This is a genomic window from Bariatricus sp. TF06-38A (genome assembly GCF_027690675.1).
Taxonomy (GTDB): Bacteria; Bacillota; Clostridia; order Lachnospirales; family Lachnospiraceae; genus Allocoprococcus; species Allocoprococcus comes.
In genome coordinates, this window is the sequence record NZ_JAQFCE010000019.1 from 28,365 (window position 1) to 76,438 (window position 48,074).

The 48,074-nt window shown below is 44.4% G+C and carries 59 protein-coding genes and 1 pseudogene; 8 read left to right on the forward strand and 52 right to left on the reverse strand.

Features of this window, described 5'->3' with window-relative positions:
• The 16 genes and pseudogenes from PG418_RS13410 to PG418_RS13485 all read right to left on the reverse strand — a co-directional run.
• Positions 1 to 426, reverse strand: a pseudogene (locus PG418_RS13410) (NlpC/P60 family protein); the annotation flags it as partial.
• Between the two features lie 375 nt (positions 427 to 801).
• Positions 802 to 1,101 carry a hypothetical protein gene (locus PG418_RS13415; protein WP_008370556.1) on the reverse strand — a complete coding sequence of 100 codons (300 nt, stop codon included), beginning with the start codon at positions 1,099 to 1,101 and terminating at the stop codon, positions 802 to 804.
• Between the two features lie 223 nt (positions 1,102 to 1,324).
• On the reverse strand, positions 1,325 to 2,608 hold the full coding sequence (hisIE, locus tag PG418_RS13420) for a bifunctional phosphoribosyl-AMP cyclohydrolase/phosphoribosyl-ATP diphosphatase HisIE (RefSeq protein WP_498837508.1): 1,284 nt from the start codon (positions 2,606 to 2,608) through the stop codon (positions 1,325 to 1,327).
• Positions 2,609 to 2,630: 22 nt separating this feature from the next.
• The gene (hisB, locus tag PG418_RS13425) at positions 2,631 to 3,221 is read right to left on the reverse strand and encodes an imidazoleglycerol-phosphate dehydratase HisB (RefSeq protein ID WP_008370558.1); all 591 of its coding nucleotides are present in this window, start codon (positions 3,219 to 3,221) and stop codon (positions 2,631 to 2,633) included.
• 3 nt (positions 3,222 to 3,224) lie between these two features.
• Positions 3,225 to 4,523: a histidinol dehydrogenase gene (gene hisD / locus PG418_RS13430; RefSeq protein ID WP_055157227.1), complete on the reverse strand. Its 1,299-nt coding sequence runs from the start codon at positions 4,521 to 4,523 to the stop codon at positions 3,225 to 3,227.
• Positions 4,524 to 4,528: 5 nt separating this feature from the next.
• Complete coding sequence (gene hisG / locus PG418_RS13435; RefSeq protein WP_022220614.1) at positions 4,529 to 5,185, reverse strand: ATP phosphoribosyltransferase; 657 nt, start codon at positions 5,183 to 5,185, stop codon at positions 4,529 to 4,531.
• Between the two features lie 10 nt (positions 5,186 to 5,195).
• Positions 5,196 to 6,434 (reverse strand): ATP phosphoribosyltransferase regulatory subunit, encoded by a 1,239-nt coding sequence (hisZ, locus tag PG418_RS13440; RefSeq protein WP_177999326.1) that lies wholly within the window; start codon positions 6,432 to 6,434, stop codon positions 5,196 to 5,198.
• 148 nt (positions 6,435 to 6,582) lie between these two features.
• Positions 6,583 to 7,122, reverse strand: a complete 540-nt coding sequence (locus tag PG418_RS13445) for a Holliday junction resolvase RecU (protein WP_008370565.1) — start codon at positions 7,120 to 7,122, stop codon at positions 6,583 to 6,585.
• The gene (locus tag PG418_RS13450; RefSeq protein ID WP_498837509.1) at positions 7,095 to 8,120 is read right to left on the reverse strand and encodes an RluA family pseudouridine synthase; all 1,026 of its coding nucleotides are present in this window, start codon (positions 8,118 to 8,120) and stop codon (positions 7,095 to 7,097) included. Before PG418_RS13450 ends, PG418_RS13445 begins: the two co-directional genes overlap by 28 nt.
• A 21-nt stretch (positions 8,121 to 8,141) precedes the next feature.
• Positions 8,142 to 8,717: a hypothetical protein gene (locus PG418_RS13455; RefSeq protein WP_227120043.1), complete on the reverse strand. Its 576-nt coding sequence runs from the start codon at positions 8,715 to 8,717 to the stop codon at positions 8,142 to 8,144.
• Positions 8,718 to 8,729: 12 nt separating this feature from the next.
• On the reverse strand, positions 8,730 to 9,509 hold the full coding sequence (locus PG418_RS13460; RefSeq protein ID WP_498837510.1) for an SDR family NAD(P)-dependent oxidoreductase: 780 nt from the start codon (positions 9,507 to 9,509) through the stop codon (positions 8,730 to 8,732).
• A 24-nt stretch (positions 9,510 to 9,533) separates the two neighbouring features.
• Positions 9,534 to 11,585: a YgiQ family radical SAM protein gene (locus PG418_RS13465; RefSeq protein ID WP_498837511.1), complete on the reverse strand. Its 2,052-nt coding sequence runs from the start codon at positions 11,583 to 11,585 to the stop codon at positions 9,534 to 9,536.
• Positions 11,585 to 12,253, reverse strand: coding sequence for an HAD family hydrolase (locus tag PG418_RS13470; RefSeq protein WP_008370570.1), 669 nt, complete (start codon positions 12,251 to 12,253; stop codon positions 11,585 to 11,587). The genes PG418_RS13465 and PG418_RS13470 overlap by 1 nt, the downstream gene beginning before the upstream one ends.
• On the reverse strand, positions 12,247 to 12,951 hold the full coding sequence (locus PG418_RS13475; RefSeq protein WP_498837512.1) for a pseudouridine synthase: 705 nt from the start codon (positions 12,949 to 12,951) through the stop codon (positions 12,247 to 12,249). Before PG418_RS13475 ends, PG418_RS13470 begins: the two co-directional genes overlap by 7 nt.
• Complete coding sequence (locus PG418_RS13480; RefSeq protein WP_498837522.1) at positions 12,948 to 14,333, reverse strand: RsmF rRNA methyltransferase first C-terminal domain-containing protein; 1,386 nt, start codon at positions 14,331 to 14,333, stop codon at positions 12,948 to 12,950. Before PG418_RS13480 ends, PG418_RS13475 begins: the two co-directional genes overlap by 4 nt.
• A gap of 38 nt (positions 14,334 to 14,371) precedes the next feature.
• Positions 14,372 to 15,190, reverse strand: a complete 819-nt coding sequence (locus PG418_RS13485) for a M23 family metallopeptidase (protein WP_022220617.1) — start codon at positions 15,188 to 15,190, stop codon at positions 14,372 to 14,374.
• A gap of 119 nt (positions 15,191 to 15,309) precedes the next feature.
• Here PG418_RS13485 and PG418_RS13490 point away from each other — a divergent pair, with 119 nt between their 5' ends.
• Complete coding sequence (locus PG418_RS13490) at positions 15,310 to 16,248, forward strand: nucleoside recognition domain-containing protein (RefSeq protein ID WP_498837513.1); 939 nt, start codon at positions 15,310 to 15,312, stop codon at positions 16,246 to 16,248.
• Positions 16,249 to 16,253: 5 nt separating this feature from the next.
• Here the strand turns inward: PG418_RS13490 and PG418_RS13495 are convergent, their stop codons facing one another.
• From PG418_RS13495 to PG418_RS13580, 18 genes are all read right to left on the reverse strand, one after another.
• Positions 16,254 to 16,865, reverse strand: coding sequence for an ATP synthase subunit B family protein (locus tag PG418_RS13495; protein ID WP_008370579.1), 612 nt, complete (start codon positions 16,863 to 16,865; stop codon positions 16,254 to 16,256).
• Positions 16,866 to 16,894: 29 nt separating this feature from the next.
• The gene (gene coaD / locus PG418_RS13500) at positions 16,895 to 17,374 is read right to left on the reverse strand and encodes a pantetheine-phosphate adenylyltransferase (protein WP_008370580.1); all 480 of its coding nucleotides are present in this window, start codon (positions 17,372 to 17,374) and stop codon (positions 16,895 to 16,897) included.
• A 4-nt stretch (positions 17,375 to 17,378) separates the two neighbouring features.
• Positions 17,379 to 17,987 carry a 16S rRNA (guanine(966)-N(2))-methyltransferase RsmD gene (rsmD, locus tag PG418_RS13505; protein ID WP_498837514.1) on the reverse strand — a complete coding sequence of 203 codons (609 nt, stop codon included), beginning with the start codon at positions 17,985 to 17,987 and terminating at the stop codon, positions 17,379 to 17,381.
• Between the two features lie 122 nt (positions 17,988 to 18,109).
• Entirely contained in the window at positions 18,110 to 19,009 is a 900-nt protein-coding gene (locus PG418_RS13510; protein ID WP_055157171.1) for a mechanosensitive ion channel family protein, read from the reverse strand.
• A gap of 3 nt (positions 19,010 to 19,012) precedes the next feature.
• Complete coding sequence (gene pgeF, locus PG418_RS13515) at positions 19,013 to 19,870, reverse strand: peptidoglycan editing factor PgeF (protein WP_055157169.1); 858 nt, start codon at positions 19,868 to 19,870, stop codon at positions 19,013 to 19,015.
• Between the two features lie 61 nt (positions 19,871 to 19,931).
• Complete coding sequence (locus tag PG418_RS13520) at positions 19,932 to 20,309, reverse strand: YraN family protein (RefSeq protein ID WP_022220621.1); 378 nt, start codon at positions 20,307 to 20,309, stop codon at positions 19,932 to 19,934.
• A 41-nt stretch (positions 20,310 to 20,350) separates the two neighbouring features.
• A complete protein-coding gene (gene rnhB / locus PG418_RS13525) occupies positions 20,351 to 21,112 on the reverse strand; it encodes a ribonuclease HII (RefSeq protein ID WP_118219058.1) in 762 nt (253 codons plus the stop codon).
• Positions 21,105 to 21,680, reverse strand: coding sequence for a signal peptidase I (gene lepB / locus PG418_RS13530; RefSeq protein ID WP_008370589.1), 576 nt, complete (start codon positions 21,678 to 21,680; stop codon positions 21,105 to 21,107). The genes rnhB and lepB (PG418_RS13530) overlap by 8 nt, the downstream gene beginning before the upstream one ends.
• Positions 21,673 to 22,530, reverse strand: a complete 858-nt coding sequence (ylqF, locus tag PG418_RS13535) for a ribosome biogenesis GTPase YlqF (RefSeq protein ID WP_008370590.1) — start codon at positions 22,528 to 22,530, stop codon at positions 21,673 to 21,675. Before ylqF ends, lepB (PG418_RS13530) begins: the two co-directional genes overlap by 8 nt.
• 14 nt (positions 22,531 to 22,544) lie before the next feature.
• Entirely contained in the window at positions 22,545 to 23,138 is a 594-nt protein-coding gene (gene lepB, locus PG418_RS13540) for a signal peptidase I (protein ID WP_008370592.1), read from the reverse strand.
• A 68-nt stretch (positions 23,139 to 23,206) separates the two neighbouring features.
• The gene (rplS, locus tag PG418_RS13545; protein WP_008370594.1) at positions 23,207 to 23,554 is read right to left on the reverse strand and encodes a 50S ribosomal protein L19; all 348 of its coding nucleotides are present in this window, start codon (positions 23,552 to 23,554) and stop codon (positions 23,207 to 23,209) included.
• A gap of 98 nt (positions 23,555 to 23,652) precedes the next feature.
• A complete protein-coding gene (trmD, locus tag PG418_RS13550) occupies positions 23,653 to 24,423 on the reverse strand; it encodes a tRNA (guanosine(37)-N1)-methyltransferase TrmD (RefSeq protein ID WP_498837515.1) in 771 nt (256 codons plus the stop codon).
• A 24-nt stretch (positions 24,424 to 24,447) separates the two neighbouring features.
• Positions 24,448 to 24,960 (reverse strand): ribosome maturation factor RimM, encoded by a 513-nt coding sequence (gene rimM, locus PG418_RS13555; protein WP_008370599.1) that lies wholly within the window; start codon positions 24,958 to 24,960, stop codon positions 24,448 to 24,450.
• Between the two features lie 179 nt (positions 24,961 to 25,139).
• The gene (locus PG418_RS13560) at positions 25,140 to 25,370 is read right to left on the reverse strand and encodes a KH domain-containing protein (RefSeq protein WP_008370600.1); all 231 of its coding nucleotides are present in this window, start codon (positions 25,368 to 25,370) and stop codon (positions 25,140 to 25,142) included.
• Positions 25,371 to 25,393: 23 nt separating this feature from the next.
• Positions 25,394 to 25,639, reverse strand: a complete 246-nt coding sequence (gene rpsP / locus PG418_RS13565; protein ID WP_022220623.1) for a 30S ribosomal protein S16 — start codon at positions 25,637 to 25,639, stop codon at positions 25,394 to 25,396.
• A gap of 79 nt (positions 25,640 to 25,718) precedes the next feature.
• Positions 25,719 to 27,083, reverse strand: coding sequence for a signal recognition particle protein (gene ffh / locus PG418_RS13570; RefSeq protein ID WP_498837516.1), 1,365 nt, complete (start codon positions 27,081 to 27,083; stop codon positions 25,719 to 25,721).
• A gap of 1 nt (position 27,084) precedes the next feature.
• Positions 27,085 to 27,429 (reverse strand): YlxM family DNA-binding protein, encoded by a 345-nt coding sequence (gene ylxM, locus PG418_RS13575; protein ID WP_008370603.1) that lies wholly within the window; start codon positions 27,427 to 27,429, stop codon positions 27,085 to 27,087.
• Complete coding sequence (locus PG418_RS13580) at positions 27,429 to 28,373, reverse strand: S8 family peptidase (protein ID WP_055260526.1); 945 nt, start codon at positions 28,371 to 28,373, stop codon at positions 27,429 to 27,431. The genes ylxM and PG418_RS13580 overlap by 1 nt, the downstream gene beginning before the upstream one ends.
• 135 nt (positions 28,374 to 28,508) lie before the next feature.
• Here PG418_RS13580 and PG418_RS13585 point away from each other — a divergent pair, with 135 nt between their 5' ends.
• Positions 28,509 to 28,787 (forward strand): hypothetical protein, encoded by a 279-nt coding sequence (locus tag PG418_RS13585; protein ID WP_022220624.1) that lies wholly within the window; start codon positions 28,509 to 28,511, stop codon positions 28,785 to 28,787.
• A gap of 66 nt (positions 28,788 to 28,853) precedes the next feature.
• Here PG418_RS13585 and PG418_RS13590 read toward each other — a convergent pair whose 3' ends face one another.
• Complete coding sequence (locus tag PG418_RS13590) at positions 28,854 to 28,985, reverse strand: hypothetical protein (RefSeq protein WP_022220625.1); 132 nt, start codon at positions 28,983 to 28,985, stop codon at positions 28,854 to 28,856.
• Positions 28,986 to 29,022: 37 nt separating this feature from the next.
• Positions 29,023 to 29,259, reverse strand: a complete 237-nt coding sequence (locus PG418_RS13595) for a hypothetical protein (protein WP_044998655.1) — start codon at positions 29,257 to 29,259, stop codon at positions 29,023 to 29,025.
• Between the two features lie 128 nt (positions 29,260 to 29,387).
• On the opposite strand from PG418_RS13595, the gene PG418_RS13600 reads away from it, so the two are divergent.
• From PG418_RS13600 to PG418_RS13610, 3 genes are all read left to right on the forward strand, one after another.
• Positions 29,388 to 29,522: a hypothetical protein gene (locus PG418_RS13600; protein ID WP_264471514.1), complete on the forward strand. Its 135-nt coding sequence runs from the start codon at positions 29,388 to 29,390 to the stop codon at positions 29,520 to 29,522.
• Between the two features lie 2 nt (positions 29,523 to 29,524).
• On the forward strand, positions 29,525 to 29,827 hold the full coding sequence (locus PG418_RS13605) for a hypothetical protein (protein WP_022220626.1): 303 nt from the start codon (positions 29,525 to 29,527) through the stop codon (positions 29,825 to 29,827).
• Between the two features lie 63 nt (positions 29,828 to 29,890).
• On the forward strand, positions 29,891 to 30,625 hold the full coding sequence (locus PG418_RS13610) for a tRNA pseudouridine synthase A (protein ID WP_055248833.1): 735 nt from the start codon (positions 29,891 to 29,893) through the stop codon (positions 30,623 to 30,625).
• Position 30,626: 1 nt separating this feature from the next.
• On the opposite strand, the gene PG418_RS13615 is transcribed toward PG418_RS13610, so the two are convergent.
• A complete protein-coding gene (locus tag PG418_RS13615) occupies positions 30,627 to 31,031 on the reverse strand; it encodes a secondary thiamine-phosphate synthase enzyme YjbQ (RefSeq protein ID WP_342999398.1) in 405 nt (134 codons plus the stop codon).
• Positions 31,032 to 31,043: 12 nt separating this feature from the next.
• A complete protein-coding gene (locus PG418_RS13620; RefSeq protein ID WP_022220628.1) occupies positions 31,044 to 31,901 on the reverse strand; it encodes a patatin-like phospholipase family protein in 858 nt (285 codons plus the stop codon).
• A gap of 177 nt (positions 31,902 to 32,078) precedes the next feature.
• Here PG418_RS13620 and PG418_RS13625 point away from each other — a divergent pair, with 177 nt between their 5' ends.
• Positions 32,079 to 33,719, forward strand: coding sequence for an ABC-F family ATP-binding cassette domain-containing protein (locus tag PG418_RS13625; RefSeq protein ID WP_022220629.1), 1,641 nt, complete (start codon positions 32,079 to 32,081; stop codon positions 33,717 to 33,719).
• A gap of 143 nt (positions 33,720 to 33,862) precedes the next feature.
• Here PG418_RS13625 and galT read toward each other — a convergent pair whose 3' ends face one another.
• Together galT and PG418_RS13635 are read right to left on the reverse strand one after the other, a co-directional pair.
• Positions 33,863 to 35,353, reverse strand: a complete 1,491-nt coding sequence (gene galT / locus PG418_RS13630; RefSeq protein WP_498837517.1) for a UDP-glucose--hexose-1-phosphate uridylyltransferase — start codon at positions 35,351 to 35,353, stop codon at positions 33,863 to 33,865.
• Between the two features lie 144 nt (positions 35,354 to 35,497).
• Positions 35,498 to 36,781 (reverse strand): galactokinase, encoded by a 1,284-nt coding sequence (locus tag PG418_RS13635; RefSeq protein ID WP_498837518.1) that lies wholly within the window; start codon positions 36,779 to 36,781, stop codon positions 35,498 to 35,500.
• A 208-nt stretch (positions 36,782 to 36,989) separates the two neighbouring features.
• On the opposite strand from PG418_RS13635, the gene PG418_RS13640 reads away from it, so the two are divergent.
• Positions 36,990 to 37,991 (forward strand): LacI family DNA-binding transcriptional regulator, encoded by a 1,002-nt coding sequence (locus tag PG418_RS13640; protein WP_498837519.1) that lies wholly within the window; start codon positions 36,990 to 36,992, stop codon positions 37,989 to 37,991.
• A 155-nt stretch (positions 37,992 to 38,146) separates the two neighbouring features.
• Here PG418_RS13640 and PG418_RS13645 read toward each other — a convergent pair whose 3' ends face one another.
• The gene (locus tag PG418_RS13645) at positions 38,147 to 38,779 is read right to left on the reverse strand and encodes a histidine phosphatase family protein (RefSeq protein ID WP_342999278.1); all 633 of its coding nucleotides are present in this window, start codon (positions 38,777 to 38,779) and stop codon (positions 38,147 to 38,149) included.
• A gap of 185 nt (positions 38,780 to 38,964) precedes the next feature.
• Between PG418_RS13645 and PG418_RS13650 the strand changes: the two genes are divergently transcribed.
• On the forward strand, positions 38,965 to 39,444 hold the full coding sequence (locus PG418_RS13650; protein ID WP_055248839.1) for an S-ribosylhomocysteine lyase: 480 nt from the start codon (positions 38,965 to 38,967) through the stop codon (positions 39,442 to 39,444).
• Positions 39,445 to 39,571: 127 nt separating this feature from the next.
• Here PG418_RS13650 and PG418_RS13655 read toward each other — a convergent pair whose 3' ends face one another.
• The 11 genes from PG418_RS13655 to PG418_RS13705 all read right to left on the reverse strand — a co-directional run bounded on the left by PG418_RS13655 (position 39,572) and on the right by PG418_RS13705 (position 48,018).
• The gene (locus PG418_RS13655; protein WP_055248844.1) at positions 39,572 to 40,129 is read right to left on the reverse strand and encodes a 5-formyltetrahydrofolate cyclo-ligase; all 558 of its coding nucleotides are present in this window, start codon (positions 40,127 to 40,129) and stop codon (positions 39,572 to 39,574) included.
• Positions 40,107 to 40,328 (reverse strand): DUF896 domain-containing protein, encoded by a 222-nt coding sequence (locus tag PG418_RS13660; protein ID WP_055157151.1) that lies wholly within the window; start codon positions 40,326 to 40,328, stop codon positions 40,107 to 40,109. Before PG418_RS13660 ends, PG418_RS13655 begins: the two co-directional genes overlap by 23 nt.
• Before the next feature lie 51 nt (positions 40,329 to 40,379).
• The gene (locus PG418_RS13665; protein WP_008370795.1) at positions 40,380 to 40,742 is read right to left on the reverse strand and encodes a hypothetical protein; all 363 of its coding nucleotides are present in this window, start codon (positions 40,740 to 40,742) and stop codon (positions 40,380 to 40,382) included.
• A 95-nt stretch (positions 40,743 to 40,837) separates the two neighbouring features.
• The gene (locus PG418_RS13670) at positions 40,838 to 42,508 is read right to left on the reverse strand and encodes a putative polysaccharide biosynthesis protein (protein ID WP_498837520.1); all 1,671 of its coding nucleotides are present in this window, start codon (positions 42,506 to 42,508) and stop codon (positions 40,838 to 40,840) included.
• A gap of 23 nt (positions 42,509 to 42,531) precedes the next feature.
• Complete coding sequence (ybeY, locus tag PG418_RS13675) at positions 42,532 to 43,026, reverse strand: rRNA maturation RNase YbeY (protein WP_008370797.1); 495 nt, start codon at positions 43,024 to 43,026, stop codon at positions 42,532 to 42,534.
• Positions 43,023 to 44,030, reverse strand: a complete 1,008-nt coding sequence (locus PG418_RS13680) for a PhoH family protein (RefSeq protein ID WP_022219964.1) — start codon at positions 44,028 to 44,030, stop codon at positions 43,023 to 43,025. The genes ybeY and PG418_RS13680 overlap by 4 nt, the downstream gene beginning before the upstream one ends.
• Positions 44,031 to 44,033: 3 nt before the next feature.
• On the reverse strand, positions 44,034 to 45,284 hold the full coding sequence (locus PG418_RS13685) for a sporulation protein YqfD (RefSeq protein WP_498837521.1): 1,251 nt from the start codon (positions 45,282 to 45,284) through the stop codon (positions 44,034 to 44,036).
• A 15-nt stretch (positions 45,285 to 45,299) separates the two neighbouring features.
• A complete protein-coding gene (gene yqfC, locus PG418_RS13690; RefSeq protein ID WP_022219963.1) occupies positions 45,300 to 45,542 on the reverse strand; it encodes a sporulation protein YqfC in 243 nt (80 codons plus the stop codon).
• A 100-nt stretch (positions 45,543 to 45,642) separates the two neighbouring features.
• Complete coding sequence (locus tag PG418_RS13695; RefSeq protein WP_195510212.1) at positions 45,643 to 46,440, reverse strand: hypothetical protein; 798 nt, start codon at positions 46,438 to 46,440, stop codon at positions 45,643 to 45,645.
• Positions 46,441 to 46,629: 189 nt separating this feature from the next.
• The gene (locus tag PG418_RS13700; RefSeq protein WP_008370804.1) at positions 46,630 to 46,845 is read right to left on the reverse strand and encodes a FeoA family protein; all 216 of its coding nucleotides are present in this window, start codon (positions 46,843 to 46,845) and stop codon (positions 46,630 to 46,632) included.
• A 336-nt stretch (positions 46,846 to 47,181) separates the two neighbouring features.
• Positions 47,182 to 48,018, reverse strand: a complete 837-nt coding sequence (locus PG418_RS13705; RefSeq protein WP_022219962.1) for an MBL fold metallo-hydrolase — start codon at positions 48,016 to 48,018, stop codon at positions 47,182 to 47,184.
• Between the last annotated feature and the right edge of the window lie 56 nt (positions 48,019 to 48,074).

A 48,074-nucleotide genomic window follows, 5' to 3' on the forward strand; every position in this document is an offset into this window, starting at 1 on the left:
ATCCGGTTTTTCTGGAGCCTCTGGAATTTCTGGATTCTCCGGGGTTTCCGGAGTCTCTGGATTTTCTTGATTTCCAGGGGTGTCCGGTATGACTGGTGTCTCCGGAACATCCGGTGTCTCTGTCAGGCGTTCTCCTGTCTCCGGATCCACTTTCTGACCAGTCGAGGTATCTTCCAGATAGCCGGTTTCATCATTCAGCCTGACTGCTCCTCTTTCCATCATTCCCCGTACATAATCAGATACACTCACAAATACTTCCGATCCATCTGTCTTTTTTGCCTGCACTGTATTCTCTGCCACAACGGCCGTTTCTCCATCATCGGCAAATACCGCCATTGGCGAACCAAGAGCCATTCCAAATGCCAGAAGACTTGCCAGTGTCTTTGTCCCGATCCTTTTTGATATAAATTTGTTCCTAAACTTCAATAATTGATCCTCCTCTCGTAAATAGACTATAAGTTGTATGTTAATTTTTGAAGTTTTCAAAAAATTCTTCTTCGCATTAACAATTGCATTAATAAAATGTATGAAACATTAAATTTAGGAGTTCCATTCATCTTTTGTTTGATTATTTTTAATTATAGCACAAATTTAACCATATGTGGTGTTTTTTTGGTAAAAATACACAATTTCTACATTTATGGTTCCTGTTCATATTACTTTGTCAATATGTTACCTTGTTATGATCTGGATGATCGTCTTATCCGTTTCACGCATTCCCTTCTTTGCAAGCTCTCTGATATTGCGGATTGTATTTTCTACAAGTCCGTCTCCTCCATAGAACTGCTTTCCTATCTTCTCTTACCAGTTCCCAGTCATAATATCCGGTTGGTACTCAATCTGTGACACGATCTGTGAGGGCGTATATTTCCAGATTTTCTCTCCTGTATAATCTGCCGCCACAAACATCCCAAAGATAAGGAAACTGATAAACATCCGTGCAAAGAAACTGCTTCCGCCATTTTCTTCTGAAGAATGTTCTCCATATAATCCCCTGTATACATGCTGATACCTTGGATGCACCGCCGGGATACTGCCTTTTCTCCATTTTTGACGTGACATCCTAAGCAACTCCTCGCGGCGTTCCTGTGATTCGTTCATTCCAATCTCTCCCTTCTGCTAAAGCATCCAATTAAAATGAATGTGCCTCGGTGCATTCTACGCCGAACGCAGTTACTTGCAACATTCTTCTTTGCGCGAGTGCGCATCTTTGGCAGGTAGTTCTTTTCATTTACCAGAAAGTTCTTTCCCAATTTCAGACAAACAAAAAGGACATATACCTCTACCTCAGTATATGTCCCACATCTTTTCACATATGCAATTTTTACCGTTTTGCCATCTCTTCCATGATGTCATCCCAGGTGATCCCCCGTTCTGCCATCAGCACCATCATATGATACAGGAAATCACACATTTCATATTTGACTTCTTCCTGGTTCGGATTCTTCGCCGCAATGATGATCTCGGCAGCCTCTTCTCCAACCTTCTTCAGAATTTTATCAATACCTTTTTCAAACAGATAGTTCGTGTAAGATCCTTCCTTTGGATGCTCTTTGCGATCCATGATCGTATGATACACGCTCTCGAATACCTGCTGCGTATTGATTTCTTCATACTGATCCCCTACGATTGGCTGGAAGAAGCAGGTCGGATTGCCGGTATGACATGCCGCTCCTACCTGATCGACTTTTGCAAGCAGGGTATCTTTGTCACAGTCGATGGTCAGAGATTTGACATACTGAAAATGTCCGGATGTCTCGCCTTTTGTCCAGAGACTCTGTCTGCTCCGGCTGAAATAGGTCATCCGTCCGGTTTTCACTGTTTTTTCAAATGCCTCCTGATTCATGTATGCCACCATCAGCACTTCGGACGTCTTATAATGCTGTGTGACAACCGGAAGTAATCCATCGGAATTTAATTTAAATTCGGAAAAATCCATCAGACTCTCAAAGGATGTCATACGAATTCCTTTCTGGCTGCACTCTTCTTTGAAATCAGCACAATTGATTTCTCTCTGACTCACATACATTCCAGAAAGTCCTTTCACACCCGGGCATTCCAGGATCTTAAAAAGCTCTTCCTTTTCCAGTGTATCGGTCACAACCACACACGGAATATCTGTAATATTTACAACGGAATTCAGATCCAGACGGTGCATAAATACAATCTGGCTACTGTAAGTCTGGATCAGATGCTGCTGCTTAAATAATGTATCAAAGTCATTCAGTGACACCGCGATCTTCTCTTTTCCAAACCGCTTTGCCACCTCTTCGATCAGTTTCTGTGAATCCGGCTTTGAAAAATTCAGCATGGCACGCTTTGCACCGGTGTAGAGGATTTTCTTTACATCCTCCTGCCGCTTTACATTTCCTCCGGCAACCATCGGGATCCGAATCACGCGGTTGATCTTTTTCATCAGTTCAATGGACTCATCATGATCCTGGTCCGTACTTGACAGGTCAAATACCAGAAGTTCATCCGCCCCGTTATCGCTGTACTCTTTTGCCAGCGCGATCACATCTTCAGATACAACTGTCTGGTCATCAAACCATTTTACCGCCTTCCCTCCAAGGATAAAAATGCAGGGAATCAATCTTTTATAACTCATACGAGAAACTCCTTTTATCTTTTTACAGACTGCCTTTTGTAGACCACACTTCTTTCATCCGTGGTTCTTCGGATACAGCCATATCAAGCGCTTTTCCAAATGCTTTAAATAACGCCTCTGCCATATGATGGTTGTTGCCGCCATCCAGGACTTTCAGGTGCAGGTTCATTGCACCGCTGTAGGAAACAGCATAGAAAAATTCTTTTACCATCTCCGTGTCCAGTTCTCCTAATTTGTCACAGGTAAATGTGGCGCCAAAATTCAGATATGGTCTTCCGGAAAGGTCGATTGCCGAAAGCACCAGCACCTCATCCATCGGAAGCATAAAATGTCCATACCGCTTGATTCCTTTTTTATCTCCCAATGCTTTTGCAATGGTCTGCCCCAGCACGATTCCGGTATCCTCGATCGTGTGGTGGCTGTCTACCTCCAGATCTCCGGTAACTTTGACAGTCAGATCAAAAAGTCCATGTCTTGCAAAGCCGGAAAGCATATGGTCAAAGAAACCGATGCCAGTAGAAATGTCAGTCTTTCCTGTTCCGTCCAGATTCAGTGTCATCTCGATCTGTGTCTCTTTTGTCACACGACTGCAGGATGCAACTCTGCTCTCCATCTTTTAGTCCTCCTCTTCAAAACGTACATGGATCGAATTGGCATGCGCAGTCAGCTGTTCCGCTTTTGCAAAGCTTTCGATATCCTTATGTACCTTCTGCAGTGCTTCTCTTGAATAAGAGATGATACTGGATTTCTTAATGAAATCGTCTACAGAAAGCGGGGAAAAGAATTTAGCGGTTCCGTTGGTCGGAAGGATATGGTTTGGTCCGGCGAAATAATCGCCCAGTGGCTCGCTTGCATATTCTCCGATAAAGATAGCTCCTGCATTGCGGATCTTGGTCATCACTTCAAATGGATTTTTTGTCTGGATTTCCAAATGCTCGGATGCAATCTCATTTGCCACGTCGATCACATCTTCCATCGTATCGGCAAGCAGAATATATCCGTAATTATCCAGAGATTTGGAAATGATCTCTGCTCTTGAAAGTTCTTTTAAGAAACCATCTACCTGATCGGATACCTCATGTGCCAGCTTTTCACTTGTCGTAACAAGAATTGCGGAAGCGAGCTCATCATGCTCTGCCTGGGAAAGCAGGTCTGCCGCAACATATCTCGGATTAGCTGTCTCATCTGCCACAACCAGGATTTCACTTGGTCCTGCAATGGAATCAATGCTGACATGACCGTAAACTGCTTTCTTTGCAAGTGCTACATAGATATTTCCAGGTCCTACGATCTTGTCAACCTTCGGGATACTCTCTGTTCCGTATGCAAGGGCTGCAATTGCCTGTGCACCGCCGACCTTGTAGATCTTATTCACACCGGCTTCTTTGGCTGCAACCAGTGTATTCGGACTTACTTTTCCATTTTTTCCAGGAGGCGTTACCATGATGATCTCATCCACACCGGCAACCTTTGCCGGCATCACATTCATCAGTACCGAAGACGGATAAACTGCCTTTCCTCCCGGCACATACACGCCGACTCTGTGAAGCGGAGTGATCTTCTGCCCAAGAATGGTTCCGTCCGGTTTACTGTCAAACCAGCTGTTCTGACGCTGTTTTGCATGATAACTTTCGATATTGTCTTTTGCTTTGCGGATGACTGTAAGAAGTGTATCATCAACCTGCGCATATGCTTCTTCAATTTCTGCATCTGTGACTTCAATCGTATCTGCAGTAAGCTCTGCCCCATCAAATTTGGCAGTGTATGCAAAAACTGCCGCATCTTTTTCTTCTTTTACTTTATCTAAAATTTCTTTTACGCTTGCCTCATACTGTCCATAATTGTTCGGACTTCTTTTCAGCAGATCTTCCAGCAGATTTTTTTTTGTATCGCTGTTCAGCTTTTGTATTCTCATGTGCATTAAGCCTCCCTTTTTAATATACTTCTGAGTTTATAAAGAAGTTCCTTGATCCTGTCATTTTCCAGACGCATGCTGACCGGGTTTACGATCATACGCGCTGATAACGGGCAAACCTCATCGAGAACTACAAGTCCGTTCTCCTTCAGGGTGGATCCGGTTTCCACGATATCCACGATCACCTCTGAAAGGCCAACGATCGGTGCAAGTTCAATCGAACCGTTCAATTTGATAATCTCTACCGTCTGGTGTCTGGTATTATAAAAATAATCCTTTGCAATATTCGGATATTTTGTTGCCACACGGATCAGTTCGTGATTCTCCAGATATTTTTTCGCATCTGCCGGTCCGCATACGCACATCCTGCATTTACCAAAACCAAGATCCAGTACCTCATGTACCTTCTTTCCCGCTTCCAGAATCGTGTCTTTTCCGACCACGCCGATGTCCGCCGCACCATATTCTACATAGGTCGGTACATCCGGTCCCTTCGATAAGAAAAATTTGAGTTTTAATTCTTCATTCACAAAAATCAGCTTTCTGGAATCTTTATCTTTCATTTCCTCACAGGTGATCCCCAGTTCTTCCAGAAGCTCCAGTGTCTGTTTTGCGAGCCGCCCCTTACAGAGCGCAAATGTCAAATATCTTGTGTCTTTCATCGTCTCACCCCTACCCTACAATTTTCTCTTCGCCGGTCATCAGGTTCACCATCTGCACATCTCCTTTGCTGCGAAGATACAGCATGCTTCCTGCAAGACTGCGTTTTCCATAATCCACATAGAATTCCAGCGACTTATCCGATGCTTTCTGAAGGATCTGGGTATTCTTGTCCTTCCCTCTGAATTCCATGGCAAGCTGGATTGCATCCTTCAACCGTTCTTTATCATATAAGATCAGGGAACTCTTCTCGCCACTTGAGATCTGGATCTTCTGGCGGGAAAGTGCGCTCATCAGTTCATCTACTACGATCGCAAAACCGATCGCCGGCTCTGCTTTTCCAAACTTTTCAACCAGGTGGTCATAACGTCCGCCTTTTACAATGGCATCCCCGGTCCCAAAAGTGTATCCACGGAAGATAATACCGGTATAATATCCGTAAATTCCGCTCATGCTCAGATCAAACGTAATATACTGTTCCATTTTGTAGACAGATAAGATCGCGTAGATTTTTTCGAGACGCCGGATTGCTTTCATCGCTTTTTTGCTTGGCGCTACCTTTTTCGCCTCCTCCAGGATCTCCACACCACCGACCATCTCTGAAAGTGCAGAAAATGCTTTTCTTGACACCGGTTTTGCATCAGCCTCTTCTAAAAGTTCGTCTGCACCGAAAAAGTTCCGGTTGTTAATCAACTCACGCAGACGTTCTTCTGTCTCATCATCAATCTCGGATTCCTCGATCAGACTCTGGAAAAAGTCTACATTTCCTATACTGATCTGAAATTCTTCCAGTCCGGCATTCTTCAGACAGTCAATGACAAGTGCCAGCATCTCCGCATCAGCATCCGCCGCATCCAGTCCGATCATCTCCGCGCCCATCTGGGTACTTTCCTTTAATCGTCCCTGATAACTGGAATGATTGATAAATGTATTCCCCATATAGCAAAGCCTTGCCGGGAGCTCATCATCCTTAAATAAAGTTGCCGTCGCACGTGCGATCTGCGGAGTGATATCCGGTCTTAACACCAGTGTGTTGCCGTCTCTGTCAAAAAATTTATATAATTCCCTTGAAGGAATGGTTCCGATCTCTTTTCTGAATACATCAAAATATTCATACATAGGAGTCTGGATATCATGATATCCGTACAAATGCAGAGTCTTATGAAGTCGGTTCTGAAGTGCCAGCTTTTTGGCGCATTCTTCATGATAAATGTCTCGGACCCCTTCGGGTGTATGTAATAACTGCTCCATAGATTGTAACTCCTCTTTTTTGTTTATTTGTCACTTTAGTATGTTACCATATTAAAACGTGACCTTGTTGTATTATACGAACTTTGACGCAGCTTGTCAAGCCTGCACACTCAGAAGTTCTATCCTGCTAATCTCTTCTCCATGTTTCTTATCTTTCTTCCCGGTGATCCAGATCCTTCTGGAGCATCTCCAGATACGGAACGAATACGCCCTGCCTTAGCTGCATAAAATATTCCTCATCCAGTTCTTCAAAGCGTACACTTTTCCGTCCGCCCTGCTTCATCCGCTCCCAAAACACTTCTATTTCTTCAAAACGCATGTAATAAAGCAGGTTTTTTGTACTGTAATAGATAAGAAAAAAGGAAATTCCATCCTGTTTTTCAAAATCCCGCATAAAGTTCATCTGGTGTTCATGGATATTGTGTAGTGGAAAGGTATCCATACTGCACTCTTTTGCGTCAAAACATACGGGAATTCCCTGTACTGCTCCAATATAATCGACCGTACTGCGCTGGTCAAAATAGGCCAGCGTGATCTGGCGGTGATCTTTGTCCATTCGTACCGGAGTGATCGGTGTCGGGATTTTCTGAATGAGCGCCAGTCCCTGCTGCTGATAGCGTTCATTCGTCCGGTTAATAAAATCCTCCAGGGTTGAACCTCTTAGCCCTCTTGAATTCCAGGTTCCCATTCTAATCCTTCTCCTTTTATGATGGTTGTAAATCCTTCCGGAAGAGGCGCGGTAAGCTCCTTTTCCGATACCTTTGCAAGCGCATCCTCTCTTTTCGGGAACTGCATTTTCCATGCATGTAAAAGTTGATATTTTAACGCATATTTTTTCCTGAAAATAGAATTGACCTTTGGATTACCATACTTGCTATCCCCGATGATCGGATGACCGATCGAAGACAGATGTGCACGGATCTGATGGGTCCGTCCCGTGATCAGATGCACCTTCAGAATCGTCTGCTGACCATTATCCGCAAGCGGAATATACTCTGTGGCTATCGGCTTTGCCTCGCCTTTTGCTTCTTTCAGAATTTTCACCTGATTGGTCATCTCATTTTTCAGAAGATATCCTTCGATCTTCTGACGGTTTTTTATCACCCCATCCACGATCGTGAGATAATATTTTTTCACGGTCCTGTTTCTTAAAATCTCGCTGAGCTGCTGTAATCCCGCAAGGCTTTTCCCTGCGGTTACAAGACCACTTGTATTCCGGTCCAGGCGGTTACAGACAGATGGGCGGAAAGTAGCAAGCTCAGCTAGTTTCAGATCGCCTTTTTTCAGCAGATACGCGATCATATATTCATTCAGGGAAAGGTCAGACGGTGCTGCTTTCTGGGAAAGCATGCCTGATGGTTTGTTCAGGATCAGAATATCCGGATCCTCATAAATTACCGACAGCCGGATGCTGCTTTCCATTGCCCGTGCAAGATCTGCCGGAAGCTGCTTTTCTGCTCCCGGTGCTCCTGCGAATTTCTGCCAGGTATCATCTGAGAGAAATACTTCAACCTGGTCTCCTTTTGTCAGTTTTTCATTTCCCTGCGCTTTTTTCCCGTTTAACTTGATGTTCTTTTTCCGCAGCATCTTGTAAACAAAGCTCATCGGCGCATTACTTAAATATTTTCCAAGAAGCTTGTCCAGACGCTGTCCTGCTTCATTTGCCGAAACGGTTATTTTCTGCATGCTTTTTATTCCTCCTGCCTTTTACAGTGAAATGTCCAGAAGGAGTCCTTTGATCATCTCTTCGTGTTTTCTTGTATCCTGCTGTTCTACAGAAGCAATGTTGTTCATTCCCTCGGCGCGGGTCAGAAATGCTTTGTAATCATGGAAAAGCTTGACCACCACCTTGTCGAACTGGTTCTGCTTCATAATGGATTTGATATGCTTTGCGGCATAGTCCACATCCACTTTTTTCACCGGCACATAGCCACAGATCGTATTGTTGTAAATTGCAACAGCTGCTACCGGCATTGCCTTTTTCTCACTGGTGATCACAAGATCGTATGCAACGGTAAGTTCTTCGGTGACAGCCGAGATTTCAAGCTCAGTTGCCTCATTGATGGAATCATGCGGCATGACCATGATCAGATTGACCAGGATCCGGCTTGCCGGAAGACATCCGAGTACCGCTACTACAGTGAGCAGATTGAGCTTTGTCTTTGTTGTCACATAACCGGCGATCACCAGTGCAGCAACCAGTCCAAAAGAGACAACAGCTTCCAGTATCAATAATCGTTTTCTTCTGCGCAGATAACCTGCATCTCCTTTTTGTATCTTCATCTTGTCTTTCGCTTACTCCTTCGTTATTTTCTCCATCATTGACATGGCTTTTAAGATCATTCCATGCGGAAGTACTTTGGTTGCAGCTTCTGCCCCTTTCATTGCCGTGCCATATACAGAAACCTCTTTTTTGTATTTGGCATCAATGAGCGCCTGCTTTACAACCTGTACCGGATCTGCCATCACAGCCTCTTTCATGCCACCGGGCAACTTCCCTGACACTTCAAAAAACGGGGTGTCCACAGGTCCCGGGCAGACCGCTGTGACGAAGATTCCTTTTTCCTTAAGTTCAGCTGCAAGGCTCCTTGAAAAGCTCAGTACATACGACTTTGTCGCTGCATAAACTGCGAATTTTGCCTGCGGACAAAAAGCTGCTGCGCTTGCCAGGTTGATGATCCTGGTTCCTTTATGCATCCAGGGCAGACAGGTACAGGTCATCTCGGTCAGTCCCCGGCAGTTCAGGTCGATCATGCGGAGCTGAAGTTTCTTGTCTTCCTTTGCAATCTCCTCTACTGTCCCGGTCTTTCCGAATCCTGCTGCATTGACCAGCATACGGATATCAGGATTCTGATTCTCCAGCCGGTTTTTCACCTGCTTGTATACCAGACCCTCTTCCATGTCCCCTACAAAGATCCGGATATAGGTCTTGTGGCTTTTCTTGATCTCTTCCAGCTTCTTTTCACTGCGGGCAATCACCCAGATTTCGTCCAGTTCCCTGTAAAAACGTTCAATCTGTCTGACAAATTCTTTTCCCATGCCGGAGGATGCCCCGGTAACAATCGCAATCTTCATAAGCGGTTCTCCTTTCTCCTGTGACTACTTCCGTTTGTGTACATTACGGATGGATTTCTTTTTCTGCAGTCTTGACGAGGACTCACCTCTGCCGTTTCCTGTAAATGCAGGCTTTGTATTCTTATGCCCTGCATTTGAATTTTTATAATTTCCGTTTGGCTTTCCTGGATTTTTGTTATTTCCATTCGGGTTTTTGCTCTTTCGCTCCGTGCCGCCATGAGTTCCGCCATGGTTTCTTCCGCTGTATCCATTCTTCTCCTGCATTTTTTCCGAATGCAGCTTTCTCGGACGGATCAGACATTTCTCATCAAATCCTACCAGATCCATACGGTCTGCGATTCGCAGTGCCTCCATGACCAGATCATAATTCTTCGGATTCCGGTACTGGATCAGTGCTCTCTGCATCGCTTTTTCATGCGGATTTTTCGGCACATACACCGGCTTCATCGTCCGCGGATCTACACCGGTATAATACATACAAGTGGAAATCGTAGACGGTGTCGGGTAGAAATCCTGTACCTGCTCCGGCATATAACCAAGATCCCGCAAGTATTCGGCAAGCTTTACCGCTTCTTTCATAGTAGAACCCGGATGGGACGACATCAGATACGGAACCAGGTACTGTTTAAGTCCAAGCCTTTTATTGATCTCTTCGTATTTGTGGGTAAAACGTTCATAAACTGCATTTTCCGGCTTGCCCATCATCTGAAGAACCGGGTCTGCTACATGCTCCGGTGCAACTTTCAGCTGACCGCTGACATGATACTGACACAGTTCTTTGAAAAACGTGTCATCCGGATCCGCCAGCAGATAGTCAAACCGGATACCGGAACGGATAAATACTTTTTTGACTCCAGGTATCTTTCTGAGATCCCTGAGAATGCTTAAGTATTCTTTATGATCTGCGATCAGATTTTTACACGGCTTTGGAAAAAGACACTGTTTGTTCGTACATGCCCCGTATTTTAACTGTTTCTTACATGCCGGCGCACGGAAGTTCGCGGTCGGTCCGCCTACATCATGAATATATCCTTTGAATTCCGGATCCTCCGGAAATGTCTTTGCTTCAGCGATCAGTGATTCCTTACTTCGTGTCTGAATGATCCTTCCCTGATGGAATGTCAGTGCACAAAAACTGCAGCCTCCAAAACATCCCCTGTTGCTGATCAGACTGAATTTGATCTCCCGGATTGCCGGAACTCCACCTGCCGTCTCATAAGATGGATGGTAGGTCCGCATGTAAGGAAGTGCGTAGACATCATCCATCTCCTGCTGGGTCAACGGTTTTGCCGGAGGGTTCTGTACCACATACAGATGATCCGAATAGGGCTCAACCAGCCGCTTTCCGGAAAATGGATCTGTGTTGCAGTACTGTCTGTAAAAGCTTTTGGCGTACAGGAGCTTATCTTTTTTCATCTCTTCATACGGTTCCAGAATCTCTGCATCATACACACTGTCCAAATTCTTGACCTTGCAGACTGTTCCATCGATATAGGTAATGTCCTTGATATCCAGTCCGGCATCCAGTGCCTCTGCAATCTCAATGATCGAGCGTTCGCCCATTCCATAAGAAACCAGGTCTGCACCCGAATCCAGAAGAATGGAACGCTTAAGCTGGTTGGACCAGTAATCATAATGTGCAAGTCTTCTAAGACTCGCCTCGATACCACCCAGAATGATTGGTGTCTTCTTATATGTCTGACGGATCAGATTGCCGTACACAACTGCTGCATAATCCGGTCTCTTTCCCATCACTCCGCCCGGTGTATAAGAATCCTGCTGCCGTCTTTTCTTTGATACAGAATAATGGTTGACCATGGAATCCATATTTCCCGCCGACACCATAAATCCAAGCCGCGGCTCTCCAAATTCTGTAATACTTTCTTTATCCTTCCAGTCAGGCTGTGCAATGATCCCCACGCGGAAGCCATGTGCCTCTAAAAGGCGGGTGATGATCGCATGTCCAAAAGACGGGTGGTCTACATAGGCATCTCCGCTTACATAGACAAAGTCTACCTGATTCCACCCCCGTTCTTCCATCTCTTTCCTGCTGATCGGTAAAAATCCATGATTCATTATAATACCTCGTATGTCTGATTGGTAATGTCTTCATAGCTGTGAATAAAATAGTCGGCAAGTTCCCGCTTTTTCGCATCCTGTGGGCGTGAAAACCAGTCGTCCACCGCGCATACACGCATTCCTGCATTTTTCCCAGCAAGAATTCCCATCGGAACATCTTCAAATACCAGACAGGCAGAAGGATCTGCACCCAGCTGCCCAGCCGCCTTCAGATAAACATCCGGTGCCGGTTTCCCTTTATTCACTTCGCAGCTTGTACAGATCGTATCGAAAAGATGGGTGATCTGCCTTGCCTTTAAAAATTCTTCCACCAGTTTCCGGTCATTGCTGGTTGCGATTCCTGTCCGGATTCCTTTCTCTTTCAGCATCTCCAGAAATTCCTTTACCCCTGGCTTTAGTGTGACCTCTTTTGTATATTTATCCACAGACATATCATACCATTCTTTTTTGATCTCCTCCACAGTATGCGGAAGCTCCGGAAAAATCTTCAAAAAGTACTGCGCTGTCTCGGTATAGCTCATCCCTTCCATTGCCTCATGAAAATCTTCCGGCGGATTCAGATGATATTTTCTGATATAATCTTCATCTATTGCTGTCCACACCCACATGGAATCTACCAGAGTCCCATCCAGATCAAAAATGACAGCTTTAGTATGCTCTAACATAATTTTTTTATCTCCTCTTCGGTCAGTGACCGGTATTCTCCCTTTGTAAGTGTCTTATCCAGAACAAGGCTTCCCATAGAAAGCCGCTTCAGATAGATTACCTCTTTGCCGACTGCATGAAACATCCGCTTCACCTGATGGAAACGTCCTTCAGTGATCGTAAGCTCGATTTCCGACTCCTTACCACTTTTCAGGATTCGAAGATCTGCGCTTTTAGCCGGCGTATCGTCTCCGATATCCACTCCATCTGCAAATGCTTTCACATCAGATTCATCTACCTTTCCCTGTACTTTCGCATAATACACCTTATCCACATGCTTTTTTGGGGAAAGCAGGCGGTGTGCCAGTTCTCCGTCATTGGTGATCAGAAGAAGTCCTTCCGTGTCCTTATCCAGACGTCCTACCGGGAACAGATCATTTCTTTTTTTATCTGTGATCAGATCCAGAACTGTCTTGTCCCGGTCATCTTTTGTTGCGGAAATAACACCTGCAGGTTTATGGAGCATATAATACTCTTTTTTAGCGTATCCAATCTGTTTTCCGTCAAGACTTACTTTCTGTGTGGTCTCATCGATTTTAAGTTCCGGTTTTTTCACCGTCTCTCCATCAACCATAACACGTCCGCTGCGGATCAGCTTTTTGATTTCACTTCTGGTTCCCTGCCCCATCTCGGCAAGATATTTGTCTATGCGCATCATGCAGACTGATTCCTCCATCCAGGCAGATATTTGTTCTTCAAAGTTCCGTTCGTGACTTTTCCCCATCCAAGCGGGAAACCGTCTGTACAGATCAGATGCCAGCCTTTTGCCTTAGCTGGAATCAGATCCTCCACATCGATTGTCTCGCCTTTCAGATAACGCATCAGTCGGTCATCATCAGAAGACAGGTTCAAAGTATGCGCGTACTCTTCCATTTTCAGGTTCATCGCCAGTGCCTGGCTCGGTTCAAAACGCTTTTTCTTCAGTTCGCCAAGGAGAAGTCCGCTTCTTAAAAATCTTGCGCCTTTCAGTTCCGGAAGATTCTCCGGCATATAGTACACGCGCTCTCCATGGATATCCAGTCTCCACGGCTTCAGATCCCACTTTACATCACGGAAGAATTCCTCCAGCTCTGCCGGGATTTTCTTCGCTTTCTGCTCTGCGACCGGGGAAGACGGGCAGATTGCATCCTCACTCTTTTTCAGCAGTGCGAGGTAATGTCCCTCCCCTTTCATATGATGTGGAAAAATACGGACAGTCTTAGCAAAATCCGGATCCTTTGACTTGGTTACTTCCGGCCTGCCCGGTGCAAATCCTTCATATCCTGCGATTTCCTGGATCTCGAATTCCGGATATTCACCGAGCAGATATTCGATCGTCCCCTCATTCTCCAGTGGATCAAACGTACAGGTTGAATACAGCATCATGCCACCCGGCTTTAACATTCTTGCCGCCTGGGTGATAATGCTTCTCTGCAGCTTCGAGAAAAATTCCGGTCCATGTTCTTCCCAGGCGCGTACCATCTTCCTATCCTTACGGAACATCCCTTCCCCGGAACACGGCGCATCGATCAGGATCTTGTCAAAATAACCGCTGAAATAGCGTTCCAGTCGTCCAGGTTCTTCACTCATGACCAGCATATTGCCGATTCCGAAAACTTCCAGATTCTTTAAGAGTCCTCTTGCTCTGGAGCTGCTGATATCATTTGCGACCAGAACACCTTCGTTCTGAAGCTTCGCTCCAAGCTCGGTTGCCTTTCCACCAGGTGCGGCACAGACATCCAGTACCCGGTCCCCCGGTTCTACCGGAAGACGGTTCGCCGGTGTCATCGCACTCGGCTCCTGCAGGTAGTAAAGTCCTGCAAAATAATACGGATGCTTCGCAGGAGATATCTTTTCTCCATCATAGTAAAAACCGTTGTCGATCCACGGGATCGGTGTGATCTCAAACGGACAGATCTTCACAAAATCCTCCACAGAAATCTTCTCCGTATTCACACGAAGTCCGTAATATCTCGGCTCGTCATAACATTTTATATAATCCTCAAATTCATCTCCGAGGAGTGCCTTCATCTTCTCTTCAAATTCATTTGGTAAATTTATCATTCTTTCGTCCTCCATATCATTTAAGTATAGCATAGTTAGAAAGAACAGGAAAGTTTTTTCTCCCCGGCAAGTCTTAAAATCCAATAGGGATTGTAGCTGGTTTCTTCGCCGTCCGGATAGAGATAAATTCCCAGATGCAGATGCGTGGCAAACATCCCTTTCGTCCCCTCCGGACCATATCCGGTATTTCCCATAAATCCAATGATATCCCCTGCCTTCACCTCGTCCCCCTCCTGATAACTTCCATAAGAGTCCAGATGTGCATAATAGAAATATGCACCGGACGGTGCGGTAATCCCGATCCTGTATCCTCCCTTTTCCAGCCAGCCTCTTGCCGATACTACCCCATCTGTCATACTCACAACAGGATAGAGACCGGGGATATCTTTCGATGCCATCAGATCACAGCCTTCATGTCCCCTTTTTCCTCCGTAGGTGCGCTCTCCCATCCAGCTGTCCACAAAAGATACCTGATACTGTGGATGTTTCGGTGATTCCGGAACAGGAAAATAGCGGATATCATTCCAAAGAGCTGTACAGATCTTTTCAAAAGATTTCCACTCTTCTTTTTCCGACCATTTTTCAAACAGCTCTTTCTCGTTATCCTGTGGAAACAGGCTGTTTTCCAGAAAATAAATGGCATAAAGTCTTCCTCTTTTTTCATGATCTGTCTTCGCAAGAACCTGGAAAAACGCCTCCTCCATCCCAAGCTTTCTGAATTCTTCTGTGCTTCCTGTTTTTAGGTTCAATCGGTTTTTTTTAGCTTTCTCGTTGATCTGTATGCTTGCTGCCACGCAAAAAATCAGCAATAAAAAAAGGAGCAGAAGCGATCTGCGTTCCAGTCTTTTTTTCAAGATTTCTCCATTTTTCTTTTATTCTATTCACACTGAATCTCTTCTATGCATATGTGCCCCGGTATATCTGTCTGCGTTTTTTCATAAACTATTGCAAAAGAATACGGCAGGTATACACGATGAAAACAAAAAAACTGTCTGTGTTTTTTCTGATCGGACTTTTCCTTCTGATGCTTTTTTCCCCGGAAACCGTTGCCACAGGTGCCGCAAACGGACTGCTGCTCTGGTATAGGAAGGTGCTTCCGGTGCTCTTTCCTTTTCTTCTTATAACCGGTCTTATGATCCGCACAGAGAGCATTTCCCTGATCAACCATACCCTTTCTCCAATTCTGAAGCCTTTTCTTGGCATTTCTGAAAATGCTTCTTTTTCGGTGGTCTGTGGATTTCTCTGTGGCTTTCCAGTAGGGGCAAAATCCTGCTCTGACCTGACTGATAAAGGGAAAATTTCTTCTGCCGAAGGAGAATACCTGCTTTCCTTCTGTAACAATGTCAGTCCTGCGTTTCTGACCGGGTATGTGGCAGTACAGAGCCTCAAGCAGCCTGAAATGGCGCAGATCTGTCTGCTTTTTCCTATCCTTGCCGCACTGTGCTGCTCCTTTTTGTTCCGCAGATGGTATCTGCCGCGGAATCCTTTTGCGGTCGTAGAAGAACAGGCTGATCCCAGACAATTTCTTCCTTTTTCAGAGGCTCTTGACGAAAGTATTCTGTCAGCATGCGATTCCATCACGAAAATCGGCGGATATATAATCGTTTTCTCAGTGCTCATTTCTTTTATGGCAGAACTTTCCTTTCAGAATTTCTTCTGGAAATTGTTGCTTCTTCCCGGAGTGGAACTGACCGGGGGAATCCGCATGCTCTGTCAGCTGGACCTTACTTCTGAACTGCGGTTTCTTCTCGTTATGGCGCACTGTTCTTTTGGAGGAGTCTGCGCGCTTTTCCAGACAAAATGCATGATCCGATCCCAGAACTGGTCTTTTCCTCGCTATATAGCAGAAAAGCTGATTACCGCAATGGTAACCAGCCTGTTCGCTTGTTGCTATATGAAATTGTTCGGATAAAGAACTTATTCTCTCTGTCCCTGGTCCGTCTGTCCGGCTTCTCCGCCGAATTCTGCTTCCAGTCCGCGTGAGGACTTATCCGGAACTTCCAGTTCTGCACGGTTGTTACGGACAACATCATAACATTCCTGAAGGGATGTTACCAGACTGTCATACTTGCTTGTGTAACTGTTCAGTGTATGACCGATGATGCTTTCAGCATTGGCAAGAAGATCATCTGTATACTGCACTGCCCCGATACGGATATCGTTGGCATCATTAGTCGCATTATCCAGAATCTGCTGTGCCTGGTCTGTTGCTGCCATAACGATCTCGTTTGCCTGTGCGTATGCCTGCTGCATGATCTCATGCTCGCTTACCAGTTCACTTGTCTGTGCATGTGCTTCTTCAATCATGCTTTCTGCTTTCTGTTGTGCATCCGCAAGGATCGCATCCTTGTTCGCAATGATCTTCTGATAACGCTTGATCTCATCAGGTGTCTTCATACGAAGTTCACGGAGAAGTTCATCGATCTGGTCTTTATTCACGATAATCTTTGTAGTTGATAATGGCTGAAACTTACAGCTGTCAATGTACTCTTCAATTTCTTCAATAATCTGCTCAATACGGCTGCTCATAATTTTGCACTCTCCTTCTTGTCACAGACCTACTGTGACATCTTTTCTTTTATACTTTTGGCGACAGTCTCCGGCACGAACTGGGAAATATCCCCTCCGAAAGCTGCGACTTCTCTTACGATTGTAGAGCTAAGGTAAGAATACTTGAGATTGGTTGTAAGGAACATGGTTTCTACTTCCGGTTCAAGCTTATGATTCGTCTGTGACATCTGGATCTCATATTCAAAATCTGTGATCGCACGCAGTCCGCGAATCACAAGACGTGCCTTTTGCTGTCTTGCAAATTCTACAAGCAGCCCGTCGAAAGGCACTACTTTCACATTACCGAGATCTTTTGTCACTTCCTTTAACATTTTAACACGTTCTTCTACAGAAAACAACGGGGTTTTTGCTTTATTCATCAATACTCCGATTATAAGTTCGTCTACAATTTTACTGCTCCGGGTAATAATATCCAGATGTCCGAAAGTTACCGGGTCAAAGCTTCCCGGATAAATCGCTCTTATCATGAGTCTACTCCTCCACAGATATAAATACATGCATATTGGTTTTGTATTTCTTTTGTTTGATCATTAAAAAACCAAGTTCCTCCAAATAAGAAAAATCAGTCGCCAAAGATGCTTCCACGATGATCAGTGCATCCTTTTCCAGCAAGTCTGATTTTGCAAGATAAGTAAGCACCTCTTTTTCCAGCATATGGTTGTACGGTGGATCCATAAACACATAATCGAATTTTTCTCTTCCATCCAGCTTGCGAAGTGCCGAAAATACATCCTCCCGGATTACTTCCGCCTGGTCTGCAAGCTGTGTCTTTTTCAGATTCTCCATAATGCACTGGATCGCATTCGGATTGTTTTCCACAAAAACCGCCTTTTTTACACCTCGGCTGATCGCCTCAATCCCGATTGCCCCGCTTCCGGAAAAAAGATCCAGAAATGTACAGTCGCAGAGTCCGTGTGCGATCATATTGAATAAGGTTTCTTTGGTTCTGTCGGTTGTCGGACGTGTCTCCATTCCTTTTACCGTCACAAGTGGTATTCTTCTGGCTTTCCCTGCTATGACTCTCATCTTATCGTTCTCCTGATTTATGATGTCAGAAACTACTCCATCATTCCAAAACATAGGGTGTTTTGTCTTTTAACCCTGACAACATATTATACTTTTTTGTGATTATTTTGTCAATTTCTCCGCTTGTATTTTACCAGATACATTTTTTATATCTGTCTTTTTTCAGATACAAAGCTCTACTTTTCCGACTCCATATGTGCCTGATGGACAGTGATCTGCTGATATGGAATAGCAATATGATTTTCATCCAGTGTCAACTTGATATTTTCCAGCATCCGCCATCTTGTCGGCCAATACTCTTCACTTTTTACCCAGGCACGGACACCAAGCACCACTGAACTGCTCCCAAGCTCATTTACAAAGACATTATGTTCCATACTCTGGATGACGGACGGATCATTTTTTACAAGTTCCTGCAGCAGTTTCTTGGCAAGGCGCAGATCCGCTTCATATGCAATATCCACCTTCAGATCCAGCTGACGGTAATCTTTGTCCGTCACATTGGTAAGGCTTGTGTTGGCAAGTGTTCCATTCGGCACAATGATCGTCTTGTTGTCAATGGTGGCAAGCTTAGTGTAGAAGATCTGGATCTCTTTGACCGTTCCTTCATTGCCATGGCTGTCTTCTATAATATAATCCCCGACAACAAAAGGCTTCAAAAATAAAATCAGCATCCCACCGGCAAGGTTGGAAAGACTTCCCTGCAGGGCAAGACCAACTGCCACGCCTGCCGATGCAACCGTTGCTGCAATCGATGCAGATTCTACACCGAGCGAATTGATAATTGCCAGAAACAGCAGAATATGAAGTCCGTATTTCAACAGAGAATCCACAAACTGTCTTGCACCGGTATCCGAATTGGCGCGTTCCATGGATGCCCGCGTAATCTTGCGGATCCAGTTGATCACCTTATGGCAGATGATGAATATAAGCAGCGCCATCAAAATCCGGATTCCAAACGCAATCAGGTCCGGACCTTTCTCCTGAATAAATTTGTTAAATCCGGTGATTGTATCCACCGTATCCTGCACGGTCGCCTCTACCTCACTTCCTGCGGCTGTCTGTGTCAAAAGCATGTTTTATCCCTCCTTCAGTGCAATAAATGCTGCAAGATTCCCCCTCTTTCCTTTGGATGCGCGATGGGAAAATAAAAGCTCCGGGTTGCAACAGGTACACACATTAGTAACCGCCATATGTTCCGGTCTGATCCCTGCATCTGTGAGAACCAGTTCATTTGCCTTCCAGAGATCCAGCTGGAACTTTCCATTCTCCTTGGCATAGAACAGACGGTCATATTCAGACTCTCTGAAATTTGCGCGGAACATATCGATCACATCTTCACTGACTTCATAGCATTCCTGACAGATGGACGGTCCCACACAGGCAAGGATATTCTTTGGATCACAACCGAATTCTTTCTGCATCTTTTCAACCGTCACCTGTCCCATCCGGTTCACAGTGCCTCTCCAGCCGGAATGGCTGGATGCTACCACCTTTTTCACCGGATCCAGAAACAGAAGCGGTACACAGTCCGCGTAAAATGTCACCAGACAGATCCCCGGTACATTTGTGATCAGTCCATCTACATCTGTGTAATCTTTTTCTCTTGTAACACCTTTGCCGGCATCTTCTCTTGTCACGATCCGTACGTTCGTCGTATGGGTCTGATGCGTGCAGACCATATGCTCCGGCTTCACGCCGATTGCAGCTGCCATTCTTCTGTAATTCTCGTCCACATGCGCGGGATCATCCCCTCTGGTATAGCTCAGGTTCATGCTTCCCAGGAAACCTTCACTCACTCCTCCAAGTCTGGTCGAAATTCCATGTTCTACAAGCCCTTCCTTTTCAAGGATCGGATATTTGAGAAATGGTACGCCAGCACTTATGCATTCGTCAAAGATATGCTCCTCGTTTTTATATTTTAATCCTATTTTCATCTGTACTCTCCCGTATTGTGATATCTGCAGGCAGCCATTTGCCTTTCCCCGGTATCATAACTCATACAATTCCAAAATCTCCGCAGTACTCAAATGCATTTTTCCGCAAAGAAATCTTATTCCCCGCGATTCCTATTACATCGAAGCGGCATGGTATCTCTGTGCAGCCGTTCTTCATCAGATAATAAACGGCCGCTCCGGACAGGCGCATCTGTTTGGGCACAGATACCGCCTCCAGAGCAGCCGAAAGCCCTCCTGTTTTGCGAAATTTCACCTCACAAAAGACCAGATATTCTCCGTCTTTTGCAACAATGTCAATCTCCGCATAACGGCAGCGGAAATTATACTCCAGTATCCGATATCCTTGCTTTTCCAGAAATTCACCTGCTATTTTTTCATATTTTGTACCGGTCCTTCGCCGGTTTTTTTCATTCTCCAATCGCCTTTTGGATCTGATCTTCTACCTGTTCTGACGGATTTTTATACGAAGTGTCCGATAAAACTTCTTCTGTGGATCGGTGTCGGTCCAAGCGTCTGAAGCGCTTTGATATGTTCTGCTGATCCATAACCTTTGTTGGACGCGAATCCATATCCCGGAAGTACCTTATCATACTCTTCCATCAGACGATCTCTTGTTACCTTTGCCACAATACTTGCTGCAGCGATGGATACGCTTTTCGCATCTCCCTTGATGATTGGAACCTGTGGAATCACAACCTCCGGAATGGTAACTGCATCATTTAAAAGCAGATCCGGCTTGACTTTCAAATTGCCAATCGCCTGACGCATGGCTTCGTAAGTTGCCTGCAGAATATTGATCTCGTCAATCCTTGCAGGGGAAGCCATCCCGAGACCTACCGCAACTGCTTTGTCCATGATCTCATCATAAAGCTCATCTCTTTTTGCTGCGGAAAGCTTCTTGGAATCATTTATATAAAGGATCTCGCACTCTTTGGGCAGAATCACGGCTCCTGCAACCACCGGACCCGCAAGTGGCCCCCTTCCCACCTCGTCAATTCCACAGATAAACGCATAGTCAGCGTATTTTTCTTCGTACTGACGCATTTTCGCAAGGCGCTCTTTTTCGGCAAGCAGCTTTTCCTTCTGCTTTCTGTACTTTTCCAGAAGCTTTTGCACACCGGCTCTGTCATCCGGCGCATAGACCTTCATCAGCTGCTCCCTTTCGGCATCCTCTGCCATTTTTAAACGGCTGTCGATCTCTTTGATACTTTCTTTACTCATGCTTTATCACTCCGATTTTGTTGAACGGATAAATTCTTACCCAGGCACGCCCGATCAGCATATCACGGGTAAGTACACCCACACTTGCCACACGACTGTCCGAGCTGTGATTCCGGTTATCTCCCAGGACAAAATATTCATCATCTCCCAGTTTAATCGGCTCTGCTGCAATTCCCGGATCTTCCATCACCTCTGCACCATAATGTTCATCCAGCTTTTTGCCATTAATATACATATATCCATCGATTACCTGCACAGTCTCACCGGGCAGTCCAATGATACGTTTGATATAATAGGTATTCTCTGCATGTTGGTAAGGGAATACAATAATATCATATCTCTCCGGATCGCGGAAGCGGTAGCTGAGCTTATCCACGATCAGGTTATCTCCGTCTGAAAGTGTCGGCTCCATTGAATGACCGTCTACTTTTGTGCGCTGTCCGACAAAGGTGACGATCACCCATGTCAGCAGAACAATGACCAGAAGATACAGAAGAGTTCCTCCCAGTGATCTCCATATACTCTGCTCCTGCTCCGGAGCTTCTTCCTTGTTGTCTTCCTTACTCATTTGTATACTCCTTTACAAATTCAAGTGTGATCCTTCCGAGTCTTCCATTTCGGAAATCATCCAGCAGCATACCAGCTGCTTTTGCGGTATCTAATTCATTTCCACGCACCAGACAATGACGGCTCTCAGCAATTGCTTCCAATACACTGTAGCTGTTCTGCTTTTCGTTGATCGTATATTTCTCAGCAAGAACACCCGGATAAGCATCCTGCATAAAGCTGATCAGCTCCGCCGCAAGCTCTTCCAGATTCATGATCTCATCCTTGATCGACCCGATAAATGCAAGGCGCAGTCCCACCTGCTGGTCCTCAAACTTCGGCCAGAGAATTCCCGGTGTATCGAGAAGCTCTACGTTCTTGTTTAGACGGATCCATTGCTTTCCTTTGGTCACACCCGGTTTGTTACCGGTCTTTGCACAGGCTTTTCCGGCAAGTGCATTGATAAAAGTAGACTTTCCGACATTCGGGATTCCGACTACCATCGCACGGACCGGACGGTTCAGAATCCCTCTCTTACGGTCACGCTCTGTCTTTTCTTTACATGCTTCCTGGATTACTCCCTGAATAGACTTAATCCCACCGCCTTTACGGGAATTAACCTTAACTGCCGAATATCCTTTTCCACGGAAATAGCCGATCCACTCTTCTGTCTGCTTCTCATCTGCAAGATCTGCCTTATTGAGCAGGATCAGTCTTGCTTTATTCTTTCCAAGTTCATCGATGTCCGGATTCCGGCTGCTCATCGGAACTCTTGCATCAACCAGTTCGATCACAAGATCGATCAGTTTGATATTCTCCTGCATCATCCTTTTGGCCTTTGTCATATGCCCCGGATACCATTGAAAATTCATCCAGTTTCCTCCTTCTATTTACCAAGCAGTCCGAAACGGTCTTTCGGGGAAAGGATAAACCATACTTTCCCTTCAATCTCGGAACGCTTTACATTTCCAATATCAGCCATCCGGCTGTCTTCACTGCTCTCCCGGTTGTCGCCAAGGACAAAATACTCATCTCCACCGAGAACGATCTTCTCACTGGCAATACCTGTATCTGCAATTGCAGTAGTCTCATACTTTTCATTCAGCTTTCTGTTGTTGATATAAATCTCTCCATCCCTGATCTCAACACTTTCGCCCGGAAGTCCGATAATCCTTTTAATATAGGAATGAAGGTTCTCATTCCCCTTTGGTTTGAACACGATAATGTCTCCGCGCTTCGGTGTACTGGCATCATATACGATCCGGTTTACCAAAACCACATCCCCATTCCGAATCACCGGGTTCATGGACTCTCCGATATTACTGATCTGATGCCCGAAATACCACACAAACACAAATGCGCACAGGCAGACGAGCACAATTTGGAATACCCATCCAAATACTTCGGGAATCCATTTCAAATTGATATGTTTTCTATGCTTTCTGTCAAATCTGAGTTCTTTTCTTTTTCTATGTCTCATCTGTTATCATATCCTATATTAGCAAAAGGGACAAGTACCTGTCGTATTTGTCCCTCTTTAAGCATTTACTATTTTACTAATTCTTTAACTTTTGCTCTCTTACCTACACGATCTCTTAAGTAGTTCAGTTTTGCACGTCTTACTTTACCTTTACGAACAACTTCTACTTTTTCAACGTTTGGTGAGTGAAGCGGCCATGTCTTCTCAACGCCGATTCCGTTAGAGCTCTTTCTTACTGTAAATGTTTCTCTTGCTCCGCCGCCCTGTCTCTTTAATACAGTACCTTCGAATACCTGAATTCTCTCACGGTTTCCTTCTTTGATCTTACCATAAACTTTTACAGTATCTCCTACGTGGAATTCCGGAGCATTTTCTTTTAACTGAGCTGCTTCAATGTTCTTAATAATTTCGTTCATGTGTGAACCTCCTTCATATTTTGACGTTCTTAATACGCTTTTCTATCGTATCAGAGGACCATCTCTGTTTTCATCACAACGTGCTATATATTAACACATTATTCTTCATTTTTCAAGTCTTTTTCTCGATTTTCTATAATCTCTTCTGCAAGTTCTCTTTCTTTCATGGTAAGCTCTGCGTCTTCCAGAAGGTCCGGACGCCATTTTGCAGTACGGATCACGGACTGCTCTCTGCGCCATTTCTCTACATTGGCATGATGACCGGATAAAAGGATTGGTGGAACCTGCCTGTCGTGCCAGATCTCCGGTCTGGAATACTGCGGATATTCCAGGAGATTGTCCTGAAAACTCTCAAATTCTGCAGATACATCATTATGCAGAACACCCGGAATCAGGCGGGATACCGCATCCACGATCATCATTGCCGGAAGTTCACCGCCTGTCAGTACATAATCGCCGGCTGACACATAATCCGTTACGATCTCCTCCAGCACACGTTCATCGATTCCTTCGTAATGTCCGCACAAAAGCACCAGTTCGTCTTCTTTCGCAAAATCTTCTGCCATCTTCTGGTTAAACGGCTTCCCCTGCGGGGAAAGATAAATCACACGTGGTCTCTTTCCTTCCGGGAGAGTTGCTTTTTCCTGAATGGCAAGATAGGTCTGGTAAACCGGCTCTGCCTGCATCAGCATTCCTGCGCCGCCGCCATACGGATAATCATCCACACTGCTGTGCTTGTTAAATGCGTAGTCCCGGATATTCCAGGCTTCAATCTCAAGAATTTTATTCTTCACGGCTCTTCCGATAATACTGGTTTCCAGACCGTTCATCACCATCTCCGGAAAAAGCGTCATGATATCAAATCTCATATTGTTCTCCTACTATTCTGTCGCTTAAATCAGTCCGTCCATCAGATGAACAGTCATTTTCCTATTCTCAGTATCTACATCCAGAATACAGTCATGGATTGCCGGAAGAAGCACCTCTGTGTGCGCCTCTGTCGATACCACATAGACATCATTCGCACCGGTTTCCATAATATCTTCCAGGACACCGAATTTTTCACCGTCCTCAGTGTAGACATCCATGCCGATGATATCTGCCATGTAATACTCATCCTCTTCCAGTTCCACGGCATTCTCACGAGATACAAGAAGCGGCATCTTTCTGTATTTTTCAATATCATTTATGTTATCGATCCCTTTGAACTTCAGAATCACATACTGTTTAAAGAATTTTACACCTTCAATTTCAAGGGGAATCTGTTCTTTTCCTGTATCAAGAACCACATCTTTCAGAGCACGGAAGCGGTTTGGATCATCCGTTGTCGGAAATACTTTGACTTCACCTTTGATTCCGTGGGTAGATGTGATCACGCCAACTTGCAGGTAATCATTTTGTTGCATACTTTGTCCTTTCTTAGCATAAGATAAACTTTACACCGAAAAAGTCTGTTTTAGTCTTTTGAAGCGACTTTTTCTCCATCCCCAGATACAGTGAATCTGTCATTGGCAGCTTCACTTGCATACTAAGGCATGATAAAAAACGCAGATAAAAATAAATTTACCTGCGTTTTATTTTTATGCTATTGCATAATTTCAACCACGACTTTTTTGTCTTCTTTGGCCGCGGCTGCCTTTACAACGGAACGGATTGCTTTCGCAATTCGGCCTTGCTTACCGATCACCTTTCCCATATCATTATCTGCGACATGTACTTCGATCACGGTAGTCTTGCCTTCCTGTTTTTCCGTAACCACGACGCCTTCAGGATTGTCCACAAGTGCTTTCGTAATTACTTCTACTAAATTTTTCATCACTCGCACCTCCGCGAAGCAACCTATTTTTCAATACCTGCTGCCTTAAAGATTTTTCCAACTACTTCTGTAGGCTGAGCACCGTTGTTTAACCATTTTTTAGCTGCTTCTTCATCTACTTTGAATACGCTAGGATCCTGAGTTGGATCGTATGTTCCGATTTCTTCGATGAATTTTCCGTCTCTTGGTGATCTAGAATCAGAAACAACGATTCTATAGAAAGGAGCTTTCTTCTGTCCCATTCTTCTTAATCTGATTTTTACTGCCATTTTACTTTCCTCCATAAAACAATTTGTATTTATAATAGTTTATCTATATATCACGCATGGTCTGCGGAATATATCTCCTTTAGAAAGGCATCTTGAACTTGCCTTTTTTACCTTTCCCGCCCATCATTCCCGGGAAAGACTTCATCATCTTGCGCATCTGCTCGAACTGCTTCATCATCTTGTTGACTTCCGAAATGTCAACTCCGGCTCCTGCTGCGATTCTTCGCTTTCTCTGCGGAGTGATGATGTCCGGATTCTGACGTTCCTTGATCGTCATGGAATAAATGATTGCTTCGACTCTTGCCATCTTCTGTTCCGCATCATCCGCATCGATATCGGGCATCTTGCCTTTGCCAAGACCACCCATGCCGCCAAGTCCGGGAAGCATATTCATGATACTTCCAAGACCGCCCATCTTGCGCATCTGTTTCATACTTTCCAGATAGTCCTCAAAATCAAACTGCGACTTTTTGAGTTTTTCTGTCATCTTACGTGCCTGTTCTTCGTCGATCTCTTCGCCGGCTTTCTCGATCAGGCTGAGTACATCCCCCATACCAAGGATTCTGGAAGCCATACGATCCGGATAAAACTGCTCCAAATCTGATAATTTTTCACCCATACCCACATAAAGGATCGGGCATCCGGTGACTGCCTTGATCGAAAGTGCCGCACCACCTCTGGTATCGCCGTCAAGCTTTGTGACGATTACTCCATCTATACCAATCTTCTCATTAAAGTTCTCTGCAACATTCACGGCGTCCTGACCAGTCATTGCATCGACAACGAGAATACTCTGATGAACCTCGACCGTGTTCTTAATCTCCTGCAGTTCTTCCATCATCTCTTCATCAATATGAAGACGTCCTGCAGTATCCAGAATAATCACATTGTTGCCATTCTTTTCAGCATGCTCCAGTGCTGCTTTAGCGATATTCGCCGGCTTCTGGTTATCTCCTATGGAGAACACTTCCACACCCTGCTTCTCTCCGTTGATCTGCAACTGTTTAATAGCTGCAGGTCTGTAGACATCACATGCTACCAGAAGAGGCTTCTTACCTTTCAGCTTGAACTTTCCTGCAAGCTTTGCTGTGGTCGTTGTTTTACCTGCTCCCTGAAGACCCATCATCATGATGACCGTCTTCTGGCTTCCCGGCTGGAATTTAATCTCCGTTGTCTCAGAGCCCATCAGATTCACCAGCTCGTCATTCACGATCTTGATCACCATCTGTCCCGGATTCAGTCCGCTCATCACATCCTGTCCGACTGCACGCTCCTGCACACTTTTTACAAAATTTTTGACAACTTTGAAGTTAACATCTGCCTCCAGAAGAGCCATCTTAACTTCACGCAGAGCCGCTTTTACATCATCTTCTGTAAGTCGTCCCTTACTTCTTAAATTCTTGAATACGTTCTGAAGTTTTTCTGTCAAACTGTCAAATGCCATGTTATAACTCCTCTATGATCTCTCCTGAAAGCTTTTTCACTTTCTTTATCAGTTCTTTTTCGTCCTGCTCTTCATAATTCTCAAGAAGCAGATCGATCTCATGGACTTTTTTTTTCACAGACATGAACTTCTCCACCAAATGCAGCTTCGCTTCATAATCCTCCAGACTCTTGTTACAGCGCCGGATCATATCATGAACACCCTGTCTGCTGATCCCCGCATCTCTTGCGATCTCGCTGAGCGAATAATCTTCAAGAACTGCCTGTTCATAAATCTCTTTCTGATGTTTTGTCAAAAGCTCACCATAAAAATCATATAATAATGTCTGCTTTAAAATCTCGTCCATCACTTATCACCTGTGCTATCATATAACAGATTTTCATTGGTGTCAAGTATTTTTTCTTGACATTCAAGAAATTTTTCTACATGCAGGTTCCCATGTCCCTGTCTCTGGTCATAATATCTGCCCTTTTCACAGGAATTCCACAGTCTGTATTTAAGTTCCAGATTACACATATCCGGGTATTTTTGCAAAACCAGAGCCGCTGCCCCGGACACTACCGGAGTTGCCATAGAAGTCCCGGTTTTCGGAATATAGGCATAAGGGCTCCGCACCGGATACAGGTAATTGCAGGAATAGATCCGGTTCCCCGGCACGGCAAGATCCGGTTTTTTAATACAATCTCCGGTCGGCCCACAGCCGGAATACTTCTTTCCCAGTTCTTCATCCGCCCCAACTGTGATCACCTTCCGGCTGTTTCCCGGTATCGTGACGCTCCCTTCCTTTGGTCCTTTGTTTCCTGCCGCCGTTACGACTACCAGACCGGCATCCCAGAGCCGTTCTACCCAGAACAGGAACAATTCATCTTCCGGATCCTTCTTATGAGGAAGAGTTCCAATCGAAATATTGACGATCCGGATCTTCATTTCCTTTTGTTTTAACAACACGTACCGGATCCCGTTTATCACATCCCGGATTTTTCCACCACCTCTCTGATTCAGCACCTTGACAGCAAAGATCTGCGCCTCCGGTGCCATTCCGCTGTACAGGCCTCTTCCGCTTTTTCCATTTCCGGCAAGAATTCCTGCCACATGGGTTCCGTGTCCATTGTCATCATATATGGTTTTCTTCCCCTGTACACAGTCCTTCCATCCCACGATGCGGCCGACAAGATCCGGGTGCTGTGTGATCCCTGTATCCAGAACGGCACAAACGACGCCCTTTCCAGTTATTTTGTTACGCATTGTATCCGAACACCAGTAGTGGATTTTCCGTTTCAAATCTTTCATATTTAAAATATCCTTTTTCTATTAGAATATTCTTTCTGAAATCAGATGCCAATTTCTTCGGAACTTTTTTGAAACACTGACATGCCTCCTTACATATGATGAAGTGTAAAGAAACCTTACTGGAGGCTATCAAATATGAGTGAATTAAGTGCAACAAACTGCGGATGTGGAAATTCTATGGATAACTGTGGATGTGGCTGCGGAATGTCTTCCTGCGTATGGATCATTCTTCTCCTCTGCTGCTGTGGCGGATGGGGACGCAATGGCGACGGATGTGGATGTGGAAATGACAGCTGCCTGTGGATCATCCTTCTTCTCTGCTGCTGTGGTGGATTCGGCAACGGATTCGGTAACGGATGCGGTAATGGATGCGGATGTGGAAACGGCTGTGGCAACGGCGGATGCGGCTGCTAGTTACGAAACTCAGATCTTATTCGTTCAGACAGACCAGAGGCGGGGCAAATTATATCCCCGCCTTCTTTATGTTTTGTTTTTGCGCTTCTCCTGTTGCTTTTCGTGTTCCTCTTCCTGCTCCTTTTCCTTTTTCTTTCGCAAACATTCTTCATCCACTTCATAGATCGCATTCCCATCAATAATAATCCGGCTGCTCATTTAATAAAATCCTTCCATTAGTTCTTCCTTTGCTTTATTATATGTGGATCTCATATTTTCCGTCTTCTTTACATATATATTTATAACGCTGAACCGTGGAGGACATATGGAAAAGAAACCGCCCCTTGTCATGACGCCATTTGACGAGTCTCTCACGAATGATTTTCTGCAACTTGTCAAAATCATTCTTCCCTATCTGCCCGATCACGTTCAGCGTATAGCTGGCATTTATGTGAAACTTACGGAACTTATGAATGCCTTTTACTGTTTCCAACCTCCTTATTATCATAATCGCAGAGGGCGGCTACGAAAGCAGGAGAAAGATCCGGGCAGCATGTTTGAAGCAGTTGTACCCTATCTTTCTCCTGAAAAAAGAGAAATGTTTGATTCCTTTTCCGGAATATGGCAAATGATGGAAATGATGAAAGAGATGGACTTTGGAGATCCTGCAAATATGGCAGATATGATGAATGGATTTCAGGCAGCACAGGATATGACGGATATGATGAGTGGATTTCAGACAGAAAGGATGGATGAAAATGAACGAATGGATGGAGCATCCGGATCTTGCGAATCTGGATCCGCTGAAACAGGAGCTGATCCGGACAGCAGCGTTGAAAGCCGGCGGCAAGAACGGGAAAGCACTGGTCCCGGTGATGATGTCACTGATCGCCGGTGCGAATAAACGGGGAATCCGGTTTACCCCTGATGAGATTTCGCTGATTCTTTCAGCGATCAAAGAAGGGAAAAGCAAACAGGAGCAGGCACAGATCGACCAGATGGTGCAGATGATCCGGACAATACAGGCAGGAAAACAGCCACCAAGGTCCGGAAGGCAATAAAAATTGCCTTGCCCGACAATCAATGCTATAATGAACGGCAGAAATGCACTTCAGGAGGAGCTTATGACAACGATCAAACTTACCATAGAATACGACGGAAGCCGCTATCCGGGCTTTTCCACAAAGAAAAAAAGCACCAGTATCGAATCAAAGCTTACACTGGCGATCAGGGATGTAACCGGACAGTCCACACAGCTTTTTGCTGCCGTAAAGACGGAACCGGGTGTTCACGCAACACATCAGATTGTAAGTTTTCAATTAGAAAAAGAATCTTTTTCAGATAATACAGAACTGTTAAAAATGAAATTAAACGCAGCTCTTCCGGCGGATATTGCAGTCACCTCGCTGAAAATCGCAGATGAACGTTTTGTGGCTTCTCTCGCGGTAAAAAGCTGTACCTATACCTGCCGGATTGCCACAGATCCTGCCGCAGCATTATTTTCCCGTCCGTACACCTGTGTTGTAACCGAGTCTCTTGACCTGGAATCCATGCAGCAGGCAGCGCAGCTTCTTACCGGTACGCATGACTTTGCCGCATTTTCAAACGGACGTACCAAAAAAAGTACAGTGCGCACTGTAGAAACGATCAAAATTAACCGCGAAGACCAACTGATACAGATTCAGTTGACTGCAAATAGTTTTCTCCGGCATATGCCGCAGCTTCTTGCCGGTACCATTCTCACAGCTGGAAAAGAAAAAAAGACAGACAGAACTACGCTGACTCTCGCTGGTGTAGAATCAGCAGCTCCTGCCTGTCCTTCGCATGCATTCACCCTGACGGATGTACAGCTCCGTTAATCTATCCTTCGATGATCTTCACATAAAAGGTACGGTTTCTTGGTCCGTCAAACTCGCAGAAATACAGATCCTGCCAGATGCCAAAAACGATCTCTCCATCATGGATGATCAGCGTCTGTGACGGTCCGACCACCGTCGTCTTCATATGTGCATGCGAATTTCCTTCTGCATGCTGGTAGAAGAACTGTTCTGCCGGAAATACTTTTTCAAAGCCACACAACATATCATGCACCACATCCGGATCTGCATTCTCATTGATCGTAAATCCGGCTGTCGTATGTGGTGAGAAGATCACAGCAATCCCTTCTCTTACACCGCTTCTTTCGACGTCTTCCCTTACCATTTCTGTTACCTTTGTCATTTGCTGCGATGCGTTTGTCGCAATCTGATGTTCGTACAGATGCATATGCACACCTCCTTATTTTTCCAGATAAGCTTTAAGTCTCGGAAGCTCTCTTTTCATCATTTCATAGCCATGATCGTAGAAAGCCATCAGCTTATCATAATCTTTTTCCAGTCTGGATACCGGCTTCATTTCCGGGCGAAGGACGAAGATATTTCCTTCTTTTTCCAGCTTTTCTATGTATTCTTCTGTCCGGTTATACATCACCGGTCTTCGAATACAGGTGCGGACAAGTGCCGGATATTTGCTGTACATCTTCCGGTATAACTTACCGACCGCTTTGGAAGTTGGTTTTTTGCGGTAGCCTTCCGGTCTCGTCAAAATGAGAACTATTTTTTTCAGTCCCTTTTCCTGCACATGCTTTACCGGAATGGAATCGGCAAGTCCACCATCCAGATACGGAATCCCGTCTATATTTACGATCGGACATACAAGTGGCATACTGCTGCTGGCGCGGCAGATCTTCATCAGCCGGTCACTGTCGTTCTCTTCGGTCATATATTCGGCATTTCCCGTAAGACAATTGGTTGTCACGATCTCACAGGTCATTCCATTTGAAAAATAAGTATCAAAATCAAACGGAAAGAGTTCATTCGGATATTTATTGAATATCATATCCATATCCAGAAGACTTCTTTCTTTTACGAAATCTTTAAGTCCGTAATAATAGCTGTATTCCTTTCCTCTGTGGATCATACAGTCCCTTGTCCTGCCGATCTGCTTTGAGACATAATCGACTGCATTACAGGAACCTGCCGATACACCGACCACGTATGAAAAATACAGATCTTTTTCCATCAAATAATCCAATGCGCCGGAAGTAAATACACCTCTTGTTGCACCGCCTTCCAACACCAGTCCTGCTTCTGTCAAAACACTCGCTCCTTTCGTCCTACCATGCTGTATATTTCGTGTATGATTTATAAGTATACCACAAATTCTTCCTTATGTTAATGCTTATTCTCTTGCGAAAATTGTGCAGTCATGTTACCATAATGAACGTAATGCAAAAATTGAAACGATAATTCTATTTGAATAAGGAGAATTTTTATGATTAGTACAAGTAATATCACCCTCCGCGTAGGGAAGAAAGCCTTGTTTGAAGATGTAAATATCAAATTTACAGAAGGCAACTGCTACGGTCTGATCGGAGCGAACGGAGCCGGAAAATCTACATTTCTTAAGATCCTTTCCGGGCAGCTTGAACCGACCAGCGGAGAAGTCATCCTCACACCAGGTGAGCGTCTTTCTTTCTTGCAGCAGGACCACTTCAAATATGACCAGTATCCGGTTCTTGATACTGTAATCATGGGAAATGCCCGTCTTTACGAGATCATGAAGGAAAAAGAAGTGATCTATGCCAAAGAAGATTTCACAGACGAGGACGGGATCAAGGCAAGTGAACTGGAAGCAGAATTTGCAACCCTGAACGGATGGGAAGCAGAATCTGATGCCGCATCTCTTCTGAACGGACTTGGAATTGAGACAGAGCTTCACTACAATATGATGAGCGAGCTGACCGGTGCACAGAAGGTCAAAGTCCTTCTTGCACAGGCACTTTTTGGTAATCCGGATATTCTTCTTCTGGATGAGCCTACCAACCACCTGGATCTGGATGCGATCGCATGGCTGGAAGAATTCCTGATCAACTTTGACAATACTGTTATTGTTGTTTCCCATGACCGTTATTTCCTGAATAAGGTCTGCACACAGATTGCCGATATCGATTACGGTAAGATCCAGCTCTACGCCGGTAATTACGACTTCTGGTACGAATCCAGCCAGCTGCTGATCCGTCAGATGAAAGAAGCCAACAAGAAAAAAGAAGAAAAGATCAAGGAGTTACAGGACTTTATTTCCCGGTTCAGCGCCAATGCGTCCAAGTCCCGTCAGGCAACTTCCCGTAAGCGCGCTCTGGAAAAGATCCAGCTTGATGAGATCCGCCCATCCAGCCGTAAATACCCTTACATCGATTTCAAACCGAACCGCGAGATCGGTAATGAAGTTCTGATGGTCGAAGGCTTATCCAAAACCATCAACGGGGAAAAAATCCTGGACAATCTTTCCTTCACACTGAACCGGGACGACAAAGTTGCATTTGTCGGTGGAAATGAATTTGCCAAAACTGTTCTCTTCCAGATCCTGATCGGAGAAATGGAGCCGGATGAAGGTACTTATAAATGGGGAATCACCACTACACAGGCATATTTTCCGAAAGACAGTGGAAAAGAATTTGACAATGACGATACCATCGTAGAATGGCTGACTCAGTATTCGGAAGAAAAGGATGTTACCTATGTACGAGGTTTCCTTGGAAGAATGCTTTTCGCCGGCGACGACGGTGTAAAGAAGGTTAAAGTTCTTTCCGGCGGGGAAAAGGTACGCTGTCTGTTATCCAAGATGATGATCTCCGGTGCCAACGTACTGATCCTCGACGAGCCTACTGACCACCTGGATATGGAATCCATCACTGCACTCAACAATGGAATGAAGAAGTTCCCTGGCGTACTTCTGTTCTCTTCAAGAGACCACCAGATCGTTGAAACGACAGCAAACCGTATTATGGAAATCCTTCCGGGCGGAAAGATGATCGACAAGATCACAACTTACGATGAATACCTTGCGTCTGACGCAACTGCCGCGAAAAGGCAGGCAATCCTGGATCTGAATACAGAAGAACAGGATGACTAAAAATTTATCTTGTCGGTACATTTGTGCTGATGTATAATAAATCAGGACTAAAACTCAGGTAGTTTCCCCGAACAATTGAAGTTCGGTCCGACACCCGAGTTTTAGTCCTTTTTTATCCTTTTATATTCTTTTTTTGCTCTATATTACAGGCTTCCAACAAACCGCTCAAATGCTGCCCTGCCTTCTTCTGTCTGCTTATAAACACCGGCATCTTCCAGCACCTGGTTAAACACCTGTCCGATTTCCTCATGGAGAATGTCCATGATATTTTCTTTCGTAATGTCTGTATATTTTGGAAGGAATTCTTCTACCCAGTCTGCATGCTTTTCAAGCACTTCATTGCTGCGGATGTCCTTTCCTTCAAGGATTGCATCTGCAAGCTGTTCCATCTCACTTTTCAGTCTTGACGGCAGCACTGCAAGTCCCATCACCTCGATCAGACCAATATTCTCTTTCTTGATGTGATGTAATTTTGCATGCGGATGGTAAACGCCAAGCGGGTGTTCTTCTGTCGTAATATTATTTCTGAGAACAAGATCCAGCTCAAAATACCTATCCCTGATTCTGGCGATCGGAGTGATCGTGTTGTGCGGTTCTCCGTTCGTCTCGGCAAAGATAAATGCTGCTTCGTCTGTATAAGATCTCCAACACATTAAAATATGGTCAGCTGCGCTGATCAGACGTTCTTTGTCTTTGCACTGCAGACGGATAACAGACATTGGCCATTTTACCATTCCGGCGCGCACATCTTCATACCCCGGAATCACATATTCTTTAATAACCGGAGCTTTTGCCATTGCAAATTCATGATTTCCACCCTGGAAATGATCATGGCTTAGGATCGATCCTCCTACGATTGGAAGATCTGCATTGGAACCAACAAAATAGTGTGGAAACTGGCTGACAAAATCCAACAGCTTTGCAAAGGTTGCACGCTCAATTTTCATCGGCACATGCTCTCCGTTGAAAACGATGCAGTGTTCATTGTAATATACATACGGTGAATACTGGAATCCCCAGTCTTTTCCATCGATCCTGACCGGAATGATCCGGTGATTCTGTCTTGCCGGATGATTGACGCGACCGGCGTAGCCTTCATTTTCCTTACACAGCTGGCATTTCGGATAACCACTCTGTGTAGCATTTTTTGCTGCCGCGATCGCTTTCGGATCTTTTTCCGGTTTGGACAGATTGATGGTGATCTCCATCTCCCCATATGGTGTCTCTGTGATCCATTTCTGATCCTTTTTAATCCGGTATCTGCGGATATAATCGCTGTCCTGACTAAGCTTGTAAAAATAATCGGTCGCCTTTTTCGGTCCTTCCTGATACAGTTCATAGAATTTATGGCTTACCATGCTCGGCAGCGGGACCAGTTTTCCCATGATTTTTGTATCAAACAGATCCCGGTACACGATTGAATCTGCAATCAGTTCTTTTTCCACTGCATAATCTGTAATCTCCTTCAGAATCTGTTCCAGCTCCTCTGCACCCCTGCTTCCTGGTGTCTCCTCGTAAGACTCCAGCCCAAGTGCCTCTAAAATCTGATTGGTAACAAATATTTTATCTTCCGGTGCTACAAGCCCCGTATCTAATCCATACTGTACCAGTTCTGTAATTGCCTGATCGATCATTTTTCTTCCTCCAAATCTTTTTGCTCGTCCTTTATCCATCCATTTTCAATGCGGCACATTTTTTTACACCGAATCCTTTATTTATTCAGATAGCAAACTAAAATCTGTATTTATGTCTAACCTTGACAGCTAGCATATTTTCGTTTACGCGATTACTTTCATTCCGCCATATTTACGAACCTTTAATACGTGGCAGGATCCTTCTCCAAATACTGCATCCAATGCTTTTCTGTACTCTTCTACAAAATCATTCTTCACAAATGCCTGAATGGTTCCGGCAAATCCGCCTCCATGCACACGGCATACTCCATGGTTTCCGAGTACATTTTCGCTGACTGCAAGGGCAATGGATACTGCCTGGTTCTGCACGTCACGGTTAGTATATACATTCTGAAGATATTTGAAAGAGGAATCTCCGGATGCTTTGATCATATTAAGGAAATCTTCAAATCTTCCTTCGCGAAGGGATGCAACCTGTGCTGCAACTCTCGCATTATCACCGAAGAAATGCATAGCCCGAAGCACCGGACGGTCTCCAAGCTTCTCGCGGAGTGCCGGGATCGCTGCAAAAAATTCTTTTTCATCTACGTCACGGAGAACTTCTTTTCCAAAATATGTTGCAATAGCTTTCATATCCGCCGGAATCTGTGCATAATCCGGTGTCAGATCCTGATGAGAACCTTTGGTATCTACGATGCACAGACTGCATGCATGATTTTCAAAATCTACATCTACTTTTTCTACAATCGGAGCCTTTGGATCTTTGAAATCAATGTGGATCAGTCCACCAACCGCGCAGGCTGTCTGGTCCATCAGACCACTTGGCTTTCCAAAGTAAACATTTTCAGAATACTGACCAATCTGTGCAATCTCTACCATGCTGATCTGCATATCGTTGTAAAGTCCGGAAACAATGGTTCCAATGATTGTTTCAAATGCAGCAGACGAAGAAAGTCCTGCTCCGATCAGCACATCACTTGTCACATAAGCATTGAATCCACCAATCTTGTATCCGCGTTCTTTCAGTCCTGCAAGTACGCCACGGATCAGTCCGATAGATGTCCCTTCTTCTTTGTCAACCTTTTCTACATCATTCGCATCGATAACGATCATATCATATCCTTCAGATACCACACGGACGGTCATATCTTCATTTTTATTTACAATTGCGATCGCATCCAGATTAATAGAGGTTGCAAGCACCATTCCGTGCTGATGATCTGTATGATTTCCACCAACTTCACTTCGTCCCGGTGCGCTGTATACTTCTACTTCTCTGTCCCCATACAATTTCTGATACTCTGCCATCGCTTTTACATAGCGTTCTTCCTGATGTGCAATCACACTTTCATCAATATAAATATCTTTTAATGTATCACGGTACACGCCCTGTTTCATTTCTTCCATAAGTTTTGTAAGCTGTTTCATCTTCATTTCCTCCAAATACATTTTCGATTCTGCTTTGATAATTGTATTATAAAATATATTTAGTAAATTTGCAATATATATTTACTAAATATTTTGATAAATTTACTAGTGAATTTTTGTACAGTTCTACATAATTCTTTCACTTTCCATTTTTTTACTCCTCTGTTATAATAGAAGAATCAGAAATTTTTTAACAAGGGGGCCGCTTATGGCAACAATCAAAGATATTGCTTCTGCTGCCGGTGTTTCTGCCGCAGCAGTTTCACGTATACTGAATAATGATGAGACGCTCAATGTCTCACCGGAAACCCGACAGAAAGTACTGGATACTGCAAGAGAGCTGCATTATGTAAAGCGCGGACGTCCTTCTGTCAAATCACTTTTTACCCTTGGGATCATTCAGTGGTTCTCTTCCCAGCAGGAACTGGAGGATAATTATTATCTTCTGATCCGTCAGGGAATTGAAGATTACTGCCTCTCACACAATATCCAGATCGTGCGTACCTACAAAAGCGACATCAATTACATGGACGTTCTGAAGGATGTAGACTGTCTGATCTGTATCGGCAAATTCAGTCAGGAGGAAATTTCTTATCTGTATGAGATGAATTCGTGCATCCTGTTCCTGGATATGCCGGTAAACGATGACCGGATTTCCACGATCATTCCGGATTTCGGCGAAGCAGTTACAGAAGCTCTGGATTATCTGACTGGGATCGGGCACCGGGAGATTGGTTTCTTTACCGGAAAAGAATATATCGGCGAAAATCATCTCTATCCGGATTACCGAAAAAAAGTCTTTATTGATTACTGTGATGCACACGATTTAATTTATGAGCCTTATATCCAAGAGGGTGTATTCCAGATTTCTTCCGGTTATGAGATGGCATGCAATCTGATCAACGACGGCAAACTGCCGACGGCGATCTTTGCAGCAAGCGATCCGATCGCTTTTGGTGCGATCAAAGCCTTTACCGAACACGGGATCCGTGTTCCGGAGGATATTTCCATCGTAGGCTTTGATGATATCAATATGGCACAGTTTTCTGCTCCACCGCTGACAACGGTCAGTGCGCCAGCTTATCATATGGGAATGTACGGAGCTTCTATTCTGCAGCATCTCCTGAGGGAGCATCCGGGACCTGCACTTAAGATCAAACTGCCGTGTAAGCTGGTTGTCCGGAATTCGTGTAAAGCGATTGAAAAATAGCTCCTTATCTGTCTAAATATACCAATGAATTTTATCTAACATCAAAAAGCTCCCATCCGGAGAAGAAATGAGTTATAATTAGCTCACATTTCTCCGGATGGGAGTTTTTTTATTAAGCAATTTATCTGAAAGCCTTTAGGACATCAAATAACTTTCTACCAGTCCTGCACTGACTCTTTATAATAAGTCACATTTTCCTGTAAAATTTCTATTTTTCCATCTTTTACTTCCGCAATTGATACCGCACAGTTCTTATGTACCCCCTGCTGCCAGTACCCAGAAATCGGCAGACCTTTCATCAGGCTCAGAATCCCGCAAAGTGCTGCACCATGTGTGGATAAAAGTACATTTTTATCCTGAAGATCTTCTTTCTGATAAAGCTCTTCCAGAAAATTATTCAGACGTGCACGCACTTCTTCAAAGGATTCCCCTCCTTTTGGCGGCTGATACACTTCCGGTGCATTAAAAAAGTTGCGAAATCCCGAATCCGGAATATTCCATCCCTCTTCTCTGCAGCAAAGTCCCTCAAATTCTCCAAAGCTCATCTCCTGGATCCGCTTATCTGGAACAATCGGAACCTCCCTGTCCCCCAGGACGAGCCGTGCCGTCTCTGCCGCTCTTTTCAGCGGGCTTGTGTAACAGACCGCAAATGGAACATCTGCAAGTGCCGGAGCCGTCTCTTTTGCAAGTAGTTTTCCAAATTCATTCAGTGGAATATCCACCTGTCCCTGTAATTTTCTTTTTTTATTCCAGTCCGTCTCTCCATGACGGATCATATATATTTTCATCTCTTAGCTTCCTCCTGCTATCATTAAAAACACACGCATCCTCCGTGCCAGTCAGCATAGCGATTGGCACGGGAGTTAACAGTAACGATTATAGCACATTTTTCACCTTTCTTCCACCAAAAGGCTTGTTATTAAACTTTATGACAGTTATAATAAACGTAGTACAAAAAAGGAGATACTTGATTATGGAGAAAATTACCAGTTTCACAATAGACCATTTGAAGCTTGTTCCTGGGCTTTACGTCTCACGTAAGGATTGTGCCGGCAAACAGGTCATTACAACCTTTGATATCCGCATGACCAATCCGAATGAAGAACCGGTTATGAATACTGCAGAGGTTCACACCATCGAACATCTTGGTGCAACCTTCCTTCGTAACCACAGGGACTACGCATCAAAAACACTTTACTTTGGACCAATGGGATGCCGTACCGGCTTCTACCTTCTTCTTGTAGGTGATTATGAATCAAAAGATATCGTTCCACTGATGAAAGAAATGTTTGCTTTTATCGCAGACTTCAATGGGGACGTACCGGGAGCTGCTGCAAAAGACTGCGGAAACTATCTGGACATGAACCTTCCGATGGCAAATTATATGGCAAAAAGATATCTGACTGAGGTTCTGGAAAATATTACAGAAAAACAGCTGGTTTATCCTGAATAAGCCTTACTATATGAACCTGAAAATGGGAGCCAAACATACTATCCATTGATTTTCTTCAAATGTTCCTGTATGTTTGCTCCCATTCCTGTTTTCAATCAAAACTCTCTATGATACACTTCCGGAATTTCTACCAGAACCTCTCTTCCGTTGTAACATAATCTGCCGGAAGATCAAATTCTTCGGTCTCAATTTCTTCTACGATCTGCATTTCATAAGCAGCTGCGATCCGGCAGATATCTTTCCGTTTTTCAAAATAACGATCATAAAATCCACCGCCATAACCGACACGGTTCTTTTTTTCATCAAAAACACTTCCCGGCAGGATTGCCAGTGTAGTCTGCCCTTCTCCGGCTTCATAAACAGGGCATTCTTTTTTCGGCTCCAGGATGCCATAAGCCCCCTTTTCCAGATCCTCAAAAGAATATATCCGATAAAACTCCATCTCTTTTCCCGCTACCCGTGGCACATAGACCTTTTTTCCAAGCTCCCATGCCTTCTCGATCAGTGTTCCGGTTGCCACCTCTCCACGAAAATCAATATACGCAAGAAGGTTGTCTGCATTTTTAAATGTCTCTGTCTCTTCAATGCGCCTCATGATCCGCAGGCTCTTCTCCCGAACCTCTTCTTTTGGAAGTGCCTGTCTCATTTTCAGAATTTTTGCCCTAATTTCCTTTTTTCTGTCCATATTTCTCACCCAGATTTGTAATGGATCCATCCTTCTCCTTGATTGAAATGTTATTAAGCTGTCCACGAAGATTTCTTTTGAATGCATCTACATATTCCCGTCTGAGAATCTGCTGTTCTTTTTTCTCTTCCTCTGTCAGTCCTTCTGCTTTTGATTTTCTATATAATTCATTAATGCGTTCAATTTTTGCTGTCTCCATTTTTCTTTTGTCCCTTCTTTGTTTTTCTATATAATAATGTTGTCTTTTTAATCAGCTGGAATAATTTTCCAGGAACCCATAAAGCTTGTCTTTTCCCTCTAACCGCTTTCCCTCCCGGATCTCATTCTGCAGTTCTTCCGGAAGCTCTTCGACACGGATATTCGTATATTCATAAATACTTGTCTGGTCGTCCAGATAAACAATCACATATCCGTTGCGGTTTTTCAAATAATACACCCCTTCTTTGTGTGCGCCACCCTGAGTGCTGACTGTCTGTTCTGTTTTCTGCTGCTCCGTCTGTTCTGTCCTTGCAATTTCTTTCCTGTAATTATAATCTGCATAATATGCATAAGACAGGATCGCAAGAATCAGAAGAGTCCCCGTTAAAAGACCAATATGATATCTTGTTTCCATAAGGAACACTCCTTTTTCTACAAGTATTGGTCTGCTTGGAGGATTTTATTCATTGTGGGGGGATTTTTAGGTTGTGATACCAAATCCTCCACAGCTTAGTAATATCTGCGTTCTTTTAATAAATGGCATTTTTTACAGACTATTACGATCTGGCGACCTTTTGGGAGACCGAGGAGTTCTTTTTCAGACATGCCACCCATTTTAAGGAGAACGACTGCGTATACCGCTACTGCCACGATGAGGGCGATCAGGGTTGCGATTCTTCCTCCGATGAAGGTGTCAAGTACGAAATGCACTGCCCATGCCAAAATTGCCATAACAGCTCCGGCGATAGACGGAATGACAAAAGTCTTACGGCTCTCCTGAAGATATCCACATGCTTCACGGATATCATGTGCATTCATGATACACATGCATAAAGAGAACACAATCTTACTTCCAATCAGTGCATAAATGCCCCATTTGAACATAACAAGCATAATAAACAGAGATACAATATGTAGTATCAGGGATACCATTGCATTTTTTACCGGTTCCATCATACGGTCCAGCCCCTGAAGCACTGTATTCGTAACGGTTGAAAGTGAATAAAATACCAAAGAAATCGCTCCGATCTTCAGCATAATTCCCTGTGTTACATTATCTACATTCGGCCACAGGAAATCCATGATCGGCTGACCAAGTGCAAAGAATCCAAATGCGCTTGGAATCGCAATCAGCATCGTGTAACGGATAACCGTATAAATCCGGTTATGTAACAGTCTTCTGTCATGATTCTCTGCCGCGCTTACAAGCCCCGGGATCACAGATGATCCCAATGCACTCGCAACGGCAAGCGGTACGTTGAACAGGGTATAATACTGTCCTAATTTACCAAGAAGCTCTGCACAGACCGCCTCACTGGTTCCCTGTGCGCCCATGATCTTATTGAACATAGCACTGTCAATAACATTTGCACTGTTATAAATCGTTGTACTTAAAATGATCGGTGCGATCGTCAGAATCAGGATCTTGAAAATCGCACGGTAATCATCCAGTTCTTTCGAGGTATCCCGCTTCATCTGCCGCATCATCGGCTTGCGGAATACCACATAGCAGAACAGTAAGAACAGCAGACCGATCAGAGCACCGGCTACTGTACCAAGTGTACCTCCTGCTGCGGAATAGGCTGGTCCAAAAAGGTTATTCCCCTGCACCTTAGCCATCTGTTTTCCATTTTCCAGAAGAATGGCTGCACCTACAACACTGACAATCGCATTGAGAAGCTGTTCAATGATCTGCGAAATTGCAGTCGGGATCATCGTTCCCAGCCCCTGAAAATAGCCACGAAAAACTGCCATAATCGCACAAATCAGGAGCCCGGGAGCAAGCACCTTCAAAGAATAGCAGCTCATTTTGGCTCCCATCAGATATTCTGCGATCGCCTCTGCTCCAAAAAATACGATCACCATGATCGTGACACCAGATAGCGCAGCTATGATCAGTGATGCCTTCAATACCCTGAATGCATTTTTCCGTTCTCCTGCCGCCATTTTGAATGACACCAGCTTTGATACCGCAACCGGCAGACTGTAAGACGAAATGATCAGAGCAATAGAATACACCTGAAATGCCATATCATAATAGCCCTGTCCTTTAAGCCCCATAATATTAAGCATCGGGATCCGGTATACTGCCCCGATGATCTTTGTGATAATACCGGCTGCCGCAAGGATGCTTCCCTGCATCAGAAAACTGCCGCCCTTTGATTTTTTCTTTTTACCCATACGTTAAAACCTCATACTTTTATCTATCTTGTAATTCCCAGCATCTCCAGAACTTCCCGCTGTTTCTTTTCCATCACGAGCCGTTCTTCATCTTCCATATGGTCATAACCTAACAAGTGCAACATACTGTGCGCAATAAGGAAAGCAAATTCACGTTCTACCGAATGGCCATATTCTTCTGCCTGTTCCTTTGCGCGCTCTTTGGAAATCACAATATTGCCGAGCATCAGTTCTCCGGTCTCCGGATCAAATGAACTGTCATCTGTATCCAGATATGCATAATCAGCCGGTGACGGGAATTCCGTCATCGGAAATGACAGGACATCGGTTGCACGGTCGATTCCGCGAAATTCCAGGTTCATCTGTCGGATCTCCTCATTCATCGTAAGAAGAAGTTCTACCTGCGCCTCGTACGGACACTTCTCATAATCCAGGACTGCATCTGCAACTTTTGTCGCCAGTTCTTCATAAGGCAGCTTTAAATCCAATGCTCCCTCATCCTCTAAAAATAGTCTCATCTTGTTCCTCGTTTCTTTCTGTCTCTAGTGTGGGATTTTTTCTGTTCCTGCTTTTGCTCGTATTCCTCGTACGCTTTAACAATCCGCTGTACCAGCGGATGTCTGACAACATCCCGGCTGGTCAGACGGCAAATCGAAATATCTTCCAGATTCTTGACTACACTCACTGCCACATCAAGTCCGGATGTCTGTCCTGCCGGAAGGTCTTTCTGTGTAGAGTCTCCGGTGATCACGACTTTGGATCCAAAACCAATACGTGTCAGGAACATCTTCATCTGCGCCGGTGTGGTATTCTGTGCCTCATCCAGAATAATAAAAGCGTTGTCAAGGGTTCTGCCTCGCATATAGGCAAGAGGCGCAACCTCGATCAGCCCTTTTTCTGAATTCTTGATAAAGCTTTCTGCTCCCATGATCTGATAGAGTGCATCATAAAGTGGTCTTAAATATGGATCGATCTTGCTCTGCAGATCTCCCGGCAAAAAGCCAAGCTTTTCTCCTGCTTCAATTGCCGGACGTGTCAGAATGATACGCCCCACTTCATTGCGTTTGAACGCCGTGATTGCCATTGCCATCGCCAGATAAGTTTTACCGGTTCCGGCAGGGCCAAGGCCAAAGGTGATCATCTTTTCCCGGATCGCATCCACATATTTCTTCTGTCCGAGCGTCTTTGGTTTGATTGGCTTTCCCTGAAGTGTATGACAGATCAGGTCTTTATCAATTGTCAGAATATCTTCCGCGCTGTCTTCCATCGTAAGGGACAGGGCATAGTCTACATTCTGCTCCTGGATCGTGTTACCGCGCCTGGAAAGCTCGGTAAGCTGCGACAATACCTGCTGCGCCCTCTCTACATTCTTTTCTTCTCCAAGGACTTTCACCTTTCCATTTCGCGCGATCAGTGTAACATGTAAAGCTCTCTCAATTTTTTTTGCAAATATATCGAACTGGCCAAACACATTTTTTTCATGTTCAGCCGGTATGTCTATCATGGTCTCAAGAATTCCCATAAATCAGTTTCCTTCCTGCTGTATATTTTCTGCATCTGCCTTCGGCAGTTCATGTACCGTTCCTTTTTGTACAATTCCGAACGGTCCGGATAAAACCAGTTTCCCCTTTGCCGAATACCGGTTCGTCTCCCTGTATATTTTAACATCATTCTCTGAAATTTGAACCCCTTTTTTCTCTAATCGGGCGCAAAACTTCTCAAAATTATAGGACAGAATTTCTCTTGCTTCCCTGTCTGTATAAGAAATCTCCTCTTTTCTGCTCTCTTTGCTCCGTTCAACTCTTACCGAGACCGGAAATGGAAAATGTCTCTCCAAATACAGGATATATCTGCAGGTCAGCGCATTATATTCCGGGTAAGGTAGCTCCCGCCTGCCAAAAAGATACAGCCTTCCCGGTGTTTCTATCCAGAACCTCCAGCTCTTCTTGCCGGTATCTTTCCATACCGGATGCAGCCCGTCAAGAATATCTGTATACGCAACCGTTGTCTGTGCTATTATGTCTGCATCCGATACCCGGTACTGGTATCCTGTCACCTCATCTGAATCATTCTTTACTTCCACACTTCCACTCACAAGGATCTCTCCTTTTTTTACCTCACTGCCTTCCCGGACAAGCGGATTCCCTTTTCGTGTAATGATCTTCTGAATGATCCCGTCCGCTTCTGCCACAATATCCATCGGCGCTTCCGCCTCAGCTTCTGTCTGCAGCTCCTTCCGGTCAGGATTCTCCCTGACTTTAATCTTCAGACAACTCCCATGAACATAGGCTGAAACCCAGATAATATCGTCGTATTCCATACGAATATCTTTTTCAATCCGGTCACAGTCTACATTCTTTTTTGCCATTCCACAGGCAATTCCCTTTTCTGTCAGAAAAGAAAGCAAAACCTCATCTGTCCTTGCAAGGTTTCCATCAATCTGAATCCTCCATATAAAAGAAGAAAGCAGAAAGATCAGACAGATTGCGATGACCGATCCTGTAAAAAAAAGCTTCCGTCCACGATATTTATGTATAAAAAACGGGACTCCTCTTTTCTGGGTGATTCGTACCTTTGCCCTGCTCTTCCTGACCATTGGTCGCAGTCTGCGGAAATCCCGGACGCGGATATTCATCTCATATGCCCCTTTTGCCGGTCTCAGATTCCAGAGAAAAATCCCATGATAACAGCAAAGATTTAAAAAACGTTCCGGTGAATATCCTTCGACTCTGATGCGCAGGTATCCGGCAAGATTATTCAGAATATATCGCAGCATCTTCGTCATCCCTTCCTAAGAATACTCAATTTTCTCTACCTTTCCGGTAATCTTCATATCGGTTGTTGTATAGTAGTTGATCTCAAGTGATTTCCCTGTGATGCGAATCTGCCCGCTACGTACATTTATACGGATCAGCTGTTCGGTATATTCCAGAATTCCACGGTAATTCTCTATATTCACTTCATAATGCCCTGTAAGAGTCAGAATCGGGACACCCAGCACCACATCCTTCGGCAAATTTGCTGCATCTGCCATGCGATACCTTCGTGTCCCGTCTTCTTGTTCGGATCTCTGTCTCATATTGCCGCATATACCGTTTTGTTGACAGTGTATGCTTCAGAACCACATAATATTCCTATGCTGTATAATTGCTGAATTTTCCCGGGAGCAGTCTTCCCGCACATGCATGAATTTCGATCTGACCTTTTTCTCCGGCAATAAACTTTAATACCGTTGTCTCATCTGACAGTTCCGGTGTCGGTCTGCCAATCGTAAGCACATTCTTCTTTGCGTAAGTTGTAAAGGTATATTCACTGCCCGGCCGCAGAGAACAGATGGGTCTGCCATTTAAGAAAAATGCATCCTGCCCGCCGGTATAACCGCCCTCTTCTTCGATAATACGGATCGTTGCCGGAGCAAAAAGGCAATCCGGTTCCTGCTGTGGCTGTTCCCAGACATTCTGTTGATTATCCCAGCCGTTCTGATTCTGGTTCCATCCATTTTGCTGATTATCCCAGCTGTTCTGGTTCCATCCATTTTGCTGATTATCCCAGCTGTTCTGGTTCTGGTTCCATCCATTTTGCTGATTATCCCAACCGTTCTGGCTCTGATTCCATCCACCTGACTGATTATTCCATCCATTTGGCTGGTCTTCTGGTCTGTAATTTCCCATCGGTGCTTTTTTTGCAACCCAGTAAGAAGTGAAACCGCCAATTGCAGCTCCGATAATTCCAAAAAAATATGCCCCGTAAAATGCATTATCACCTGCATTCAAAAGCTGCATCAGCCAGGCTCCGACAAAAGTACCGGTAAATTCAAGGCCAAACCACAATCCCAGTGTCAATGCACGATATTTTTTTGGATTCTGTCCTCTTTCTATCGCGTGCTTTCCATTCACACGCCAAAGCCATATAAGACAAATAATTTCTAACATTTGTTTTCCCTCTTTCGCGCTTCTATTTTGTTACATAAAAGTATTATATCTTCAATCGCAGCTGAAAACAATCCGTTATTCTGTGAAAACTTTATAAAATCGAACAGACTGGCTCCTCCATGATCCGGATATACAAAAAAATCGATCCTACTTTTCCTGTGATTGTAAGATCGATTTTTCATTTCTTTGTTATACTTGAATTCTCGCAGCGGCATCCTGGCTGATAGCGAACCGCTTCTGGTCAGATGCTATAATCATCATACCACTGGCATCATTCTGGATCACATGGATTTCGCTGCCCTCTTTGATTTTGAATTCCTTTAATTTTTCCAGCACCTCCGGTACTCCGAACATCCATTTGATCGTGTACCATTTTCCAGGAACAGCTGTTGATAATGCCTGCATTTTTACACCTTCTTTTTTTTTCCTTTGACTTTACTACAGTATACTCGCTTTCATATTGGTTAGTCAACGGCAATGTTTTTTAGTTATTATATACACAATTCCATTCAATAGCCATATTTAACAATTATTTTCAGAATTCAACTTCTGTTTTATCACCCTCACTATAAGCTGGTTCTGGAAGAAAATCTGATCAAGGCAGACGAGCTGGATGAAGTTCTGGATGCTTATGCAATGACCGAACCTGAAGTCATACTCATAAAAGAAGCAATGTAACAAGACAAAAGCCCCAGGATCTATCAACTCATTACCCGTGATAAATCCTGGGGCTTCCTTCATTTAAAATACCACCGTTTCCCCTGTTCCAAGTGCATGTACCATTTCGCCAAGTTCTTTTTTCAGAATCCCGAATGCAATATTTCCGGTACAGTGACCGGTATAGATTTCCTCTACGCCAAGCCCTTTCAATTCCTGCGCAGTTTCCACAACCTCTTCCTCTGGTATGGCAAGTGTATCCATGCCCGAGAGCTTCATCATATGGAATCCACCGACAACCGCATAGACCTTTTGCCCGCCGAGTGCCATCTGCACTTCTCGCACAATATTGACAATTCCCCCATGGGAACAGCTATTAAATATCACCAGTCCTTTTCCCGTCTCAAAAACCACACTCTGCTCATGTGCAAAATCATCTGCAATAAACTCTTCACCGATTTTCCGGTACATGTGCGCCCTGCGTCCCATCTCATCCAGACCGCCGGTAAAATGCGGTACGACCCAGACGCCTTTTTCAACTTCACAGACTGCATTTAACGGACGGAACCGCTCTTTATAATTTTCCAGAAGATGTTGCGGAATTCCAATATATTTATCTTTTCCTTCTGTCCGGTAAAAACAGTTCTCAGCAGACGTCTCCTGCATATAGACCGCTGCTTTGTCATTCTCCTTAAAAAACTCCTCGAAACCGCCACTGTGGTCATAATGTGCATGGGATAAAAACGCCGTATCTACTTTCGAAAGATCAATCCCCAGCTCCTTTGCATTTTCTGCAAAGAGTGCTGTTGCGCCAGTATCCAGAAGGTACGTCTTTCCCTCATATTCGATATAAACCGACAGTCCATGTTCTGCACAAAGTCTGCATCTGGAACTGTTTTCTACTAATACTACCATCTTCATATGAATCAGCCGTTACTGAAAACTTATAAAAAGTTACAAACTTCTATGTTTCATTC

What these genes read in the sequence shown, in the direction of transcription:
- rnhB (WP_118219058.1), bottom strand. Translation starts at nt 21,112, where the DNA reads ATGAGTAAAGAAAGTATCAAAGAGATCGACAGCCGTTTAAAAATGGCA.
- lepB (WP_008370592.1), bottom strand. Translation starts at nt 23,138, where the DNA reads ATGAGACATAGAAAAAGAAAAGAACTCAGATTTGACAGAAAGCATAGA.
- galT (WP_498837517.1), bottom strand. Translation starts at nt 35,353, where the DNA reads ATGATCGATCAGGCAATTACAGAACTGGTACAGTATGGATTAGATACG.
- PG418_RS13680 (WP_022219964.1), bottom strand. Translation starts at nt 44,030, where the DNA reads ATGGGAATTCTTGAGACCATGATAGACATACCGGCTGAACATGAAAAA.
- PG418_RS13670 (WP_498837520.1), bottom strand. Translation starts at nt 42,508, where the DNA reads ATGGGTAAAAAGAAAAAATCAAAGGGCGGCAGTTTTCTGATGCAGGGA.
- rimM (WP_008370599.1), bottom strand. Translation starts at nt 24,960, where the DNA reads ATGCAACAAAATGATTACCTGCAAGTTGGCGTGATCACATCTACCCAC.
- PG418_RS13465 (WP_498837511.1), bottom strand. Translation starts at nt 11,585, where the DNA reads ATGAATCATGGATTTTTACCGATCAGCAGGAAAGAGATGGAAGAACGG.
- PG418_RS13645 (WP_342999278.1), bottom strand. Translation starts at nt 38,779, where the DNA reads ATGAAAATATATATGATCCGTCATGGAGAGACGGACTGGAATAAAAAA.
- PG418_RS13460 (WP_498837510.1), bottom strand. Translation starts at nt 9,509, where the DNA reads ATGAAGATTGCGATTGTTACCGGGGCATCCTCCGGCATGGGAAAAGAA.
- coaD (WP_008370580.1), bottom strand. Translation starts at nt 17,374, where the DNA reads ATGATAAGAGCGATTTATCCGGGAAGCTTTGACCCGGTAACTTTCGGA.
- rsmD (WP_498837514.1), bottom strand. Translation starts at nt 17,987, where the DNA reads ATGTTTTGGAATGATGGAGTAGTTTCTGACATCATAAATCAGGAGAAC.
- PG418_RS13625 (WP_022220629.1), top strand. Translation starts at nt 32,079, where the DNA reads ATGATTAGTACAAGTAATATCACCCTCCGCGTAGGGAAGAAAGCCTTG.
- PG418_RS13590 (WP_022220625.1), bottom strand. Translation starts at nt 28,985, where the DNA reads ATGAGCAGCCGGATTATTATTGATGGGAATGCGATCTATGAAGTGGAT.
- rplS (WP_008370594.1), bottom strand. Translation starts at nt 23,554, where the DNA reads ATGAACGAAATTATTAAGAACATTGAAGCAGCTCAGTTAAAAGAAAAT.
- PG418_RS13695 (WP_195510212.1), bottom strand. Translation starts at nt 46,440, where the DNA reads ATGTTAGAAATTATTTGTCTTATATGGCTTTGGCGTGTGAATGGAAAG.
- PG418_RS13450 (WP_498837509.1), bottom strand. Translation starts at nt 8,120, where the DNA reads ATGCAGAAAATAACCGTTTCGGCAAATGAAGCAGGACAGCGTCTGGAC.
- pgeF (WP_055157169.1), bottom strand. Translation starts at nt 19,870, where the DNA reads ATGAAAATAGGATTAAAATATAAAAACGAGGAGCATATCTTTGACGAA.
- PG418_RS13660 (WP_055157151.1), bottom strand. Translation starts at nt 40,328, where the DNA reads ATGGAGACAGCAAAAATTGAACGCATTAATGAATTATATAGAAAATCA.
- ybeY (WP_008370797.1), bottom strand. Translation starts at nt 43,026, where the DNA reads ATGAGACTATTTTTAGAGGATGAGGGAGCATTGGATTTAAAGCTGCCT.
- hisIE (WP_498837508.1), bottom strand. Translation starts at nt 2,608, where the DNA reads ATGAGTTATAAAAGATTGATTCCCTGCATTTTTATCCTTGGAGGGAAG.
- PG418_RS13580 (WP_055260526.1), bottom strand. Translation starts at nt 28,373, where the DNA reads ATGAAAGATTTGAAACGGAAAATCCACTACTGGTGTTCGGATACAATG.
- ylxM (WP_008370603.1), bottom strand. Translation starts at nt 27,429, where the DNA reads ATGGACGAGATTTTAAAGCAGACATTATTATATGATTTTTATGGTGAG.
- PG418_RS13600 (WP_264471514.1), top strand. Translation starts at nt 29,388, where the DNA reads ATGGCAAATGATGGAAATGATGAAAGAGATGGACTTTGGAGATCCTGC.
- PG418_RS13635 (WP_498837518.1), bottom strand. Translation starts at nt 36,781, where the DNA reads ATGAAACAGCTTACAAAACTTATGGAAGAAATGAAACAGGGCGTGTAC.
- PG418_RS13490 (WP_498837513.1), top strand. Translation starts at nt 15,310, where the DNA reads ATGAAAACAAAAAAACTGTCTGTGTTTTTTCTGATCGGACTTTTCCTT.
- PG418_RS13610 (WP_055248833.1), top strand. Translation starts at nt 29,891, where the DNA reads ATGACAACGATCAAACTTACCATAGAATACGACGGAAGCCGCTATCCG.
- hisB (WP_008370558.1), bottom strand. Translation starts at nt 3,221, where the DNA reads ATGGAGAGCAGAGTTGCATCCTGCAGTCGTGTGACAAAAGAGACACAG.
- PG418_RS13585 (WP_022220624.1), top strand. Translation starts at nt 28,509, where the DNA reads ATGAGTGAATTAAGTGCAACAAACTGCGGATGTGGAAATTCTATGGAT.
- yqfC (WP_022219963.1), bottom strand. Translation starts at nt 45,542, where the DNA reads ATGGCAGATGCAGCAAATTTGCCGAAGGATGTGGTGCTGGGTGTCCCG.
- ffh (WP_498837516.1), bottom strand. Translation starts at nt 27,083, where the DNA reads ATGGCATTTGACAGTTTGACAGAAAAACTTCAGAACGTATTCAAGAAT.
- PG418_RS13615 (WP_342999398.1), bottom strand. Translation starts at nt 31,031, where the DNA reads ATGCATCTGTACGAACATCAGATTGCGACAAACGCATCGCAGCAAATG.
- PG418_RS13700 (WP_008370804.1), bottom strand. Translation starts at nt 46,845, where the DNA reads ATGCAGGCATTATCAACAGCTGTTCCTGGAAAATGGTACACGATCAAA.
- PG418_RS13475 (WP_498837512.1), bottom strand. Translation starts at nt 12,951, where the DNA reads ATGATGCGCATAGACAAATATCTTGCCGAGATGGGGCAGGGAACCAGA.
- PG418_RS13685 (WP_498837521.1), bottom strand. Translation starts at nt 45,284, where the DNA reads ATGCTGCGATATATTCTGAATAATCTTGCCGGATACCTGCGCATCAGA.
- PG418_RS13470 (WP_008370570.1), bottom strand. Translation starts at nt 12,253, where the DNA reads ATGTTAGAGCATACTAAAGCTGTCATTTTTGATCTGGATGGGACTCTG.
- PG418_RS13605 (WP_022220626.1), top strand. Translation starts at nt 29,525, where the DNA reads ATGAACGAATGGATGGAGCATCCGGATCTTGCGAATCTGGATCCGCTG.
- PG418_RS13705 (WP_022219962.1), bottom strand. Translation starts at nt 48,018, where the DNA reads ATGAAGATGGTAGTATTAGTAGAAAACAGTTCCAGATGCAGACTTTGT.
- hisG (WP_022220614.1), bottom strand. Translation starts at nt 5,185, where the DNA reads ATGAAAGACACAAGATATTTGACATTTGCGCTCTGTAAGGGGCGGCTC.
- PG418_RS13665 (WP_008370795.1), bottom strand. Translation starts at nt 40,742, where the DNA reads ATGGAAACAAGATATCATATTGGTCTTTTAACGGGGACTCTTCTGATT.
- hisD (WP_055157227.1), bottom strand. Translation starts at nt 4,523, where the DNA reads ATGAGAATACAAAAGCTGAACAGCGATACAAAAAAAAATCTGCTGGAA.
- PG418_RS13560 (WP_008370600.1), bottom strand. Translation starts at nt 25,370, where the DNA reads ATGAAAAATTTAGTAGAAGTAATTACGAAAGCACTTGTGGACAATCCT.
- hisZ (WP_177999326.1), bottom strand. Translation starts at nt 6,434, where the DNA reads ATGGAGCAGTTATTACATACACCCGAAGGGGTCCGAGACATTTATCAT.
- PG418_RS13640 (WP_498837519.1), top strand. Translation starts at nt 36,990, where the DNA reads ATGGCAACAATCAAAGATATTGCTTCTGCTGCCGGTGTTTCTGCCGCA.
- PG418_RS13415 (WP_008370556.1), bottom strand. Translation starts at nt 1,101, where the DNA reads ATGAACGAATCACAGGAACGCCGCGAGGAGTTGCTTAGGATGTCACGT.
- PG418_RS13650 (WP_055248839.1), top strand. Translation starts at nt 38,965, where the DNA reads ATGGAGAAAATTACCAGTTTCACAATAGACCATTTGAAGCTTGTTCCT.
- rpsP (WP_022220623.1), bottom strand. Translation starts at nt 25,639, where the DNA reads ATGGCAGTAAAAATCAGATTAAGAAGAATGGGACAGAAGAAAGCTCCT.
- PG418_RS13445 (WP_008370565.1), bottom strand. Translation starts at nt 7,122, where the DNA reads ATGGGAACCTGGAATTCAAGAGGGCTAAGAGGTTCAACCCTGGAGGAT.
- ylqF (WP_008370590.1), bottom strand. Translation starts at nt 22,530, where the DNA reads ATGAATTTTCAATGGTATCCGGGGCATATGACAAAGGCCAAAAGGATG.
- PG418_RS13455 (WP_227120043.1), bottom strand. Translation starts at nt 8,717, where the DNA reads ATGAAGATACAAAAAGGAGATGCAGGTTATCTGCGCAGAAGAAAACGA.
- lepB (WP_008370589.1), bottom strand. Translation starts at nt 21,680, where the DNA reads ATGAGTAAGGAAGACAACAAGGAAGAAGCTCCGGAGCAGGAGCAGAGT.
- PG418_RS13510 (WP_055157171.1), bottom strand. Translation starts at nt 19,009, where the DNA reads ATGCTTTTGACACAGACAGCCGCAGGAAGTGAGGTAGAGGCGACCGTG.
- PG418_RS13495 (WP_008370579.1), bottom strand. Translation starts at nt 16,865, where the DNA reads ATGAGCAGCCGTATTGAGCAGATTATTGAAGAAATTGAAGAGTACATT.
- PG418_RS13655 (WP_055248844.1), bottom strand. Translation starts at nt 40,129, where the DNA reads ATGGACAGAAAAAAGGAAATTAGGGCAAAAATTCTGAAAATGAGACAG.
- trmD (WP_498837515.1), bottom strand. Translation starts at nt 24,423, where the DNA reads ATGAGATTTGATATCATGACGCTTTTTCCGGAGATGGTGATGAACGGT.